Raw genomic sequence first — 57,671 nt, forward strand, 5'->3', positions numbered from 1 at the left:
AATTATTGATTGAAAAAGATCAGTTACCTGAATTTAAGTAGGGGCAACTGATCAAAATATATGTGAAAGAGTACTAGAACCTAGGCTCTTAAAACTATTCCACAAACACTCTAAATCCCCATGCTGGAATTGTAAGTTCTGTTGTTTGAGTAAATTCCATTGCCTGTTTTGAAAAAGCATCAGTGTACTTACCTAAATATAATGGCTCTTCAAAACTGACTGTTTTTGGTTCTTTCGAGAAATTAAATACGGCAAATACTTTATCGTTGCCTTTTGCGCGAACAAAGCTAAGTACTGTTTTTGGTGCAGTGTTTGGTACATGTACCATGCGTCCACCAAATTGGCCATTCCATAGTGCTTCATTATTATGTTTGAGTTCAAACAGTGACTGATACAAGTCACCAATAGGGTGCTTTTGCCATTTTATAGGGTCACATTCGAAAAATTCGAGTCGTTTATCGTTGCCTGCTTCTTGGCCGTTGTAAATCATCGGGAAGCCTTCGCCAACTACAGACAGCGCAATGACAGATTCAAGCGCCTCACCGTAATGTTCAAACATGGTACCTTCCCAAGCATTGGTGTCATGGTTGGCAACACCTACAAGGCGATAAGCTTCAGTTGGGAATGCGCTTTCATTCCATGAATAATAAATAAATAGGGCGCTGACATCTGCATGACCATTTACAATTTTGCGCATGTGTTCAGACCATGACCAAGCGTATGTCATGTCAAAGGCTTCGGCATGTAAATCGCGCGATTCCCATTCAGCAAGCATTAAAACAGGCTTTATGTCATCAAGCTCACGGCGTACATTGTTCCAAAAGTCTACGGGTACAAAGCCTGCTACATCACAACGATAGCCATCAATACCGACTTCTTTTACCCAGTATTTCATCGACTCTGTCATGTACTCACGAAGCGCTAGTTTTGAATAATCAAAGTCGATAATGTCAGACCAATCCCACCAAGGCGTCGGTCTAAATTGGCCTTGATAGTCTCTATCGTACCAATCGGGGTGTTCATATCTAAGCCAGTTATCCCATGCGCTGTGGTTTGCTACCCAATCTAAAATAACGTACATGCCCATGTCATGTGCTTTATTCACAAAGGCTTTAAGATCATCTAGTGTGCCAAATTCAGGGTTTACTTTTCGGTAGTCTTTTACTGAGTAGGGGCTGCCTAAACTGCCTTTGCGATTTTCTTCACCAATAGGGTGAATTGGCATTAACCAAATAACATCGACACCTAATTTCTTTAAGCGCGGCAGTTGTTGCTGTGCGGCATTAAAAGTGCCTTCTTTAGTAAACTGGCGAGTATTTAGCTGATACATCACTGCATTTTTTGACCATGCCGGATGCGTTATCTTTACATAGGGTTTTGGTTGGTAGGCACTATTTGTTGTTTGAGTACACGCCGAAGCGAGTAAACAAAGTATGAATATAAGTAAGCACTTTTTTGTAATATGAGTCATTTTAAGGCCTTGTTGTCTAGTTTTATATGCTGATTGAAAAATCAGCAGGTGTCCTTACTATAGCCTTCGCGTTTAGCTGCAACAATAAAGTGCATACGTATTCACTTTGTGTTTACATAATCGATTAAGTTGATTCTTACTATTCTCTGATAATAAGCAACTAATAAAGTACTTAAATGATTAAATAAATGTGTTGAACAAAAGCCACTGCTAACAACCAAATAGTCAGTGGCTTGGTCCGCTTTTAAGCGGATAGTTGAAAAGTTGATTTGCTGGGATCCCAGCTAATGAGTCGGTTGATTTCAAGCTCTTTTAAAACGGTTAGCAATTCGGACTCACTTAAACAACAGCCTTGTTTTAGCTTATCAAGTGAAATCGCTTTGTCACGGCTATGAAACTTAGAGGCCAACATAATACGGTATATTAGTTTAGACTTACGGTTCATAACGCACCCCTCCACATTTTAATTTTGATAGCAGCGGTTGCTACTACTAATTGGTTTTATAATTAGGTTCAATGTGTACCGATGATTAATGACTATGGGCGATCTTTTTTTGTAAGTCAATCGTTATGTAAAGGTTAAATAAGTGTTTTGGAGTGGGCTGTTCATTTGTCATTTTTTGAAAATTTATAGCTTATTGAAATAGCAAAATAAGCTGTGAATTTTGATGAAAACTTTAATCTAAGCCTTCATTTTGGTTAATTTCGAGTACATCATTAATCGTGTTAAACAGCAGGTGTTTTTCAATAGGCTTACCAACGTGACCGTTAAAGCCGCAGTTCATATACTCGATAATATTTTCTTTCATTACATTGGCAGTAAGAGCGATAATAGGAACTGCTTCGTTAACTCTTCGTATATGAGCACACGCTTCAATGCCCCCCATATTTGGCATTTGAATGTCCATAAGTACTAGCCTAGGATTGAGCTTATTAAATAACTCTATAGCTTGTTTACCATCTTGTGCGAAGTGTAGTTCAGCATTGGTTTCTCCTAGCATTGATTTAATAATCATGGTGTTTAAAGGGTTATCCTCTGCTATTAATACCGTCTGATTTGTTAAGTCAGGTACTTTAATGTGAGTAATTGTTTCATCAATATGAGCTTTTTGAGATAGCTTAAGTGGTAAATACACTGTAAAACGGGTGCCCTTACCAAGTTCACTTTTTACATCAATACTACCACCCATGCGGTTTATTAAATTAACTGTAATCGACATGCCAAGACCTGTACCTCCAAAGCGCCTGGTAATGCTGTTATCGGCTTGCTGAAATCGATTGAAAAGATGAGACAGTCCTTCTTTGCTCATGCCAATACCCGTGTCGATAACATCTAATTCTATTCCCTCGCGCTGAGCAGCTTTTTTGACAATAACTTTTACACCTCCTTGTTCAGTGAATTTAACAGCATTAGATACTAGGTTTAACAGTATTTGTCTTATGCGTACCGGATCGCCAATCCATAAATCCTCTATATCATCACTAACTTCAATTTTTAAATAGATAGATTTTTCATTACAGACAGGCAAAAAATCAGAATTAATTGACTCAACGACCCGCGAGAGAGAAAAGTCTATTTGTTCAACTGATAGCTCGTTCGCCTCCATTTTAGAAAAGTCTAAAATATCGTTGATGATGGTAAGTAGTGATCGACAAGAAAACAGCGCCTTAGCAACAACTTCTATATTGTTCGGTTTTTGAATGTTTGGCTGTAAAATTTGTAATAGCCCCATAATGCCGTTTAAAGGGGTGCGGATTTCATGACTCATGTTAGCTAAAAACTCTGATTTTATTCGTGTGCCTTCTAAAGCACGCTCGGTGAGTTCAATCTGTTGTTTATAAGAGTTTGAAAGCTTTCTAAAGTAAACAAGCAATATGCTGGTAAGCAAGATGATGGTTAAAATATGTACGATGTAAGCGAGTTGAAAGTTGTTATTGATAGCAAGGCTTTTGTCCTTCAGTATCGTACTTATGTGTGTTTCGAATTCTGAAAGGGCCTTTAATGCCGCAGCATCATCCACTTTAGCCACTAAATCGATTTGCTCACTTGTAGCGCCTTCAGCAATCATTTTTATTGCAATGTTGAGTTTAGCTTCATACTCACTAACTGTTTTTGTAACGTCAGTAAGCGCTGTTTGATCGTATTCTTCTATTGCGCTGAGTTTGGATAGTAAGTCTTTTATTGCGGCAAGTTCATTTTTAATTTTGGGAAGGTAAAGCTCAGTGTTTTTTCTTAGCACCAAGTTTTTAAAATGATGAATAAAACCACCATAACCTAGTTTTTGAATAAGCTTGTCGTGAAGGACATAAACATTTGCTGCTGTTTCAGAATAATCATGCCATTGCGAGTCGACATTTTTATAAGAGAATAAAGAAGTAAAAGTAAGCAATATGACTAATGCAATCACGATAGATGCATTCATTTTTAACTTTTTTTTAGTTTGCAGCAGCGCTTTTGTCATTAGATTAAGGCATCTATCCCATTATTATTTTTAAGCATAGCAGCATTTTTTTATGTTCACATAAGAATGGACTAAAGTCAGAATGGCTTTTTATGTGAATAATAAAAAGCCTTAACGAATAACATGAAATAACCTAAAGCGATTAATAAGCTATTCATAAAAAATATTTTAAATCAATAGCACTGTACTTTTTTCTTACTTGTTGTATCTTAAGTTGGTACAGAATTTTAAGGTTTAATTGAGTGTAAGCTAACACTCATTTGTTAAGTGGAGTAAAGGATATGCAAGCGCAAACAGTCAAAGAATCAATTGCAACTATTCAATCAGGTGTTGCAAAAGCAGATGGTAAGCTTTTAGTTACAGAGCAAGACATTGTTTTTGAACCATTTAACAAAGAGTTAGGCCTAGGTCCATACACATTTTCACGATCGCAAATCAATAACGTTGATAAGTGTTCAGGTAAAGGCGCGGGTATTTTACCAATTACAGCTGATGGCATTCGTATTACGTTAAATAACCATGATGTATTTGAGTTTATTTTAGCAAACCCTGATGAGTGGCTAAGCGTACTTTCTCACTAAGCAAATAACCAATAGGCGGCATATTGATTGACGTATTACTATGCCGTTTTTTTACGCAATGAATACTCTTTCTGCGCAACTAGTTGATCTCAAACAATACTAAGGCAAACCTCTTAGGCTACTTTACACATCTAAACCATTAAATTGCTCGTTGCTTATTAAAGGAGGCTCTTGGGCAAATGATCAACTTAGATGAACAACGCCTAGTTTCGCTTGAACGCGGTTTTCATATTCCACCTAAACCTGAATTATTGAGCCAAATTGCTGATGAAATGCAAAAGTCGGATGCAAGTTTAGATAAAATAGCCCTACTAATTTCAAAAGACATTAGCCTTTCGGCCTTATTGTTAAAAACTATAAACAGCCCGGTGTTTGGCTTGCAACGCACTATAAGTGATATACGCCAAGCCGCGATGTTTTTAGGTTTAGAGCAGCTTAATCGGTTGGTAACGCTGGCCTTACTTAAGCAAAATTTTAAAGGCAATGCCTGCATAAGCTTAGAGCGCTTCTGGGATGAGTCGCTTGAAGTTGCCAATGCTTGTGTGCTGCTCGGTAATAGTTATAAGTCATTAATGCCAGTAGATGAGCTTTATTCTTTAGGGCTTTTTCATAATGTGGGTATTGCCGCAATGGCATTAAAATTTACAGATTATGTCGAGGTACTTAAACAAGCAAATCTAGCTAAAGAGCATGCGATTACAGACCTTGAACAAGCACGCTACCAGTGTGACCACGCGGTGATTGGTTACTTTATCTCTGTTTCTTGGCATTTACCTAAGCCACTTTGTCACGTTATTTTAAACCATCATAACACGCACTTTTTAGCGCAAAATAACGATGAACAACAACGTATGGCCTATGCCATTTTAAAATGTGCAGAAAGTGCTGTGGATTATGCCCGTCACCAACAATATTCAAGCGAATGGTTTAAAATCAAAGAGGCGTGCTTTACTGAGCTTGGTATTGTTGAGCAAGATTTTGCTGATATGGTCGAAGATTACGTCGACAATGCGATGGCAAGTTAAAGCCATTTAGTTTTATTTTCTCTTATCTTAACTTCGATGAGTTTGCGAGTGGTGAGTTTTCATCACTCTTTTTTAAATAGGCAGAAACTATTCAATATTAAATTTTCTGGTGTTAGCTGAGTTTTATTTTTCCAAAGAGTGCTTAACATTTCATGTGCTTGTAATAGGCACTAGCAGCGTTTGTTTTATAGACGTTTTTTGCCCATTCCCATTGATTCTAAGTTTTGTTCTTGAATAAAAAATTCCCCAAAACAAACACGCGAATGTAATTCTTCAATTCTTAAAAAACACTTGTCTTATAAATAATAATCATAACTCAATGATTTTAAATATCTTTTGATCTTAAGGTTAGTTGTGGGGGTGTTTTTCTGTCTCTTTTTTGGAATTTAATATTGTTAATATGAAAAATTTAAAGAATAAAATATCTTGATTTTATAAAATATTACTACTATTGTAGCCGCAATGTAACAATAAAGTTGTTACCAATTGTTGTTCAAAAGAGCATTTATGTAGTTTGTAGTCACAAATCTCTCACTTTTTAAAAAACGATAGGGTTACATTTCCATGAATAAAAAATTCTCCACGCTAACTGTTTGCATCAAAAAAGCATTGCTCCCAACTCTTTTACTTGGAACATGTGCACCAGCCTTTGCAGCTGATCAACAAAATGAAAAAAAGAAAGTTACAAAAGAAGATATTGAGCTGATAGAAGTCCGCGGCTATGCGGCGTCAGTTGAGAAAAGTATTAATATGAAACGCTTTTCAAACAGCGTAGTTGATGCAGTTTCTGCTGAAGATATCGGTAAATTTCCTGATCAAACAGTTGCAGATGCATTGCAACGAATTCCCGGCGTGCAAGTAGAGAAAGACTTAGGCGGTGAAAGCGACCGAGTGAGTATTCGTGGTACAGCACCTCATTTAAATATAACGCTGTTAAATGGCCAAAATGTGGCTTCTGCAACGGCTTCGGCATCAATTACACGCCCGTCGCGTGGTTTTAATTACTCATTATTACCAGCAGAAATGGTCGATACTCTCGAGGTTTATAAGTCTGCTGAAGCTGACATTGATGAGGGGTCAATTGGTGGCACTGTTGTAGTAAAAACACGTAAACCGCTTGATAGTGAAGCTAACTATGCAGCGCTTTCAGTAAAAGCATTCCACTTTGAAAACGCAGATGAAACTAAGCCATACGTGTCTGGTTTATATTCATGGAAAAATGAAGCCCAAGATTTTGGTTTTAATGTTGGCTTTGTGCATAAAGAAACAGCAACGCAGCGTGATAGTAAAGAAGTACGTTTTGGATATCGCAGCACAGATGCTAACCAAGATGGTAATGCAGAATTTTATCCAGGGGCAGTGGGTTACAACCGCTACGCAAGTGATAGCGATTTAGATACCGCAACAGCGACATTCCAATACGCTGCAAATGATAACCTTGATCTTGTTTTCAATAACTTATATTCAAAATCAGAACATGAATCATATGGAACGTATTCAAGCGGTTTTATCCTGCAAAATATTGCTAACATTGAGAACCCCGTTATCGTTGACGGTACGGTTGTCGCCGGTGATTTACCAGCACACAATAACTTGGGTTATTATGGTAATGCGGGCTACCGTGGTGAATTTAAGACTCAAGCTCATGATTTAAAAGTGACTTACAAAGCAGATGATTACACTGTTACAGGTCAGCTAGGTTACAGTAAAGCTGACGGTGAGGTGAGTGATGTTTATTCAGAGTACTATGCCAATACAAATGCGTCATTTACGTTAGAAAATGGTACGCCAGATGTGACTTTATCGGCAGATTTAAGCCCACAAGATTACCGTTTAGATTACAACCATAAAAATGACATACTCAATGACTCTGATGAGCTTTATGCGCAGTTTGACGTTGAATATTTACTAGACACTGGTTTTTTCACTGCAATTAAAGCGGGTGTAAAGTACCGTGAGCATACAAAAGCTGCCAGTTTGATGAAAGCCAACTATCCAAAAGTGTCAGCAGCAGGTGATAGCTTTAATTTGGGTATGTTTGCAAGCGATTCTACTAGCGACGGCATTTTATGGCAGTTTGATAATAACCAGTATGCAGATTGGATCTCGTCTACTAGCCCAACATCAGGTCCTTATGAGCACCTTGACTACACCTTCGACCTTGAAGAAACCGTTACAGCTGGCTACGTCAAAGCCGTGTTCGAGCACAATAAGTGGCGCGGTAATATGGGCGTACGCGCGGTTAAAACAGAGCTTGACTCTCGTTCAGTTGAGTACACAGGACGTAGTTTTGCGCCTGAAAATATTCAAGATGTATATAGCTCAAATAGCTACGATGACTTCTTACCAAGTGTAAACATTAATTATGACTTTACGGATGATGTTGTGCTTCGCTTTGCTGCGGCTAAAGTAATGTCTCGCCCTGACTACGATTTTTTATCAGCGCGTAAAAGTGGCTACTGTGCAGCGGCGACAGGCTGTAAAGGTTCACAAGGTAATCCAGACTTAAAACCTTATCGTTCGACTCAATATGATTTATCAGCTGAGTGGTACTTTAATGAGTCATCAATATTGTCATTAGCTTATTTCTACAAAGATATTGATTCGTATATCACCAATACAACGATTGAAAAGCAGTGGACATGGACAGACCCTGATACCGGCGTTGAAGAGGTTCGTGATTTCTTAGTGACTCAGCCTCAAAATGGCCTAGGCGGTGAGAATTCGGGCTTTGAAGTGAACTACACTCAAAAGCTTATGTATGGTTTTGGTATTCAAACCAACTATACATATTCAGATGCTGAACTAGAGCAAACACCAGAACAAAAAGCCGCAGGTGAAGAAGCTGTGTTGCCAAACAACTCAGAAGATACTTTTAATGCGACGGTTTATTATGAAAACACTGCTTTCAGTGCCCGTGTTTCTTATACATATCGTTCAGAATATTTTTATACTAATTACCTTGGCTTAAACCAGTATAAGGATGGTTTTGGCCAATATGATTTAAATGTTAGCTATAACATTTCTGAAGATTTTAATCTTATTTTCCAAGCTATTAACTTAACAAATGAAGAGCAAAAAGCAACTTCAGGTAATAGCACAGGTATGCCAGATGCTAATCGTCCATTAGCAATTCATGATTATGGTCGTCGCTTCTTGATTGGCGCACAAATGAAGTTCTAATACTCATTTGAGTTTAGTGAAATTGAAGGCACAGCAACATGATTGCTGTGCCTTTTTTATGAGGTTGATCATGTATTTAAAAATTTTATCGCTATTGAGCATGTGCTTGGTTTTAAGTGCGTGTAGTTTATTGTCAAAAAATGAAACAACGTATACTGAAAAACAACTGCTTGGTACGATTTACCAACCACAAGTCGCAAGGGAGTTTCGTGCTGCTTGGGTTGCCACAGTAGCAAACATTAACTGGCCAACTGAGCCTGGGTTAGCTGTTACAGAGCAAAAACGGCAAGCGATTCAAATTCTCGATAAATTACAACAGCATAACTTTAATACTGTGATTTTTCAGGTACGCCCGCAAGCAGATAGCTTCTATCACAGTAGTCGTGAGCCTTGGTCTTATTATTTAACTGGCGAGCAGGGCAGAGCTCCAGCACCATTTTATGACCCACTACAGTTTTGGATTGAGCAAGCACATAAGCGTGGCCTAAAGATACATGCGTGGTTCAATCCTTATCGAGCCCATCATCCTGATGGTGGTCCTGTGTCTGAACACTCTGTGGTCACACGTATGCCAGACCAAGTGGTAAAACTAAAAAATAGTACTTATTGGTTTTTACCAACCGATCAAGATGTGGTTGCTCACACCTTAAATACATTAACGGAACTTGTTAAAAATTACGATTTAGATGGTATTCACTACGATGACTACTTTTATCCTTACCCTTCTTATAATGAAGGCAAAGATTTCCCTGACGCATTACAATATCAGGCTTATGTAAAAGCGGGCGGCAAGTTAACAGTTGCAGATTGGCGTAGAGAAGCGGTCAATCAATTTGTTAAACGTCTTTATGCTCGTGTTAAAGAAACTAAACCCCATGTGTTAGTAGGCATTAGCCCATTTGGTATCTACAGACCCAATAATCCAGACTCAATTCGTGGCATGGATCAGTATGAGAAGCTCTATGCGGATGCTAAGTTATGGCTAAACGAGGGGTGGCTTGATTACTTAACTCCACAATTGTACTGGCCAATAAACCAGTACGCGCAAAGTTATCCACTGCTGGTAAATTGGTGGCAAACACAAAACACCAAACAACGTCATTTATGGCCGGGTATTAACGCACTTCGGTCGTTTGATACAGCGGGTGTCGATGAAGTGGTTAATCAGATCATGATTAACCGAGGATTTTTAGCATCGCCAGGCACTGTTTTTTGGAATGTTGCGGCGCTTGACGGTAGTCGATTAATGAGTGATGCATTAGCAAAAGGCGTGTTTCAGCACCAAGCATTAATACCGCAAACCCCTTGGATAGACATGCCAGCGGTTGAGCCATTTAAAGTTTCATATGAACGTTCAGCAAATCACATTGAGCTATCTTGGCAGCATGTAAATGAACCCCAAGTAACGCAGAGCTTGGTGTATTTTAAATACGGTGACGATTGGCATTATCAGCTTTATGCAAACAATAAACATACGCTCAAAGTTGCTACAGAAAAAGAGCAACAAACATTAACAACAATTAAAGTAATAGCCGTTGACAGATTAGGTAATCAAAGTGATGCAGTTCAATTAGAATTTTAGTTGAGGCTGTACTGCGTGTCCCCTAATTTGTTACGCTTTAAAAAACTAAAAAATGGATACTAAAGTGAAAGCAGTTTTGTTAAGTGCAATCGTACTGATTGGTAGTTCTTATTCATCATGGGCTACTGCCGCAACAAAGCATATCAAAATAGTAAAACCTGTGGTTGCAGCGTTTAAAGCAGGGGATAAAGCGGCGATTGCAGAACGAGTCCACTATCCATTGCAGCGTAAAGCCCCTCTTAAAGACATTGAGAATAAGCAAATGCTTATCGATAAATTTGAGCAGGTATTTGATCAGCAATTTGTTGAGTCGATAGCTAACTCAAATATTCGTCATGATTGGGAGATGATGGGTTGGCGCGGTATTATGTTTGATTCAGGCAAACTTTGGTTAGACTTTGATGGCTCTATTTGGGCTGTGCCCTATCAATCAGATGCAGAAAAAACATTACGCGAAGCGCTTATTGAAGAGCAAAAACAAGCTTTACACGAAACCCTTCGCGAATTTACTCAGCCGATACTAACTTGGAAGACAAAAAAGCATTTAATTCGTATTGATGAGTTGGCAGAAAATCAATACCGCTATGCGGCTTGGGATATTGAACAATCAATGCTGGATGAACCAAGATTGGTGATAACAGGGGGCACGTTAAGCTTTGATGGTAGTGGCGGTAACCATTTTTATAACTTCATGAATAACGGCTATCGCTATGTGTGTCATGTTATCGTGCTAGGTACTGAACAATCTCCGGCAGGGCAATTAGAAGTATTTAAAAATAATGTACAGATTTTGTCTGAGCCTGCTTTGGATTTTTAGGTGTTTTTACTTACTTTGAACTACACTTACTTTTTTAAAGGAGTAAGCTATGAGTACAAAATTTTGGATTTTAAGAGCTACTAGAGTTTTCACGCTGGTGGCTATTTTATTGTTTATGGTAGAAATCCTTAAAGGTCACGACACACAAAGCGCATTAAGTTTTGCGTTACTTTGGTCATTTATTGCAACGGCAATTTTTATCGCAACCCGTTTATATCACTCATCAAAAGGGCGGCATTGTGCACTTTGTAATGACACCCCTGATGATAAAAAAGCGAGTTAGCTTAGGTTATTAACAAACACGCCGCCCCATACCAACGCACAAATCGTTAAAGCAATCAGTACGGCTGCGGATCCTAAGTCTTTAGCTAGGCCTGATAATGGATGAATTTCAAGGCCTATTCGGTCTATGGCGGCTTCAATTGCCGTATTGACCACTTCAGCAAACATCACAAATAGCACAGATACAAGCAGCATGATTTTCTCATACAGGGTAATTTGCCAGACAAAAACCACGGCTATGGCAAGGACCAATAGTATCAGCTCTTGTTTAAAAGCAGATTCATGTTTTGCTAACCACGTGAATGCACGTTGGGAATTTTTAAATGCAAGGCGAATACGTTTAATGCCTATGGGTTTGTTAGTGCTATCAAATTGCATAGTATGAAATCTCTATTTCGTTAGCTTTGTTTTGAGCAAGCATACAAAATGTCTTGCTCAGGATTATATTTAGTACTTCCGACATGGGTTAAGCCAAGTAGGGTGTCAAAAATGTTATCGTGCGAAAAAGCATGGTTACGCTGTTGTTCAACACATTGGTTAAAATGGCTATCGGCTAGCTTATTACTCCAAAACAGCATAGGCACTTGAGTTTGCTCTTTTGGCGCTAATGCATATGGAAAACCGTGTAAATACAAACCTTTTTCACCTAACGACTCACCATGATCAGAGACATATAGCAGTGATTTATCATCCGCTTTACTGTCTTTAAGCAAGTTAATTAGTTTACTCAGCACTAAGTCGGTATAAGCAATGGTATTGTCATAGGTGTTTGTGAGTTGCTCGCTGCTACAATTTTGGATATCGCTACGTGGGCAGTCAGGCAAAAATTTAGTGTCTTTTTTTGGGTAGCGGCGATAGTAGGTTGGCCCATGTGAACCAATCATATGTAACACCACTAGTTGGTGTTTCGCATCACTTTTGGCAAGCTTTGCAGCTAACTCTTCAACCAGTACTTCATCAAAACAATAGCGTCCGTCACAAAGTGGGTTGCTCTTTGTAGGTTCTACAGTTTGTGAGTTTACCCGTACGCAAACCCCTTTACAGCTGCTATTGTTATCAATCCACGTTACTTCGACACCACTTCGTTGAATGATATCTAGGGCATTTTCTTGGCTTTGCGCGATGCGAGAATCATAGTGATTGCGGTCTAAGCGCGAGAACATGCAAGGTACAGAAATGGCCGTTGCGGTGCCACATGAACTAACATCACTGAAATATTTAACGCCAAGTTTAGGGGTATATTGATTAGTTGGCTTGTCGTAACCTTGCAGTGAAAAGTTTGCTGCACGGGCTGTTTCACCTACCACCATAATCGTCAGTGAACTTTGTTGCTTAGCTAATAGGTGCGGTGTTTTATCTAAGACTTTAAATGGTAAAGGTGGATAAAAATAATTATCGCGCAGGTACTTAAAGCCCGCAGTATAAAATGCAAAAGGGGTAATGTAGCTGGTTAATTGGCGATTATTTCGCCCTACAGATGCGTAATCTTTATAAAAAGGAACGGCAATAACAGCTACAGCAATAAACGCTGTAACGTTAAGAAGCGCAAAGCTTTTAAGACGAACACGAAAGTTTCCGACAATTTTAAAGCGAGAAAACAAGTAAGCAGGCAGTACGCCTAGCACAGCAATAAAAGCGATAACTTGTACATTAAGGTATGAAAATGCCTCGCCTGAATTTGTTTCTAAGATATTTTGCAGCATGCTTTTATCAAAGATAACACCGTAATTTAAGGTTGCATAAAACAACAACGATGAAACCACGATGCTTGTTAAAAGTACCGGTTTAACAAAGGTGATTAGCGATAACCAACTTAACACCATTGCCGTCATTGCCAATAAGAAAAACGGCACGGTTATTATGAATAACCAGTCGACATGCCCAGGCTTGGCTGCCGCCTCAAACACGTCATATAAAAATAAGCCGTTAAAAGCGATAACTAAATATAAAGACACTAGCCAGACAAATTGGCTGTAGCTAACGTGCCATTTTTTAGTAAAAAGTTGTTTAATTTGCATGCTCATAATCATTCCTCATCGCTACGATTTATTTGGTAAGCGATACAACTGTTCGGTATAAGCTAAATTGCTAAATAAGACGTGCGCTAATGCTTTTTTGGCAAGCTCAACGCTGCTATCTGTGTTATCGATGGCTACTTGCGTTTTACTTGCAGGGTCATAGCGCCAATAGCTCACTTTTTGGTTTGGCATCAGGATCACGGCTTCACCATTTTCTACGTAAGCAAAGTTGTCGTAGTACTGCATCATGGCGCGCTCAACAGGGTATTGTTTCGTTAAATCATAACCAAGCATAGGGGTTGCTTGCTCAACGCCTAATAACGACAACAAAGTAACAGGTAAATCAATTTGGCTGACTAAGCGAGTATCGCGCTTTGCATCCATATCACTATTAAGGATCACAGCAGGGATGTGGAATGATTTAAGCGGCACAGGCTCTGAGCCAAACACCCGTACATCATGATCAGCAACCACTAAAAATACCGTGTCTTGCCAGTAATCTTGCGTTTTTGCCTTCGCGATGAATTTACCAAGAGCATAATCAGCATATTTGATTGCTAGATCGCGTTTGTAGTTTTCTGGGTCGTGGCCTTCAGGCAGTGTTACTTTACCTTCTGGAATATCGAATGGATCGTGGTTACTTGAGGTAAACACAAGGCTGAAAAATGGTTTGCCCGATTTATTTAGCTCGTTTAGCTCTTTATCAGCTTGATTGAACAAGTCTTCGTCGCTTGCTCCCCACGACGAAATAAACTCAGGGTTTTGCATGTCATTAATATCTACAATATCGCTAAAACCATTGCCTAAGAAAAAGCTTTTCATATTATCGAAATGACTTTCACCGCCGTAAATAAACTGGGTGGTATAACCTGTTCGGCTTAATACATCAGCAAGTGAGAAAAAGTTACGCTGAGATTTAGAAAGTTTGACCACCGAGCGCGAAGGTGATGGGGTAAACCCAGTTGTTACCGCTTCGATACCGCGCACTGAGCGTGTGCCAGTGGCATATAAGTTATCAAACCCCCAGCCTTGTTGATAAAGCTTATCTAGTTCAGGAGTCACGCCAATGCCACCTAATTCACCAACAAAGCGTGCGCCTAAGCTTTCTTCTAAAATGATCACTAAATTCTTTTGTTTGCCGGTGTTAAAAGGCTGGTTGTTAGCAAGAGTAGGTATACTCTCAGTGATAAATTGCTGTTTATAGGCGGCTTGCTTGACTGTTTGTAAAATTTCATCACGTGGCATGGTGCCATACAAGCTACTGGCATTTTTTTCATTGCCCATATTTTTAATAGCAAATGCGACACTGTAAGTTGAATTAAGGGCCAAGGAGTTAACCAGCGAGTCACTTGAAAAGTACACTAACGCAGGGTTTAACGGGCGATGACTTACAGTACCTCTTGCGCTAATTAAACAAACTAATAAGGTGGTAACGAGTATTACAACTTGGCTAACCTTTTTAGTGTTTTGTTGTTTACTAAATGCTGCGCTTATAAAGCGATACGCAAACACACAACTTAATGTTGCAATAATCAAGCTGCTTATCATAGCCAGCAGATGGCCATTTAACAGCATAGAGAATACTTCTTGAGGGTAGTCTAGGTATTCGACAAATAAACGATTTGGTCGTACATCGTACTGGGTAATAAACGCGGGTGTCGAAGCCTCAACAACCACGATTAAAGTCACAACTATGCTGCTATAAAGAGTAAAAACATGCTGAAAAAAAGCAGTTTTGCTGCGCAAAAGCACATCAGCGAGTAACATTAAAACAGCCAAGGCTGACAAGTAACCTAAGCTGCTTAAGTCAACTCTTAAGCCGCCAAATAAAACGGCTAGGCTATCGCCATCAGCTAACCTTTGGTTTTGCCATACTAGCAAAGCTATTCTCGACAGTATAAATACTGACATTAAAATTAATGAAAAACGGAACAAAGGTTTTAAAACAGAGAGTTTTGCTGTCATAGTCATACTTACTTAATCGAAACTACGGCAATAGTAGGAAGCAAAACTTAAGAAATCCTTATGGTAATCTTAATATTTTCTAAACTAGAAAAACTTCAGTAAATCTTAAGTGAATCTTAAGATTCAAAGCGTAACCTGATGACGTAAAAGTGTTTTTACCTATTTGAGTAACATATGAAATTGTTAATTATTGAAGATTCAGTGTCATTAAGACGTAGTCTACGAATTGGCCTTGAAAACCTAGGTTTTACCATTGATGAAACTGGCGATGGTGCTGAAGGACTTAGTATGGCAATGACAGGAGATTACGAATTAATCATACTCGACATTATGTTACCCAGCATTGATGGTATTACCTTATTACAAACAATTAGAGCAAAGCAGCTCGATGTGCGTGTGCTGATTTTATCTGCCAAGCAAGAGCCTGAAGACAAAGTGAAAGGGCTGCTGACAGGGGCCGATGACTACCTAACAAAACCATTTTCGTTTGATGAGCTTCATGCAAGGTTATTAAACTTGATGCGTCGCGGTGGCTTGAAAACAATCAGTGACGTGATAAGCATAGATAACCTGTCTTTGAACTTACAATTAAAACTGTTGCAAGTCGGTGACACTGTCATCGACCTTACACCCAACGAATACAAAATTGTTGAGTGCTTATTTAGCAATCAAAATAAAGTGATTACATCAGAAAAGTTAAGTACTTATATTGCTGGGCAATATGACTTGGTTTCGAAAAACTCTATTGAGGCGCATTTATCATCGGCACGTAAAAAGGTTAGAGCAGCAGGTGGCGAGTTACCTATTCAAACTAAGCGTGGTTTTGGTTATATCATTCAAGGAAAATAATGAAATCAATTCGCAGTAAGTTGGTTGTTACTCTTTCGATAGCAATAACAGGGCTTGTATTAAGTATATTATTAGCAACGGACATCGCTGTTGATAGCTGGGTTGATAATGAATTTAATCGAGGCTTACATTCTAAAGCTGGCATGCTGATGACGCTGGTTCATGAAGATGAAGAAGGGTTGGCTTTTAATTTCTCGAGTGAATTTATGCCAGAGTTTGATGGGCAGCTTGAGCCTGAGTATTTTCAGATGTGGACTGAGGAGGGGGTGTTTACACGCTCACAAAGCCTTAATTTATTTGCGTTGAAGAACCTTAAGTTTGAAGAGTTAAAATTGGGTGAAACGAAAATAATGAGCACCCAGCTACCGGATGGTCGTGATGGACGAATCATTTATACTCGTTTTCAGCCGCAACTTGACTCGCACTCACATAGGAATTTTTATGATGGAGTGAGTAGACCACATCACAGCACGCTTACTTTGGCCTATGCCGCGTCTTCTGAAGAAGTTGATTTTATTTTGTGGTTAATTGACGTTATTTTTATTGTTACCACAGTGACCGTCATTGTGTTTATTCGGCTTTTTGTACGTAAATCGGTCGACAGCTCGCTAGCACCACTCAATAAATTAAATCGTGATATAAGTAAGCTCAGTATCGCTGATAAAAACGCAATAATTGTTGTTAAAGAACCAGTTAAAGAGCTGCAGCCGATTGTAAATAGCTTAAATGCCTTTATTCAAGAAAATAGGCAGCTTTACTTTCGCGAAAAACGTTTAACCTCAGACATCGCTCATGAACTAAAAACCCCTATTGCTGAGCTAATCAACATGACCGAAGTGGCAATTCGTTTTCCTGATGAAAAAGAATTTGAAGCCGATTTTAAACCCGAGGTACTAAAAATTAGCCAACGGTTAAAAAGCATTGTGTCGAACTTATTGCTACTGCATAAATACAGCAATGAAGCACTCCCAAAACAAGACGCTTGTGATTTAAATCAGGTCATAATGCGCATCTTAGAAAAGTGCGATTTAGAGCGAGTTGAATTTGCACTTCAAGAAGATATACCGGCGATTGTTAGTAATCTATTTGCACTTGAATCAATCATCACCAACCTTGTCAATAACGCTAAACAATATAGCCCAGAAAAGAGCGTAGTGATTGTAAGTACGCAGTTGAATGACGAGGGTAAGTTGCAATTCTCTGTTACTAATGAATTAAAAGTATCCTTAACAGATGAAGATATTAGCCAGTTATTTGATCCACTATGGCAAAAAGACAGTGCCAGAACGTCTAATGATAACTTCGGTTTAGGTTTATCAATTGCCAAGGCGTTAAGTCGAGCAATTGGTGCAGAGCTTCATGTTTCGTTAAGTGGGCAAAACATAATCTTTAGTTTGATTATTGCTTAAGGTTTTGCAGCTAATTATTTTATGTGCAAAACTGTTCGTACTAACATGTAATAAAAAACAACAATAAGGAACAACACAATGGGAAAAATTATAGGGATTGCTTTAATTGTTATTGGTGTAGCACTCGCGGTTTGGGGTTACAACGTGTATGACTCGGCGAGTGCGCAAATTAGCCGAACTTTTAGCGGCGATACGCCGATTGAAGCTTGGTTAGGTATGGTGGGTGGCGCAATTTGCGCGGTTGTCGGTATTTTAAAAGTTAAATAGCCTCAAATATTGAAATCGCTCAGCTAATACCTGATACTGTAATTATATACAGTATCAGGTTTGGCTATGAAAACACAATTACCAGCAAAATATTATTTAAGTCACTTCTTTGAGCTTGCTGAGTTTATTCAATCTCAGTGCAGGCATCTGCTTTTAGCAGAGCAGCAGCAATTTCTTAAAAAACTCCTTCAACTTGATGAGCAAAGCTTGTGTACTTTGCTGCGTATTTATTCTCGTAAGCCAAAAATTGTCGCATTGTCATCATTAAATTATGAAGAGATCCCTAATCTTCACGGTGCTATTTTTAAGTTAAAACAACAAGGACTGGTAGCGCATCCTAACAACGACGAATTAGATCTATTGCTTGAACATTTAACAAAGCCAACCCTGTTAACCTTATTAGCAAACGATGCGTTAATGGCGACTCAAGCTGATTACAAAAAATCAGCCAGCAAACAGAGCTTAACCCAACTGTGTAAACAACATATCGATCGTAGCCACGCTGATTTAGAGGCATTGTTTAGTCAGTTTGTAGTTAATAGCCGAGACCAATATTATGAATATTTTGAGTTTTTATACAGTGGCCGACTGAGTGGCGGCGATATAAATCATCAAAACCGATTTGTGATGCGAGACTTAGGAATTGCAAAAGTGCGTAGCGATGTCAGCGAGAGCTTATCGCGTTTTCAAACGCTAGCCGAGGCACAAACACATTATCAATTAAACCAATTACGCATGCAGTTTAAGCAAAGCGAGTCACAAACACAGTATCAAAACTTAGCCCAAGCGCTTTTAGCTATCAGCTGTGAAGATGAACTAGCCCAGAGTATTAAAAATAAGTTACTTATTCGCCTATACAAACAACTCAAAGAGCATAACTTAGCATTTGCATTTGAGTTACTTGAGCACTGTGAAGGCAGCAGTGAAGCGCAAGAGCTGGCAATTCGCCAGCGTTATAAGCAAGGAGATAAAGACTGGGTTGAGCAAAAGCTTGAAAGTATTATTCAAGACCCACTTGATGATGGCATTTTGTATTTTGCTGAAGATTTTTTACAGCGTAAATATAACAAGCAACAACGTTCACGCTTAACACAAATGCTCATGGATACAGAGCATCAATTAGAGATTGATGATATTTACCGTGGCGATGTAGAGCAAGGAGTGTGCGAGCACTATCAACAGCTAGGTAACACGGTATTTTTTACTGAGAATAATCTTTGGTTGAGCTTCTTTACCTTAACGTTTTGGCAAGAACTCTTTATAGATACAGCGCACCCGCCGTGTAATGAATTTGATATTTACCCAAAGGTGTTGCAGGCTGATTGCTTTTACACTTTGCAACAAACACAAATTGAGCAAAAGCTTGCAAATTTCACTAGCAATGAAGCCTTGTATAAACATGTCTGCAAAAATGCAGGACAGTTTTACGAAACACCTAATGGTGTTTTTATGTGGCATAGCGATATTTTAGAACCGCTAGAGGTATTAATAAAACACAGCCCGCTTGCAAATTTAAAAGCGCATTTATTACAAATGTCAAAAACCTTTAAGCAGCTAAAAGACGGCTATCCAGACTTGATGGTCCTAAAAGGTGATAAGCTCACCTTTGAAGAAGTAAAAGCCCCTGGCGACAAACTAAGACGTAACCAACTTGTCAGTATTGAGGTGTTAAAACAGCAGGGCTTTGCAGTAAATATCGTTGCAGTAAATTGGTTTAATGATCCGAACCATATTTATAGTGTCGTTGATATAGAAACCACGGGTGGCGTACAAGGTAATAATAAAATCACCGAAATTGCAGTTGTGCAGTTACAAGCGGGCGAAGTGATAAAGCAATGGGCAAGTTTAATCAATCCTGAGCGAAGTATTCCTGCCTTTATCACTAAGCTAACAGGGATTAATGCTGCGATGGTGCGTGATGCTCCTCGCTTTGAAGAGGTTGCCGATACACTGCGTTCACTTTTAAAAGGCAGTGTTTTTGTTGCCCATAATGTGAATTTTGATTACGGTTTTATTCGCAAAGAATACAATGCAATCGGGCAGGGCTTTAAAATGCCAAAGCTTTGTACAGTGGTTGAATCGCGCAAAGCATTTCCAAAGCTTAAGTCTTATTCACTCGGTAATTTAGCGGCACATTTTGAATTGAATTTAACTAATCATCACCGAGCATTAGCCGATGCGACTGCCACTGCAGAGCTGCTAAAACTTATCCAACAAACACAATCAAAAAAGGCGAGTTAATCTCGCCTTTTAAACGTAAACGTAAACGTTATGGTTATTCGTACTCGATAGGGTCGGTAACGTTATTTAATGCGAAAGCTTCTAAGCGTTCTTGGCAGGCACCACATTTGCCACAGGCTTTGTCGCGGCCGTTGTAACAGGTCCATGTTTGGCTGTAATCAAGACCCATTTTTAAACCGTCTGTCAAAATGTCGATTTTGGTATTGTTTAAGTACGGGCTGAAAATCTCAACAGCGTCGTAATTAGCAATACGGCAAACATCATCCATTTTTTGCACAAACTCAGGGCGACAATCAGGATAAATAGCATGATCGCCTGAGTGCGCACCGTAATAAACTTTGCTGGCTTTTAAAGAAACCGCATAACCCACAGCCAGTGAAAGTAAGATCATGTTGCGGTTAGGCACAATTGTGCTCTTCATACTTTCTTCTTCGTAGTGACCTTCTGGCACGTCAATATCGTCGGTCAGTGATGAACCACCAATCAATTGGTTGATCGCTGAAATATCAACAATTTTATGTGGAACACCTAATTTTTCACATACTTGAGCGGCAACTTTAAGCTCTTTAACATGACGCTGGCCGTAGTCGAACGACAGGGCATACACTTCGTGGCCTTGTTGCAGGGCTTTATTTAATACGGTAAACGAGTCCATACCGCCGGAATAAATAACAACTACTTTTTGCGTCATAACTGTTTTGCTCTTACTTTTGATAGAGGTTTACTTCAGGGCGCGATATACTACACGGCTCGGGCCTAAATAACAATTTTTGCCAGTGTTTTTGGTTTATCTGATGGTATGTATTTTATACCGTCGTGTCGTAAGTGAGATGTCTTTTGTACAAAATTAACGAAGTGTTTGAAACAATTCAAGGTGAAGCAAGTTTTACGGGTACACCTTCAATCTTTTTACGTTTACAAGGCTGCCCTGTAGGCTGTGCTTGGTGTGATACGAAGCAAACATGGGATGTTGATAATGTATATAAAGTGTCTCTTGATGACACGGTCGAGAAAAAAGCGGATTCTGATCATTGGGCAGAAGCATCAGCAGAGCAAGTATTAGCATTATTTAAAGAACGTGGCTATAACGCTAAACATGTGGTTATCACCGGGGGTGAGCCATGCATGTACGACCTAAACCCAGTGTGTGAACTATTACATGCAAATGGTTACTCGACGCAAATTGAAACCAGCGGCACATTTGAGATTTTAGCGCCTGAGCAAACATGGGTGACCGTATCACCAAAGATTAATATGCGTGGTGGCTATAAAGTACTGCGCAGTGCGATGCAGCGTGCTGACGAAATAAAACACCCTGTTGCAATGCAAAAGCATGTTGAAGAGCTTGAAGACTTATTCTTAAAAACGGGTGTGAATCCACGTTTAGTGTACCTTCAACCAATTAGTCAAAAGCAGTCAGCGACCAAACTTGCTATTGAAACATGTATTGAGAAAAATTGGCGTTTATCAGTTCAGGTGCATAAATACTTAGGGATTAGTTAGCCTGCTGATGTACTGATTTAAGATGCGTGTTGTGCTCTGTAGAATATATCTTTGAGAGGGCACGCTCTACTCTTTAGTCAGTTGTTCATTCATTAATATTCAATGGATAATGAGTAACTTAGCTAAATCAATTTTTCCGATTGGTGATATCGATATTTCCGATTGTTCATTTCTCTGTAACCTCTTTAAACTATCTTACAAAATATCAGTGCTTACTCTTGGTTTTTAGTTTTTTGGAACCATATAAAGGTAAGTATTGCTTATGCAATTGGAAATAAACTCAAATATTTGGAGATAAAAATGGGTGTATTAGTTGGCCGTCAGGCACCAGACTTTACTGCAGCAGCTGTTCTAGGTAACGGTGAAATCGTTGAAAACTTCAACCTAAAAGAAACTATCAAAGGTAAAAAAGCAGTTATCTTCTTTTACCCGTTAGACTTCACTTTCGTTTGTCCTTCAGAGTTAATCGCTTTCGACAAGCGTTTTGAAGAGTTCCAAAAGCGTGGCGTTGAAGTAATCGGTGTTTCTATCGATTCACAATTCTCACACAATGCATGGCGTAACACTGCCGTTGCTGACGGTGGTATTGGTCAAGTTAAATATGCACTAGTTGCAGACGTTAAACACGAAATCTGTAAAGCATACGACGTTGAGCACCCAGAAGCTGGTGTTGCTTTCCGTGGTTCTTTCCTAATCGACGAAGAAGGTAACGTACGTCACCAAGTAGTTAACGACCTTCCACTAGGCCGTAACATCGACGAAATGATCCGCATGGTTGACGCGCTAGCGTTCCACAGCGAGCACGGTGAAGTATGTCCGGCAGGTTGGACTGAAGGTAAAAAAGGTATGGATGCAAGCCCTGAAGGTGTTGCTAAATTCCTTTCTGAAAACGAAGGCGACCTATAATTTAGGCCTTTGTTAGCGAATTAAAAAACCCGCCAATTGGCGGGTTTTTGTTTTTAAGCTCAACGAGATTAATTAAAGCGCATTGTTAGCTTAGTATAGAAATAACGACCACGTGGGTTATGTACGCTCGATACATAGCCATATAAGTCGCCATCACCATCGCCGATCGCGAACGGAGGATCTTCATCAAATACGTTATTCACACCCACAGATAGTTTGATTTTATCTGAGAAGTTATACGCAGTTTGTAAATCAACCAGTGTTTGCGAATCAACCATACGTGATGTGTTGCTATCAAAGTCTAAGTTTCCATCAAAGTCGATGTCTGGTGTATCTTCAAACTCGCCTGTGTAGCTAACGTTCACATTGGTATTGAAGTCACCCATTTCCCAATTTGTTGAGAAAATCCAACGGTTTTCAGGGTAACGGTACTCGCCTGTGTAATCGCGACCATCTTTTTTAAATTCGTTTTGGTATGCCCATTCTAAATTGAATTTTAAGAAGCCGTAATCGTTCATAGCATGAGTGTAGTTTGCCGACACATCAACACCCGATACTTCTTGCGATGAAACGTTTTCAAAGGTGCTGTAAACTTTTTGGATTACACCTAAACTTTGACCATTTTGTGGTGCTAAACGCACACACACAGTGCTGTTTTGATCGTTACAGTTGTTATCATAGATAGGGCCGAACTCTTGTTCGTCTATCTTATTATCTTGTGTAATGCTCCATACATCGATCCCAAAGCCAAACTCAGCGGTTGGTGCCCAAATGAAGCCCACGTTCCATGACTCTGATTCTTCAGCTTCAAGGTTCGGGTTACCCGCAAATTGGATATTGTAATCTAGAGCATTACAATCCTGTCCCGTTGCCTGGCAACGATAAGTATCTACAAAGAACTGACTTTCTTCAGATGGACCTAAACCAATCTGTGCCAGTGAAGGAGCACGGAAACCTTGAGCCCAAGAACCACGCACAGTAATTGAATCTGTTGGTGCCCAGCGCACAGCTACTTTAGGGTTTGTTGTTGAACCAAAGTCACTGTAATCATCGTAACGACCTGCTAATTGCAGCTCTAAGTTTTCTGCTAACGGAATTGAAAACTCAATATAAGCAGCATACTGATCGCGCTCTGCTGCAGCTGATACAGACTCAGTACCAAAGATTAACCCGCGTTGGAATTGGTCATCTGGAATATCGCTCACATCTTCTTCACGGTATTCAATACCTGCAGCCATCATCACTACATCATCGCCAAAGCTAAATGCTTCACCACTGATATTTGCATCAAATGATGTCATGTGAGATTCGCCGCGGCGAACTAAGCTTGTGGTAATTCGATCAATAACTGCTTGGTCATTATAGGTGCCACCGAATGGGTTATAGTTACCTGCGTCAATTTCTTGTTGTAAGAAATCAGTGCGCACCCAACCTTGGCTTCTATCACCTGTTTGCATTGATTTACTACGGCCTTTTTGAACTGCCGCTTCCCAGCTCCAGTCACTGATCTCACCTCTTAAACCAGCAACAAAACGTAACGTATCTGACTCAATGTCCCATTGACGAGGGCCTGCATCTACCGTTCTGTAGCGACCAATCTCGATATCTTGGCCAAATGGGTTATTTGGGTGACTTGCTGGCACTGTTAAGCCTGCATCTTCATCAAGAGGGGTAGGGGCACCAGCTGCTTGCGATGTATTATGTTGTACAGCCACTTCTAAGAAAGCTGAAATACCGTTATCAAAGTTGTATTCAAACTGTGATATAGCACCAACACGCTCTGACGCCGGAGTTACATAACCAAATGGACCGTAGTCAAATAAACAGCTCCCACTTGCTGTGGCATTTTCTGCCGGGCATGCAGGGTCAATTGTTTTTTCGCCATCTACGTAAAAGTAGCCAGGGAAGCCACGCGATGAACGAAAATCCATGCCGCCATAAGGTTCTTGATTTGCAGTACCTAAGCGACCCATTTCATCAGAAGACAGCGCTGTGTTGTTAAAGTAGTCAATAATGATTGACGCACTGCTTTTTTCAGTACTCGTACCCCAAACTAGGCTTGCCGTTTTCTCTTCGTAGTTAGGACCATCAGTACCGCCGTAACCTAGGTTTACTTCCAGACCATTGATATCTTTCTTTAAGATGATATTAACTACACCTGCAACTGCATCAGAACCATAAATTGCTGATGCGCCATCCTTTAAAATATCGATACGCTCAATAGCAGAGACTGGGATTGAGTTGATATCAACAAATGAATTGGTAATGCTTTCTGCAAAGGCACTAATAGATACACGGCGGCCATTAATTAGTACCAGTGTTGCATCTGAACCTAAGCCACGAAGACTCACTGCAGCGGCACCATTTGCTGTTGAGTCTTGGTTATTACCGCGCGTAGAGAAAGTTCCATTACCTGCAACTGGCATACGCTCCAATAGTTGCTGTAGATTGTCGTAACCCATATTGTCGATATCAGCACGACTAATAGATTGTACCGGTGAAGGGCCTTCAATATCAGAGCGCTTAATGCGAGAACCTGTAACTTCAATACGCTCGACCTTTTCAGCTCCATCTGATTGTGCGGCAACAGACATAAAACTTGTGCCACTTAACGCTGCAATTGTAAATGCATAGAGAGGTCGCTGTATAAAGCGGTGGGTGTTCTTCATAAATTTCAATCCTTGTTTAATTGTGAAAGTATTGTGAAAATATCACAGTAAAGATTGATATCATGTAAATGATATTGTTTGAAATAGCAAAAAAGTATGGGTTTTTAGAAAGGGTATTGATTTATTTGTAAAAAGCGAGAGTTTATAAGGGATAGGAGCCTAACCTTAAGTTAGGCTCAAAGAGCAGAATTATGCTTTATGTTTCATTAGGCGTTCTTTTTCACGCGCCCAATCTTTGTTTTTTCCGTCTTCGCGTTTGTCGTGCATCTTTTTACCTTTAGCAAGGTGGAACTCCAACTTCACCCAGCATTTTTTCCAGTACATTGCAGTTGCGATTAAAGAAAACCCATCGCGTTCTGTGGCACCGATAAGACGATCGATTTCACGCTTATTTAAAAGTAACTTACGATAACGAAGAGGATCGCAAATCACGTGAGTAGAAGCACTATTGAGTGGCTGAATTTGACTGCCAAGTAAAAATGCTTCGCCGTTTTTAATATGAATATAAGTCTCAGAGATGTTTACTTTACCAGCTCGGATACTTTTTACTTCCCAGCCCTGTAGTTCAACCCCTGCTTCGAACTTATCGTGTAAAAAATACTCATGGCGCGCTTTTTTGTTAAGCGCGATGGTATTACTTGTCGATTTAGATGATTTTTTCTTAGCCATAGTGGTTCATATTATACGTAAAAACAGCGTTTTTACATCGCTTTTTTAAGGCTTTGCATAAATTTTCACGCTACTAAAATTTGGGGAAATAGCCAAAGCTTGCTAAAATTCGCCGACACAGTTGGGAGTGAATATGCCGCAGATAGAAAAAAGTGCGCTGGTAATGTACAGCAGTAAAGAAATGTTTGATCTTGTGAACGATGTAGATGCGTACCCAGAGTTTTTGCCGCATTGCTCTGATGCGAAGATAATTGCACAACAAACCAGCGGCATGACAGCCAGCTTAGAGATCTCGAAAGCAGGTTTGAAAAAGTGGTTCACCACCGAAAATACCTTTATTGATGAGCAAACGGTTACGCTACGCTTAGTGGATGGGCCGTTTAAAAAGCTACAGGGTAAATGGCAGTTTTTACCTCTAGATGAGCAAGCATGCAAAGTGCACTTACATTTAGAGTTTGAATTTGCCAGTAAACTAATTGAGCTTGCTTTTGGTAAAATATTTAACGAAGTTGCTAAAAATATGGTGAATGCGTTTACTCAGCGCGCGAAAACTGTTTACGGAGCACGCACATGATTACTGTTGAAGTTGTATATGCGCTACCTACCACAGCGACAAGTTTACTTGTTGAAGTACCGGTAGGGACTAGTGCAGAGCAGGCGGTGATAAAGTCAGGTATTTTTGACAAATGTCCTGAAATCGATGCTAACAATTTAACATTAGGGATCTGGAATCGGACCTGCAAATTAAATCAGCAGGTTAAGGATGGCGACAGAATAGAGATTTATCGCCCATTAATTGCAGATCCAAAAGATGCACGCAGACGCCGAGCAGAAAAAGCAAAAGAAGAAGGCCGAGCAAACAAAGTAACGGGCGGTCGCCCTTTAAATAAAGCATAACAAAAAGGGTAGCTAAGCTACCCTTTTTGTTAAGTGTGATTCGTTACTCTTGCTCGAGCGGTGTATTGAATTCACTTGGCTGTTCATAATCACCTGAAAGTGAAACCAGTTTATCGTTTTCAAAGTTAAGCGTTAGTGATTTACGCTGTTCGTTACTACGACCAATATTAAATACATAAAGATAATGCCATGTATTATTGTCGAATGAATCTTCAGCTACTGGTTTACCAAGTACATAAAGAACTTGTTCGCGTGTCATATTGACGCGAAGTTTATCAACGTCAGATTGCTCTAAAAAGTTACCTTGTGGAATATTGATACGGTAAACCCAGCTTGAACACCCTGCTGTAGCACTTAAAGTAAGGGTAAGTACTAACCAAAAAGAAAAAGTTTTAAACGACTGCATTATTTGTTTGAATCCTTATTTTTTATACACTGCATGATACCGATTAGTCACAGAAGGTAAAACCCTTTTCAGTAATTGTTTTTACTGAAATGCGATTAACAATCACGAGGCATAAATTTGACCACAGATAATACAGAAAGTTTACCCGATCCAATAAAAAACAGCGATAACTCAGATGCTTCATGGCATTTGTATATTGTTCAGACTCGTTTAGGGCATTGGTATACGGGGATCAGTACCAATGTGCAAAAACGTTTTGAAGCCCACCAAGCTGGCAAAGGTGCGAAAAATTTAAAAGGCAAAGGGCCGCTTAAATTAATTTACCAACAACAAGTGGGTAGTCGCAGTGAGGCAAGTAAATTGGAGTGTCGCGTAAAAAAGCTCACTAAGGCGCAAAAAATACAGTTTGTAGCCACATCTAAATTACCTATTAAGTTAGTCGGTTAGCTTGTCCATAAATTCAGCTATTTTTTGAATAGCGTGTTCATATAAATCGAAATTGATGTGTGCAATTGTATCAGTGCTTTGATGATGGTGCTTATCGTGACCCATACCAAAGTAAATATAAGGAATGTCAGCTTTAGCAAAAGAGTAGTGGTCACTTGCCTTAAGCCAGTTAACTTTTAAATCAAACAAACGGTTTAAATAGTGCGAAGAACTTGTTGCTACAAACCGTATTTTCTCGTCAGACAGTGAGTTTATGGCGTTTTTGTACTGCGATTGATGATTTAAAAATGCGATCATACGCGGTTTGTGCTGATTAACCACCAACATGTCTAAGTTAATGTTCAGCTTTACGTTGCTAGGATTTAATGTAGAAACGAAGTAATCACTACCATGTAAGCCATTTTCTTCTGCATCTGTAGCAACAAACACAAGCTTATATGGGGATGTTTTCTCAGCAAAAATGGCTGCTATATAGAGAAGGGCTGCAACACCACTGGCATTATCATTAGCGCCAGGGTAAAGACGACTGCCTTGTAAACCTAAGTGATCGTAATGTGCGGTTAACACGATTAATTTGCACGATTGGCAGCTGTTTGGCTGAACGGCAATAATGTTACTAGCTTGGGGTTGCTGGTAAAAGGTGCCTGAGTAGTGAAAGTCTTGGCGTTGAATTTGATAACCAAGGTCACTAAATCGCTGGGTAATATATTCTGCAGCCCGCTTAGCACCAACAGTATTCGTTTTTCGGCCATAAAACTCTTTTGAAGTAAGAGTCGCTATATCGTGTTCAAGCTGTTTCTGTGAGCTTGCATTGACTTGAAAACAGCAAAAGTAAATTAAACTAGTCGTGATAAGACAGTTTTGCAGTATGTGAACGAAGCGCGCGTAGCTTGCTTTCATAGCGTTTTTTATCTTCCTCAAAGTCAGCTTTATCGTTAGCCATGGTTAAATATTTTTTAGCCAGTTTTAAATCGCCAAGTTGATAATAAGTTCGTGCTAAACCAAAATCGGTATCATGTAATTTTGGGTCAAGCTCACGGGCTTTTCTGTAATGCTTGATAGCATCTCTATAGCGTTTTGTTGTATAGGCATCATTGCCAAGCGAAATATGATAATACGGGTTTGCTTGGCGTTTTTTGTCGAGCATAGCTAAAATTTCGCGACCTTGCTGTACTCTGCCAGTTAAATTATAAAGCCGAGCTAAATTGCCAAGAGCAGTGTTGTTGTCTGAGTTTAAGGTGATTGCATATTGATACGCTGTTTCTGCACGCTGAAAATCATTGTTAAGCCTAAAAAGTACCCCAAGATTTCCCCATGCACCAGAGTATTTATAGTCCGCATTAATCGCAGCTAAATAATAACTGTAAGCAAGGTCATAGTCATTTTTCAGCATTGCTGAAACACCTTTGTTGTTGTAGAACATTGCGGTGATTCGGGCTTTATTAATGTTAGTCGTTCTAAATGCTTCTTGGCGACTATTCGGATCAAAGTCGATAATAATTGCCCGTTCTTGTGGGTAAATCACCTTATGATTTACGGATGCTTTGTTGCTTTCTTTTACTTTTAAGTTTATGTGGCCTGTTAGCAAATTAAAGCCGTTATTGAGGGCCCAATATTCAGGTATATGAACTTGTTGAAATTGCCCTTCGAGTCCGAGGTGCTCAGCTAAGCTGTAGGCTAATATTGATAGCGATAAACAGTTTGCATTTAAATTGGCATAGCTTTGACCTGCCGTAAGTGTTGCACCTGATTGATATGAAAGTGACGAGTCTCCATTTTTAAGCAAAAAATAAAGTAACTTTTTGGCATTTTGTAACGTTCGAGCTTCTTTAGGAAAGGCAGTGTTGAGCTGCTCTTTAATTTGAGGGGTCAATGCAAATATCTGCTCTTGGCTTTCGACCTCAGATACAATGAATTCGTTGGCTTGTGTTAACGACAGCGGTGGGGGAACTAAGTTAGTTTGTGTACTATTGCAAGCGGTTAAAAAACTTAGACTCGATATTAAAGCAACGGTAATTGTTTTCATCTGACCCTCTAAATTCATGGCCTAATACTATTTAAGTATAGGCCGTGAATAAAAAAGGGTCAGTGTTATCTGTTACAAAACATGTCAGCGTTTATCAAATGTAGCAACAAGGTCATCTAAGGTTTGTGCGCTACTTGCTAAATCTTTAATCGCTTGCTCTGTATCAATTTGCTCACGCATCACAGTATCGCTGATATCACTGATTTGCTCAATGTTGCGGCCTACATCAGCTACCACGTTACTTTGCTCTTCGGTAGCGGTCGCAATGAGTGTTGCCATATCATTGATTTCATTAGCTGCATCATTAATGGCATTGAGTAATTCTACTGAACTTTGCATTGCTTCAACGCTAACCTGAGCCTGTGATTTCGAGTGATTTATATGATTTACCACTGAGTCAGAGGTACTACTTAGTTCACTGATCATGGTTTGAATTTCAGTTGTTGATTGTGAAGTTCGGTTTGCAAGTGCTCTTACTTCATCTGCCACAACAGCAAAACCACGGCCATGCTCACCAGCTCGTGCGGATTCAATAGCCGCATTAAGAGCCAGTAAATTTGTTTGCTCTGAAATACCTCTGATTGAGTCAACGATACTGGCAATGGCTTGTGTTTTATGTGCCAGCTCATTCACTTGCTCTGTAATATTATCGATATCGGTCGCCAGTTCTATTATCGCTTCTTTACTTTGTGTGACCTGAGTGTGGCTTTGCTTAGTATTATCTTTGCTGCTTTGTGTTAACTTGGCAGTATTTGCAGCACTTGAGGCTATCTCTTGCACGGTAGCGCCCATTTCATTAATAGCAGCAGCAACAGAAATAGTTTGCTCTTTTTGATTATCAAGCGCTTCAGAGTTCTTTTGCGCTTGTTTAAAAACATGAGAGGCACTTTGTCTTATTTCGCTACTTTCTTGTGCAACTTGGCTGATTGCTGTTTCTATCTTAGAAATAAATTGATTGAAACCAGCTGATAAATTAGCAAGTTCAGGCTGCTCTGAGTCAGGTAGTCGGTACGCTAAATTAGCATCACCTGAGCCTAAACGAGTAAACAGTTCAGCCATTTTTGAAAGAGGAGATGACAGTGTGCGTGCTAATAATAAGCCTGCAAAGCTCGCTATCAGTGCAATAACAATAGCAAAGCTTATAATTTGCCATTGTAAAACTTGAATGCTCGAAAATACTTCATGTTTTGGTACCTGAGCGATAACAAATAGATCTGTATTTTTGATTGGACTTGCAGCAACTAAAGTGGCTTCACCATTAAGCTCGATTTCTTGTAGGTTGAAGTCTTGGTTTGTTAAGAGTGTGTTTGTAATACCCGGCGAGTAGATACTATCAAGTTTTGCTTTCGCGACTTTATCAGCATCTTTATGCAGCTGGATTAACCCATTTTTGTCAGCTAAAAATACAAACCCAGTTTCTTCGATTTGGAAGCGCTTTAGCATTGCCTGCATATCGTCAATGCTTTTTGCAAGGCCGGCTAAACCAATGCCATTGGTTTGCTGGTGGTTTACAAACATTTTCACATCAGTTGGTGATTCTTGATAGATACTAATAGAAAACGGCTGTGTTGTGTTAGTAAACGCAAAAAACCAACCATCTTGATCTTTAGTTAAAACTCGCAAGAAACCGTCTTGATTCCAGTATTGTGCCGTTTCACGATTAGCCCAAGAAGCGGTTGCTAAATCGTATTGCTTAACAAGGCGGTTAAGCTCTTTTAGCAGTGTTTTATCATCAGTATTGCCTGAACGCGCCCACTCTAATACAAATTCGTTACTAGAGAGTTGCTCAGCGGCGCTGATCATTTGATTTATATCGTGAGTAATATAATTATCAATTGCTTGCAGCTTGCTAGGTAGCTCAGATTCAATCATTCGTTGTTCGATGATTTGTTTTGCACTGTATAGAGCTGTTGCGCCAATGAGAGCGGCAACAATTAATGCAATTGCACTGCCTAGCAGTGTTATCTTTTTAGTAATGGTGAGTTGATTTAACGCCATGAAAGTGTCTTAGTTTACAACATTTAAGTCAGTAATTTTAGCATACACTTTGCAGATGACGAATCAATGTAGGAACAAAAAAAAAGCCCAAAGCATATTAGCAATTGGGCTTGGTTTCTAACAAGCGAAACTTACTTTCCAGGGTTAAACAATTTTCTTCATTGCTGACATATAACCACGTAGCTTGCTACCTACTACCTCAACTGGGTGCTCACGTAGTGCTTTGTTTACAGCAATCAATGCTTGGTTATCTACTTGATTACTTGTTGTATCTAAGCCTTTACCAATTACATCTGTGTCGATGTTTTTCATAAAGTCTTGTAATAGCGGTAAACACGCATGGTTGTATAGGTAACAGCCGTATTCTGCTGTATCTGAAATTGTTCTGTTCATTTCGAATAGCTTTTTACGCGCAATGGTATTTGCGATAAGCGGCGTTTCGTGTAATGACTCATAGTAAGCTGACTCTGCGATAATACCTGCAGCAGTCATGGTTTCGAACGCAAGCTCTACACCAGCCTTAACCATTGCAACCATTAAAATACCTTGGTCGAAGAACGTTTGTTCGTTGATTTCTTGATCTGTATTTTGTTGCTTTTCAAATGCTGTTTCAGCTGTTTCAGCACGCCATGCAAGTAATTTTGCATCGTCTTCAGCCCAATCAGCCATCATGCCACGAGAAAACTCACCGCTGATGATATCGTCCATATGCTTGTTATAAAGCGGACGCATAATTGTTTTTAGCTCTTCGGCTAGTTCAAACGCTTTTATTTTTGCTGGGTTTGACAGGCGGTCAAGCATGTTAGTGACGCCACCGTATTTAAGAGCTTCGGTGATTACTTCCCAACCGTATTGAATTAATTTAGACGCGTAGCTTGGATCAATGCCTTTTTCGACCATTTTATCAAAACAAAGTAGTGAACCTGTTTGCAGCATACCGCATAAAATTGTTTGCTCGCCCATTAAGTCAGACTTTACTTCTGCAATGAATGATGACTTTAATACACCTGCACGATGACCACCGGTGCCAACAGCGTATGCTTTAGCTTGTGCAAGACCATGACCTTGAGGGTCGTTTTCAGGGTGAACAGCAATAAGAGTCGGTACACCAAAGCCACGCTTGTATTCTTCACGAACCTCAGAGCCAGGGCATTTTGGTGCAACCATGATAACTGTTAAGTCTTCACGAATTTGCATGCCTTCTTCAACGATATTGAAACCGTGTGAATATGCTAGTGTTGCGCCTTGCTTCATTAAAGGCATGATTGCAGTAACAACAGAAGTATGTTGTTTATCTGGTGTTAGGTTTAGTACTACATCTGCTGTTGGAATAAGTTCTTCGTATGTACCAACAGTAAAGCCATTTTCAGTTGCGTTTAAGAATGATTGACGACGCTCGGCAATAGCTGACTCACGTAATGTATAAGAAACATCTAAGCCTGAATCACGTAAGTTCAAACCTTGGTTAAGGCCTTGAGCACCACAACCGACAATAACGAGTTTTTTTCCTTTTAAAGCATCAACGCCTTCAGAGAACTCTGAAGGATCCATAAATTCACACTGCGCTAATTGCGCTAACTGCTCTCTTAAAGGAAGAGTATTAAAATAATTCGCCATTGTTAGTGTCCTATAAAAAACTAATTTGTTAGAAAACAAAGAGCCAATCTGTTGCCCCTTGTGTGAGTTAACAGTATGCAATTTTTTGCCTTGCGTAAAATGATATATTTGAATTAAAGTGTTTCATAAAATGAAATGGTGGGTTTATGGATCACAAACATCTACATTACTTTTTGGCTTTAGCTAAGACGCTTCATTTCGCCAGAGCGAGTGAGCTTTGTCATATTAGTGCGCCTACGTTAAGTCGAAATATTAAACAGCTCGAAGAAGAAGTCGGAGTGGTGTTATTTAATCGGGATAACCGCTCTGTAAAATTAACGCGAGAAGGTGAGTCTTTTATTGAGTACGCTAATGCGACATTGGCCAGTTGGCATCGTTTTAAAGCAAATGTCCAAGAGCCCCAGCAACATATTTATGGCAATGTCAGCATATATTGCTCTGTGACTGCATCGTATAGCTTTTTACATCAAATATTAGAACAGCTTCGCATGCAGCATCCTTATATAGAGATCACCTTAAATACCGGCGATCCCGCGTTAGCTATTAACCGAGTATTAGATGGCCATGAAGCAATGGCAATCGCAGCAAAGCCAGCAAAATTACCTGGGCAAGTTGCTTTTACCAGTATTGGTTACTCTCCTTTGGTATTAATTGCACCAAAAATTGTCTGTCCGATCAGCGAAAAGCTTGCGAGTGCTGAGCAAATTGATTGGTCTGCTTTAGAATTTATTGTTGCTGAGCAAGGTTTATCAAGGCAGCGCCTAGAGCAATGGTGGCGAAAAAATAATATTCATGGCCGTATTTATGCTCAGGTGGCAGGGCACGAAGCAATGGTTTCTATGGTGAGCTTAGGTTTAGGTATTGCTATGGTTCCTAAAATCGTTCTAGATAATAGTCCATTAAAAGACAAGGTGCAGATAGTTAGTGATGCAGAGCAAAGTATTGATGGCTTTGAAATAGGTTTAGCAGTGCTAAACAAAGAGCGCCACGATCCTGCTTTAAACGCAATTTGGAGTATTGCACAATCAATGACACAACAGGCAATCTAATATTTTAAGTTGATACAATTGAAAATTAGTTGTTAGTGAGCGGTTTGGTGGATTTTATATTAGTTATTTAGTATTGGTTTAGAAAAAAGTATGTCGTGTTTTATGCTGTTTTTTTATACTTCAAGCGGTTTTTATATTGATTTTTTTTAAGCGATTGCTAACGTGAATCTAAATAATAATATCAGGATTGCAAAGATTTATGACCCTGTCAGCACAAGCCGGACATTCTTTAAGTTTTTCAAGTCACTGTTTAAAACAAGCCATCCCTTTGATGGTTAAGTATAAAATACCTATTACGCCACTCAATTATGCGCTGTGGTATTGCTATGTTAGCGAAAAGAATCACGAGCTCAGTCAAGAATTAGACACTATTATCAATAAATACAATACCTGCAGCACTGAGCAAGCCAATTACTTGTTTAACAAATACCTTTCAAATGATGACATGGCTTTGTTTTATCAACTATCTGATGGATTTAGTGATGTTGTTGGTAAGGTCCATCATGATATTAGCGAGGCACTAACTTATTCTGCAGAGTTTGATTCGGTTTTAAAAGAGTGTCGTGACAAACTTAATGAGGCCGATATAAGCCAAGAGAGTGGCTTTGATGAAGTTCTTTTGTGTGTTGAGCGTTTGAGTGACAAATCTGCTGCCTTACAAAATCGTGCTCAGGACTTTCAAAATCAACTTGCGCATGCTTACTCAGAGATCACTGAGTTAAAACAAGAGCTCATTAAATCTCAAAGTAAGGCTGAAAGAGATCCCCTGACAGGGCTGTTCAATAGAGGCAAGTTTGACGAAGATGTGGTTCAGTTTTGCCAAGCACTTGATATTTCTGGGGTTGCCGTACTTGTTATGGTTGATATTGATCATTTCAAATCATTTAACGACACTTTTGGTCATCAAAAGGGTGATCAAACATTGCGCGCTGTTGCAACTAAATTATTAAAACATGTCTCGAGTGTCGGGCAAGTATACCGCTATGGTGGAGAAGAGTTCTGTTTTACAGCACATTTTGCCACAATCAGTGATATGACCAATTTTACCCAACAGTTACGTCAAGCTATAACTAAGTTACAGATCAAAGACCCTAAATCTGAGACTATCTTAAGACACGTCACTGCAAGCTTTGGTGTTGCGATTAAATCTAAAAATAGTCAACCAGAACAACTTATTGCAATTGCCGATAGGGCTCTTTATTTAGCTAAAGAACATGGCCGAAACCGCGTCGAAATTATCGAAGAGTAACCAGCATAAACAGAGTTTATCGATATTTGTATCAAATTTGTGAATAGTTGTAACCTAGCAAGGACAGTTTGTTCACATCTTGATAGTATGCAGTTATTAGAAAATCTTTTTGGTCGTAACAACAATAATGAAGTCTCAAGCGATCAGGATGTGCGCAGCGATATATGCTTTGACTGTCATGTTAGTTAATCAAGCGTATGCTGATGATTCAACTCGCACTGAACGTGAAAGCCGCAAGGCAAACCAAGAAATAGAAACCAATCAATGGCATATCAGTATTAATACTGGTATTGGTACTATTACAAATCCATTACACGGTGGCGATAACTTACCCTTAGTTTTGCTCCCTGAAGTTGCTTATTATGCAGATAAGTGGTTTTTTGACAATGGCCGATTAGGTTATTCTCTTTTAGAGAGTAACTCTCATGTGCTTAATGTTGTCACTGAGTTTAACCCCGAAACTCGCTTTTTTATCGATTTTCATCCAAGCAATGTATTTGCGCTAAATTCATCTAGTAGCTTTATAGTCGAGTCAACAAGCAGCAATGAATTAAGCAGTAAAACAGTATCTGTTGATGATATTCGCCATCGACGTTGGGCGCTCGATGCAGGTCTTAGTTATCATTACATTCAAAATAACCACGTCTTTTCTGTGCAAGCACTAATGGATGTTTCTGGTGTTTACAATGGAATGCGAAGTGCGCTGCAATGGCAGTCTCATTATCAAGCAGGTAACCTCAGCGTTGCACCAAGTCTCGGTATTTGGTACAAATCAGCCGACCTTAATGATTATTTTTATGGTTTATCGGCTGAAGAGACCTCATATGGGGAAATTGATGTTGGCAGTAGTTGGCAACCTTATGCTAAAATCGACGCCCGTTGGCCATTGAGTGAGGCTAACTCTCTTCGTTTTCATTTAGCATATTATGACTATTCAGCCGTGGATGACAGTCCGCTTTTTGAACACACGTATTCAATGACTGCTTTTATAGGATTCAATCATATTTTTTAATATGAAGTATTTTGTTTTTAGTCTGTGTGTGTTTGCAGTAGTTACTTGGCCGTTCCCAAGCCATGCGCAAGCGACTCAGTTTGATATCTCACCTAAAGTGTGTGTTGTGCTACAACAGCATGAGTTTTGTGATCTTGATTTAAAAATTAGCTGGCAAATAGCGCAGCCTCAAGATCTGTGTTTATACCAAAATGAACAGCAGATACAGTGCTGGCAAGGTCTTCGCAAAGGGGTGTTAAACCATAAAGCGCGGGTTCAGGTTGAAACAATATACTCCTTAGTCAATCCGCATACGGGGAGCGAAATTGCAACCGCAAAAGTCGAAGTGCAAAGCACTGAAGCAAAAACAAAGAGACGAAGATTGCGCTCACCGTGGAGCTTTTTTTAATTCAGGAGCAACCAATGGCAAAGATTTTACTTGTTGAAGATGATCTAGGCTTACAGCAGTTAACCAAGGATTACCTTCAGCATAATGGGTTGGATGTTGCGGTCCTTGAACGCGGCGATGAAGTATTCGATTATTTAGAGAATAACCCAGTTGATTTAATGATATTAGATGTCATGTTACCAGGTAAAGATGGTTTTAGTGTTTGCCGTCAAGTACGTGATAAATTTAATCTACCCATTTTAATGCTCACCGCCAAAGGCGAAGATTTTGACCAAGTGATTGGGCTTGAACTTGGTGCTGACGATTATGTTATTAAACCAGCAGAACCACGTGTTTTACTTGCACGCATTAATGCATTATTGCGCCGAGGCCAAGCTTCAAATAAAGCACCTGAAGAGCTCACGTTTGGTGATTTAAGCATTGATAAAACCAGTCGCATTGTTACACTTAAAGGCAACGAAATTACACTTACATCTCATGAGTTTGAGTTACTATGGTTACTCGCTTCAAATGCTGGTGAAGTGTTAAGCCGTGAACATGTTCATCAGCATATGATTGGTCGTCAGTATGATGGCTTAGACCGTACCGTTGATGTTCGCGTATCTCGGATCCGCAAGAAACTAGGTGATAATAGTGACAAACCATATCGTATCAAAACTGTTTGGGGCCAAGGTTACCTTTTCGTATCTGATGCATGGGACATGTAATTATTAATGGGGAAACTATTTGCTAGCTTATATTTATATATAATAGTTTCTCTGTTTTTAGTTAGTGGGGTCATAGAACAGTTATGGCCCTATGAAGACACACAGCAACATATTGCACTTGATCAAGAATTTGGCAAATCACTTTGGCTTCTCAGTCAAACAGAAGATGGTTTAACAAAACTAAAGCAAGAGTTTAATAGCGAGATAATCAATCGTAGCGATCTTGCCCTTCCTGAAAACCTGAAAACGCAACTCAATGAAAAGCATTACCTCTATGTGTTTAATCATGACCAGCGTGTAGTTTGGTACGTAGCACTGAATGATGCGCAATTGTTGCATATAGGCCCTTTATCTGTAGCCAACCCTAGCTTTAGTTCCGTTTGGCCTTACTTTTTATTGTTAACTGTGATTGGCTTACCTGTTGGGCTATGGAGCTTTTTACTTTGGCGAGACTTTAATAAGTTAACGCTTGCATGTGAAGCTGTGGGTGGGGCACAGGATTTTGAATTACAAGATGCATCTAAATCCTTTTTTCTTCCTATTACCGATACCTTAAATGCGTTGCAAGAACGTATTCAATATCTTTTAGCAGCGCAGCAAGAACTGACTTCGTCTGTTTCTCATGAATTTAGAACACCACTTGCGCGCTTAAAGTTTGCAGTGGCGATGCTAGAGGAACAAATTGAGAATGAGAAATCGTTTATCTATATTGATAATATGCAGGCAGATATTGCTGAGCTTGAAGCCTTGGTTTCTGAAATGCTCGAATATGCACGACTTGACTCTCATCAACCCAGTTTAAAAAGCCATTCTTGTGATTTAACCGCATTAGTTAATAGTGTGGTAAATAAACTTGAGTTTGCTACAGACATTGATATTGCAGTTAATGCGCCGTCACAGCTTTATTATAATTGTGATGAGCATTTTATTGCGCGCTGCATTCAAAACTTACTCGGTAATGCACAAAAATATGCGCATCATAAAATAAATTTGATACTTGAAGAACACCCAGATGCCGTTCAAATAGTTGTTGAGGATGATGGCCCAGGTATTGCTCAGTCTGAATGGCAGAGCATCTTAAAGCCCTTTACACGATTAGATAAAAGCCGTGATAAGAAAACAGGGGGTTTTGGGTTGGGGCTTGCGATAGTGGCTAAAATTGTCAGCTGGCATCGAGGACAACTACAGGTGTGTGACTCAACGCTCGGTGGTGCGAAATTTGTTATTCGATTATTTAAAGATAAGTAAATCTCAAAAACCTTATACCAATCCACAATGGCCGGGAACAACTTAATGACGTAATTGTTACCTTGTTATAAAGGCGGGGTTATTGCCACAACTATGTTTACTTAAGTAACTGGCTATTACTTTGACTAAATGTCACAGATATAAAAAAAGCGCCTGAGGCGCTTTTTAAAGGTTAAAACCAAAAATAAACAAGTAGCAAAGTAATAGACCATACTAATTTATAAAAGTTCTCAAAAAATTTAATTATTTTTCATCTAATAATGGCATTAGCATTTTTTCAAGACCATTGAGTTTTACTTCGTATATCATCGCAAGTTGTGCCCCTAATTGACCCTCAGGAAATCCCTGCTGTTTAAACCACACTAAATATGGCTCGGGTAGGAGCAGCAATGGTCGACCTGCATACTTGCCAAAGGGCATCTTTGTATTTATGGCACGTTTGAGTAGTGCTGGATCCATCTTATTCTCAGATTTGTATAAAAGGGAGATGATACGGTAAAACAAGGAGAGAAAATAGGCTGTGACGGGCAAGAAACAGCCTATTTAGTGAGGGAGGTAGGCCCTCTGAAAATATTCACTAATTTCTAATAACTATTAGTGAAGTTGATATCGACATTTTTTTGTAAAACCAAGCTGTTTGAGTTTAAGCAGAATATTAGGGTCATCAATTCTATCGGGTGTGTCGATTTCACGAAGAAAATGATCGCTTGGTACTTGATAAACATCTAGCATCTTGTTGAATAGCACAGCTCTAATATCCGTTGCTGTCATACCATTTTGCTGTAACTCATCAAGCCGCTGTTGTATATCTACAAGTTTCCCGGAACGTGCATCATCCGTGTTTGCTAAAAACTCACTGGTAAACTTATCTTTCATTTAAATAACCTCAATCCATTTAACTACAGTGTATCAAAAAGGCGCAAAACCACAGTGAAGTTAAACGTTTTTGTGTTAAAAATAGATACTTAGCTTAGTACCTTGAGATTGATTCTACTCTTTTTTTAGTAGAGATTGCTATTGTTGATGTAAAGCTTTGTAAATAGCGTTGACCTAGTAAGGGGACGAGGGTTTAAAGGTAAGAAAATAGACTTGGCAACTAACTGAATATAGTGAAATAATTCTCGGTTCCGTTTAGAGGAACCGAGAATTATTTTTTACATTATGAAAAAAGTTTCTGTTTTACATGCTCCGCAAAGCCACTACCGGCCTCTAAATAGAAGTTGTAAGTAGAGTCAACCCCCATATCTTCTAATTCTTTTTGTTGGTCAGGGTAATTTGCTATCGCCGTTACTTGACCTTGATAACCTGAAGCCCGAAGTTGCTCCAAGGCAAAAATATTTTGCATATGCTTAGGCATTGCCAACATAACCATACCAACATGTGAATGGTTTACTCGTTGCCAAAAATCAGGGTCAGTTGCGTCGGCAAGTAATACTCGACGACCACGTTGAATATGTTTCTCTACCACATCGGGTTTTATATCGATACCAGCAACAAGGTTTGGATGAGTTTGACTAATTGTTTCATAAGCACCGGTTCCAATCCGACCCATACCAAATATCACAATCTTAGTATCGTTAAGGTTAACTGGCAGCTCTTCTGCAAGCCGAGTATCACTTTCAAATTTAAGTAACCAGCGCTCAATTTTAACGTAGATTTCATTCGAACGTTTGTTAAGGGGGGATGCCAAAATAAAGGTGATCGAAACAGCAATTGCCATTACTGCAAGCCATTCTGAAGTGATCATATTGCTTGATGCTGCAACGGCACAAACAATAAGCCCAAACTCACTGTAGTTTGCAAGGCTAAAAGCACTTAACAAAGAAGTACGTGCGCGCAGTTTGAATGCATTAGTTAATACATAATACAGCGCCACTTTTATCGGTAATACGAAAACTAATACCAGCGCAACAAGTACTGCGTGGCTAGTTAGCTCTGCATTCAAACCAATATTTAAGAAAAAACCAACGAGTAATATATCTTTTAGATTAAGAAGAGACTTTGATAATTCACCCGCTTTTTTATGTGCAGCGAACATCATGCCTATTATCAATGCACCTAAATCACCTTTTAAGCCTGCAAATTCAAAAGCGTGATAGCCAATAACAAGGGCAAAGAAAAAGCCAAATAAAGGTAATAACTCACCGTGCTTTGATCGGTTTAATACCCAAAACATAACTGGGCGTAACAGAGGTAAAGCAACTAATAGCGCCAGCGCCCAAATGTTCGGCGCTTTTCCTGTGCTAATGGCCAAGAAGATCACCGCGAAGATGTCTTGCATAACCAGAATACCGATGGAGATTTTACCGTGTAGACTGGCCATCTCGCCGCGCTCTTCAAGTACCTTCACAGCAAACACTGTACTTGAGAAACTAAAAGCAAAGCCCACTAACAATGCGCTTTGCCATGTAAGCTCGCTGAATAAAGGCAGTGCAATTGCGCCAAGCAGCAGCATGAAAGCACTGAACAGTGTACTACTAATTACAATATGTAACGAAGCAGGGGCCCACACCTGAGGCTTGATTAAATTAGCCACTTTTAGTTTAAGGCCAATACTAAATAGCAGCAGGGTAACACCTAAGTTTGCAAGGGTATTGAGTAATTCTGTTGTTTTATAGCCATATAAATTAAGCGCGAAGCCTGCTAACAAAAAGCCAATAAGAGGAGGAAGCTTTAACTGGTAAACAGCAAAGCCACAGACAAACGCAGTAGCAAAGTAGATTAATTCCATAATTATTCTTGTAACTTCATTTGTTAGCAGTGTAGCGAAATATTTCTTATTGGAAAACAATATCGAAGCAGAAGAGTTTAAAAAATAAACACATTTGCGCTATTTATTGATTAATCCGTCAAAAGCACCATTTTTTCGCTGACAATAGCTTTTAATTGTGGTTAAGATGCAATAACGAAGGAATTTAAGTCGTCTTTTATTAAAGTTGGCTTAAGGAGAAAAGATGTTTAAGAAAATCCTTGCATCAGTAGGTATTGGTGCAGCTAAAGTTGACACTGTACTTGAGACAGAGCACTTGCAACCAGGTCAAAAGTTCAACGCTATGATTGTGATCAAAGGCGGTGATGTTGATCAAGAAATTGCTGGTTTAGATTTGGCGCTTATGACGCGTGTAAAAGTTGAAAGCGAAGAAGGTGATTATTTTACCAATCATGTCATTGAAAAATGGCGTATTCCAGATATTGGTATTATCGGTGCCGGTGCAGAAAAGCATATCCCGTTTGAAGCACGACTACATTCTGAAACCCCAATAACAGAAATCAATGCCGGCTATAATCAATCCCATGTCTGGCTTGAGACAGGTTTAGATATTGATTTAGCACTCGACCCAACGGATCGTGATGCCTTACACATTTACCCTAATGATGCTGTTAGTACATTAATGGAAGCAATGGATAGGCTTGGTTTTAATTTAGTAAAAGCAGATGTTGAAAAAGGTTATTTGCGCGCACCTACTTTTCAATCTCATTCAGGCTGCTACCAAGAGCTTGAATATCGACCAAACAGTCGAAGCTTATTTGGCTTACAAGAGATTGAATTATCATTTGTGCCTGAAGCTCATAAAACACATGTGCTAATTGAGCTTGACCGTGCCTTTAGAGGTGATGGTTATGTGGATTTAACTATTGAGCATGATCACGTAAATCTATCCCAGTTATGTGACCAGCTTGAACGATTATTTGCTTAAAGACTAACGACTAAATAGTTAGTTAAAACCCAGCTAAGGCTGGGTTTTTTGTCTTCGAAAAGGAGCGTTATGTATATTGTTAAAAGTTATGACGAACTCAGTAAAGATGAGTTGCTCGCAATTTTACGTGCCCGGGTAGACGTATTTGTCGTAGAACAAAACTGTCCTTACCCGGAAATTGACGATGTTGATAACGATGAATTAACTCAGCACGTATTTTTATTTAGAGAGCAGCAACTTGCAGCCTATGCACGTTGTTATAAGAAAAATGAGCAGTATAGTGCATTTGGTCGTGTGCTGGTTGCGCAGCAATTTCGCGGTGAAGGGTTAGCGACTAAACTCGTGCAAATGGCAATTGATACCTGTCTAGAACACTGGCCTGATAAAGCAATTATGATTGGGGCTCAATGCTACTTAACAGGGTTTTATCAGCAGTTTGGCTTTGAGAATGTGGGTGATGAGTATTTAGAAGATGGTATTCCACATCAAGATATGTGTCTGAGGTAGCCAAATGGCTACCTCAGCAATGTGTTAACTTAACAGTGAGTTTGCAAACACGAGTGAGATGGCAAGTGGGCAAATGAACTTGATATACCATGGCCATACTTTCCAGAAGAAGCTATTCGCAACATCAGGGCAGCCTTGCTGAATTTCTTTTAATAAAGATGCTCTATGCCAGATCCAGCCTACAAAAATACAGCACATTAAGCCAAGAATTGGTTGGCCAATTTTAGTGGTTAAAGTTATTACAAAGCCAAATAGCGTCCCTAGATTAAACACTATCGTAAAACTTATCAGTGCAATAATACCGCCGATGATCCAAGTTGCTTGCACACGCTTTAAAGCAAAGCGTTCAACTGCATAAGACACTGGGGCTTCTAGCATTGAAATTGATGAAGTTAATGCGGCGATGCTCATCAAAGCAAAGAAAGCAAAGCCAACAAAAATACCCACATCTCCCATACTTGTAAACAGGGCAGGTAATACCTGAAACACCAAGGTATCTTCAGAAAGTAATGCGCCTTCAGGCGAAAATATCTGTACGCCTTGTGCTTGTGCTACATACATTGCAGGGATAATTAATAAACCGGCTACAAAAGCAATAAACACGTCAATAAGCGTTACATATGCACCTAGCGATACAAGGTTTTCTTTTTTACTGATGTATGAGCCATAAATAATCATCACACTTGTACCGAGCGATAGTGAGAAGAATGCTTGGCCTAAAGCATTAACAAGTAGCTCAGGATTTAAAATTGAAGAAAAGTCAGGCACTAAATACGCTTTTAAGCCAGCAATAGCCCCATCTTGCGTCATTACATAAATGATCAGCATGAACAAAATACCTAGCAATGCAGGCATTAAACGCTTTGACCACTTTTCGATGCCGTTTTCTACACCTTTCGAAATAATTGACACGGTCAAAATGATAAAAGCAGCTGTGAATATCAAGTTTCTTGATAGTGACTGCTCACTTAACCAAGTGCTTGCTTGGGCTTGCCCAGATAACTGTGCGACAGGCTCTAAAGTAGCACTTAGCATCCAGCCTGCAACAATAGCATAAAAGCTTAAGATAAGGCCCGCACAGATAATGCCACCAAACCCAACCATAAATGCAAATTTCTTCTGCCACTGATGATTAGTCACTTTTCTAAGCGAACTGACAGCATTAGCTTGCCCATGACGACCAATAACTAGCTCTGCCATTAATGCAGGATAAGCTAAACAAAACGCCAGTACTAAATAGGCAACCAAAAAAGCGGCACCGCCATTACTTGCTGTTTGTGTTGGGAAACCCCAAATGTTTCCTAGGCCAACGGCAGAGCCCGCTGCAGCCATTATAAATCCAAAGCGGGAGCTGAACTCCCCACGTGATGCGCTCATATTATTTTACTTCTCTATCTTTGACGGCGCTGACAATCTACTTGAATTAACATCAAATAAAAAGAGTTAATCTAGGTCAAATTCGTTCTATATATTGTTATCTTTGAAGTCAGCGTACATTTCGTGCAATTGTTCTCTACAATACGAGACAATTAACATAATTGAAACATGTTTAAAGGCTTTTATTTTGAATTGAAAGAGTAAAACAAGCGCCTCCGAGCTGTTTGCTCTTTGTAACGCTGACAGTGCCGTGGTGCCAGTCAGCAACTTTAGCGACAATGGCTAAACCTAGTCCATAACTTTCACCATCTCGATTACGATGAGTCTGCTCTTGGAAAAATGGACTGAATACTTTATGCCAGTTTTTTGGATCTATTCCCGGACCATCATCTTCAATTGTAAAAATAACCTGATTTCCAGCTTGTTTAGCGGAAATCAGAATTTCTGATGTCGCAAAATCACAAGCGTTGCTCAATAAATTAACGATTGCTCTGGCTAACCAGTGTAGATCGGCACATACAGCGCCAGGTTCGATTTGTTGCTGAATGCGAAGCTGACGTTGCTCCAGTTTAGGTTCTAGTTGGTGAACTAAAGTAAGGGTATAACTATCAAGATCTGACTCATTAAAAGTGAGCTGATTCGCTTTTTGTTCTAGTGTGGCAAAAGCAAGGTAGCTTTTTAGCATCGACTCCATTTGATCAAGATCTTGCTCCATACGGGCAAGGTACTCCAGACGTTTTTGTTCGTTTGGACTATCTTGTGCTGCCTCTAACCCAAACCGTAAACAGGCAATAGGTGTTCGTATATCATGCGATAAACTTGACGCCATCAACTTGTTTTCTTCAAGTAGCTTTTCTATCTGGCTTGCCATGCGGTTAAAGGTTAGCTCGACGTCCTTGATATAGGTAAAATGTGATACATGAATGCGGCTTTTCAAGTCACCTTTAGCAAAACGTTGCGCCGCGTCATTTAACACCGATAAGCGCTTTGCTAATGGAGTAATGATAAAACCCATGAACACACAAAGCCCAGCATAAAAAAGCATAGTTAGTAACACATCGTTACCTTGTTCATGGTTATGGTCTTTCATTAAGCGCATTTTTAAATGGTGTGACCCTAAGTTTGGTTCACTGTAAAGCAAGTAATAACCTTGTTGATCTTCGAGAATAAGCCCGCTTGGCTGCGTAATTTGTGCAAGTAATGATTGAGGTAAAGCAAGCGATTGGGTTGGTCTGTATTCAAGCTGAACAGTAAAGTCATCATTAAGTTGCTTGATAGCTTGTGGGCGTTGACTGGGTGAAATTGCTGCTAATTGTTTTGCAAAACCTTTTATCATTTGGGTTTCGCTATAAAAAACGTCATGAGGCGTTTGGGTTTGCTGACTGAACGCGTCAATAAGCCAACCCAAAATGATAATTGAAAGGAGTGCACTGCCTAATAAGGAAAGGTAAAACTTTTTCACACGCGTTTACTGCCACGCCGTCGAAACAAGCAAATAGCCTTTGCCCCAGATCGTTTTAATTTTTTCTGGGTGTTGTGGATCATCATTAAACTTTTTACGTAAAGACGAGATGAGCACATCGACACTTCTGTCTAAGCCATCATACTCTCTGCCTTTCGTCGCCTTAAACACGGCGTCTCGTGATACCACTTGGCCTGCATTACTGGCAAGGTAATGTAATAATAAATATTCTGCACTTGAAATATGAACTTCATCTTCGCCAAAGTACACAGTACGTGATTCTGTATTGATAGTGAGTTTACCAACATTGATTGTTGTACTTTCTTTGCTGGTATCTTGCGAGTCAGTTTTAGAGCGCAATGCGGCTTTTATGCGCGCGAGCAGAGCACGAGGACGCACAGGCTTCATCATGTAATCACTAGCACCTACTTCAAGACCAATCACTTCATCCATTTCTTCGTCGCGTGCTGTCAGCATGATAATAGGAGCCTGATAGAACTGCCTTAAATCACGACAAACACTAATGCCGTCTTGTCCGGGAAGCATTATATCGAGTAACACTAAGTCAGGAGCTGTTTTACGTACCTGCTCAACAACGAGGTCGCCTCGTGAACAAATAGTGGTTTTATAACCTTGTTCAATTAAGTATTCGGCCACCCAATTGGCGAGTGAAATATCATCTTCAACTAATAATATTGTTCCGTAATGTTCCATTATTTACTCCAAACGGTTAGAACAGTCGCCAACGGCGTTTCTTTTGACGATTTTTATAAACCCACTGTAATTGTATTTCAGTGGTGGCAACGACTTTGCCGTTGTCACTATTAATAAGTTCAAAGCCAATTGTTTCTGCAGAGTCGAATTCGTAGCGAAATAAACCCTTTTGTTGCATCAGCCAGCATTGAATGATGTGTTTGCTTTGTTCGTTACGTAAGCAATAGTTGCCTATGCTCTGTTGTTGCCAACTAATGTCTACATCGGCGTAACAGCTTCTGCCCTCACGAAGTGCAACACAGGTGTCAGGTAATGCAACCAAGGCATTAGCTTTAGTATCAACGGATTGTTGTTCTTGCGCATGTAATGAGGCAGAAAACCCGAACGCTATGATGAAATAATACTTAAAAGACATAGCGCACGCCTACCTTGGCTTTATGCTGATACTGTTGTGAAATAATAGGGCTTTGGTGAATATCACTAGAAAACCAAGTAGACAGCCAGCCTGTTAAGAATACCCAATGTCTGTTGAGCGGATATTCGGCATGAAATTCAAAGATCAGGCTATAAGAGGTATCAGGGCGATAAACAGGGCGGTTTGCAAGTGCTTCTGATTCTGAAATACCAAAATAATAATTAGTAAAGTCTTCAGAATAGGCACTTAAGCCAACACCAGAACGAAACTCCCAGTTTCGCCATGGAATAATTTGGCTATAAAACGAATTCATTACCCAGCCATTATGTGTACCGGAAACATCTTGTAAATACTCAAATGAAATTTGCGAGTTTTCAAAGCGGCGAGATAAACGCAAGCCAACATCAAAATCGTAATTTCTATTTTTTATCCCTGCTAGTTCATCGATGACATCGTCACCATAAAAGGCGAGACCAGTTTCATCAAAACCAGACTGAATGTTTGTACCGACTAAATCAAGACCCCATTCAAACTTGTCAATCAAGCTATAGCCCATAGTTAGGCCACCACTTAATTGGCTTTGGTCATAATCGAGGTAAAACTTTTCATACGATATTGCAAGGTGAATGTCTGGCTCAAAACCATCATTGTATGAATCCATGCCCACTAGGTAAGAGTCTTCGATGTAATAACCCGCTCCAATGCCCCAGTCCCAAGCAAAGCCTTGGCTTGGCTCCAAAGTGTTGTCAGCATAATAGCGATTACTGGCATGGCTTGATGCAGCGAAAAACCACAAGCAAAGTACTAAAATGGTGGCGTAAACTCGCAATGTCTCATCCTTGTTTCGAAAAAGTAATGTCGTAAGAGGATATAGTATATTGTTATCGAGTTCCTGTAATCTGTAAAAAAATGTAGGTGTGGGCTTAGATGTGTAAGAAAGTGTTACGAGTACTAAAAGATAGGCTGTTTGTTTATGGGTAAAACAAACAGCCTAGATGTTATTGTACTTTAATTTTATCAAGCAGGATGCTGCTGAGGTAATATTGCATCATAGGTGTTAGAGCACTAATTTCAGTGCGATTACACGGACCTTGTTGCTTAGTTAATGAACTCATACGCATCATAGTTTGGTAAGGCGGTACCTGTACTTTTTTGTTAATGCGCTCCAGACGGGCTTGTTCAGTATTTTGTGCATGAATAAAGCTGGCAACTTCTAGCTCATTTTTAATAGTTTGCTGTTGCTCTACACGATAAATAAGAGGCTCACGGTGAAAGCTCGCGCTGTCGATTGAAGATTTTGCAAACCAGACCACATCTCCGGTCTTTTTATGCGTTAGACGCATGCTTACTTGTGCCAAAATAGTTGCGCATTGTTGAGTTGGATATTGCGCAGCAACATCTGCAAACAATGGAAATGCTTTATCGGGCTTAACTAGCTGATATTCAGTATCATCAACCAAATCTAAATCAAGCTGATGAATCGACAAAGCGTAATCAGCTTCATCACCTTCTATTACTTTTAATTGTTTTTCGATTAAAGCATCTGAAATTTGTTTATAAAGAGTGTCAGTAACACTCGTTTTGTCGGCAATAATAGTAACAGTCTGATTCTTTTTAACGGCATGGGCTGGCAATTGAACAGACTTAACTTTAGGAGCTTCGTGCTCTGTTTGATACTCAATTTGAAAGTATTGGCTTTGCAGTGTCGGTTTTTTTGGCATAGTTAAAAGCGGTGCTGGTTCTGGTTTTAAAGCGCAACCAACTGAGATAAAACAAAAAATCAAAACAAAAAGAAAGCGCATATAGTATAATCTACCCATAAAAAATAAAGATTAATCGTATTGTACGTTAGTCGAAGCAAAAGTTCATGATATTATGTTATGAGAAACTTCCTAAACGAATTTAAAAAAATAACTAATGAAGTACAGTTTACGTTTTATTCCTTTCTTTTTTCTCCTTCTTATTCAGCTTTTTTCAAGTCGTTATGCACTTGCTAGTGATCAGCAATGGCAAACATTCGTCAATGATTATAATAAATATTTAACCCGTAAGTTAACAAGTAAAGGTATTCCTGGCGGTTCATTGGCGATTGTGAAGTTAGGTGAAGAAGATTTCATCAAAGGGATTGGGCGAACAAAAATAAAGGATGGTCGCAGGGTAAACCAACATACTCGGTTTCGTTTAGCTTCAGTGTCAAAAACTTTTGCAGGCTCACTTACTGCAAAACTTGCGGCACAAGGCGAATTTAATATTGATGATCCAATTAGTAAATTTATTCCTGAGTTTTCAAATACCGTCTACAAAGATGATTTAAAAATTTATCATATATTGAGTCATTCAAGTGGCTTGGTGCCAAATGCCTACGATAACTTAATTGAGTCACGGATGAGTTATCCCGACATTGTTGAACGTTTATTAGCAGTAGAGCCAATTTGTAAGCCTAGTGAGTGCTATGGCTATCAAAATGTGATGTTTAGTTTAATTGATTCAGTAATTTTAAAATCAACTCAAATGGATTATTCCCACTGGATCACTGAATATATTTTTGCGCCACTAAAAATGAATGATGCCAGCGTTGGTTTTGAAGGCATGGTAAAAGATGAAAACTATGCGCATCCACATGTGCGTGGCAGAAAGCGTTGGTATACATCACGTTTAAAGAAAAATTATTATAAGGTGCCAGCGGCAGCAGGTGTAAATGCAAGCGCCAGTGATATGGCAATATGGCTAAACGCCCAATTAGGGCAATTCCCTGATGTTCTGCCATTGGATGCGCTGATCAAACAAACACGCCCTTATACGCATACTAAAAAGGAAACTCGCCGCAGAGTATGGCGAGAGCACGTAAATGATGCTTTTTACGGATTGGGGTGGCGTATTTATGACTATGATGACGAAGTACTTTATTACCATAGTGGCTGGGTGCAAGGTTATCGTAGTGATCTTGTGGTGTTTCCACATTTGAATATTGGCTTTAGTTTAGTGTTGAATGCCGAAACGGGTTTGATTAATGAATTAACTACTGAGTTCATTAATCGGGTACTTAAATACACTCGTGCAGAAAAATAGCAAGCGACTCATGTTTGGTTACAAAATAAAATCGATTCAGAAATAGAAAAGCCAGCGAGTAACGCTGGCTTTTATTTTTAAATTGCCGATACGGACTTAGCCGCGTGGTAATTGAATTTTTTTATCTTCGCTTTGACGATACAGTACAATTGTGTGACCAATTGTTTGAAGCTTCTCTGCTTTAGTCTCGCGAACAATCGCATCAAAAATCAATGCTTTAGTTTCACGATCATCAGTAGGTACCTTAACCTTGATTAATTCGTGAATGTCTAAAGCGCTGTCAATCTCAACCAAAACACCTTCGGTTAAACCGTTAGCACCAAGTAATACAACAGGTTTTAAACTGTGTGCTTGACCTTTTAAAAACTGCTTTTGTTTGTTCGATAATTTCATGTTGTTACAAATTTTGCTGAATATGGCTTGAATTAAGGGTATTCTAACGCCATCTAGAGAATATTACTAATTAGTTACGTATTAATTTTATGGCAAATAAAAAACATTCAGCCAGTTCTAAGCGTTGGCTGAAGGAACATTTCGACGATCCTTATGTTCACGAAGCGCAAAAGAAAGGCTGGCGTTCTCGTGCGGTATTCAAATTAGACGAAATTCAAAACAAAGATAAATTAATCAAACCATCAATGACGGTGGTTGATTTAGGTGCGGCTCCAGGTAGTTGGTCACAATACCTAGCAGAAAAAGTAGGTGATAATGGTCAAGTCATTGCGTGTGATATCCTACCAATGGATTCGCTAGCAGGTGTCGACTTTTTGCAAGGCGACTTCCGTGAAGAAGCAGTGCTTGATGCGTTATTAACTCGTATTGACGGAAAAAATGTTGATGTGGTGTTTTCTGACATGGCACCAAATATGAGCGGCAATACATCTGTTGACCAAGCTGGTAGTATGTACCTAGTAGAACTTGCGTTGGATATGTGTCACCAAGTTTTAAAGAAAAACGGCGCATTTTGTGTCAAAGTATTCCAAGGCGAAGGATTTGATCAATACTTGCAGGACGTACGTAATAGCTTTAAAGCGGTAAAAATTAGAAAGCCCGATGCTTCGCGTGCCCGTTCTCGGGAAGTTTATATAGTGGCGACAGGCTACAAACTGTAGTACAGTTGTGCAGCGTTAAGTTGAATTTAAATTAATTGGATACAAGAGGTTAACCCCTTGAGCGATATGGCGAAAAATCTAATACTCTGGCTGGTCATTGCAGTAGTGCTAATGTCAGTGTTTCAGAGCTTTAATGGTGGTGATCAAGTTGATCGCCAAACAAGTTACACTCAGTTTGTAAGCGATGCTCGTAGCGGCGCTATTCAAGAAGTTTCAATCGAAAGCACAACAGGTACTATTACTGGCACCAAAACAAACGGTGAGCGCTTTCAAACTATCATGCCAATGTATGATAAAGACATTTTGAACGATTTATTAAAAAGCAATGTCAATGTGAAAGGTGTAAAGCCTGAAGAGCAGTCTTTCCTCGCCAGCATTTTAATCTCTTGGTTCCCAATGTTACTGCTTATTGGTGTATGGATTTTCTTCATGCGTCAAATGCAAGGTGGTGGCGGTAAAGGCGCGATGTCTTTCGGTAAGAGCAAAGCGCGCCTGATGAGTGAAGACCAAGTTAAAACTACTTTTGCTGATGTTGCTGGTTGTGACGAAGCAAAAGAAGATGTAACTGAGCTGGTTGACTTCTTACGTGACCCATCTAAATTCCAAAAGCTAGGTGGTAGCATCCCGAAAGGCGTACTAATGGTAGGTCCTCCGGGTACAGGTAAAACGTTACTTGCAAAAGCCGTTGCAGGTGAAGCAAAAGTGCCGTTTTTCACAATCTCAGGTTCTGATTTCGTTGAAATGTTCGTTGGTGTTGGTGCATCACGTGTACGTGACATGTTCGAGCAAGCGAAGAAAGCCGCACCGTGTATCATCTTTATCGACGAAATTGATGCGGTAGGCCGTAAACGTGGCGCCGGCATGGGTGGTGGTCACGATGAGCGTGAGCAAACACTTAACCAAATGCTTGTAGAGATGGATGGTTTTGAAGGTAACGAAGGTATTATTGTTATCGCAGCAACCAACCGCCCTGATGTATTAGACCCAGCGTTATTACGTCCTGGTCGTTTTGACCGTCAAGTTGTTGTTGGTTTACCAGACATTCGCGGACGTGAACAGATCCTAAAAGTACATATGCGTAAAGTACCACTAGGTGACAACGTAGAAGCGGCTGTAATTGCACGTGGTACGCCAGGTTTCTCTGGTGCTGATCTTGCTAACTTAGTTAACGAAGCTGCGCTATATGCTGCACGTGGTAACAAGCGTGTTGTAAGCATGGCAGAGTTTGATGCAGCAAAAGATAAAATCATGATGGGTGCAGAGCGTAAGACCATGGTGATGAGTGAGCAAGAAAAAGAAATGACTGCTTACCACGAAGCGGGTCACGCGATTGTTGGTCGCATGGTGCCTGAACATGACCCTGTGTATAAAGTATCGATTATCCCTCGTGGCCGTGCACTGGGTGTCACTATGTACTTGCCAGAGCAAGACCGCGTGAGTCACTCAAAAGAGTTACTTGAGTCAATGATTTCGAGTCTTTATGGTGGCCGTATCGCTGAAGCTTTAATCTATGGCGAAGATAAAGTAACAACGGGCGCAAGTAACGATATTGAACGTGCAACTGATATTGCTCGTAAAATGGTTACTCAGTGGGGTCTAAGTGAAAAGCTAGGTCCATTACTTTATGCTGAAGATCAAAACGAAATGTACATGGGTGGCGGTGGTAGCCGTGCTATGAGCATGTCAGATGAAACAGCTAAAGTTATCGATAGTGAAGTGCGTTTGTTCTCAGACCGTAACTACCAACGTGCTGAGCAAATATTAAAAGATAACATCGACATTCTTCATGCGATGAAAGATGCACTTATGAAGTACGAGACGATTGATGCGGGTCAGATTGATGACTTAATGGCTCGTAAGCCAGTTCGTGAACCTCGTGATGTTCATGACCGTCGTCCAGATGATAAAAAATCTACGGCTCCGAAAGTAGAATCGGCACCCGAAGAGACAAAAAGCGAAGATTCAGTAAAAAAGGATGAAACAAACCTTGATGACAAAGCTGAATAATCGCTAAAATAGAAAAAGCAAAAGCCCCGCATGCCGGGGCTTTTTTGTAGCAGAAAACAATACTGTATTTTTTGCCATGGAAGCAGTAAAGGTGATCGATGACCGCTATTAAATTACCCCGAGGTCGCACTTTACACCTCGACGACCCTATTGTAATGGGGATTTTAAACGTAACCCCTGACTCTTTCTCAGATGGCGGCAACTACTGTCAGCTCGACAGCGCTGTCAAACAAGCGCAAGCTCTTCTAAATCAAGGCGCAAAAATTATTGATATTGGTGGTGAATCCACTCGCCCAGGCGCACCTGATGTGTCTTTAGATGAAGAGCTAAAACGCGTAATCCCATTGGTTAAAGCACTTAGGCAAAGTAGCGATTGCATTATTTCTATAGATACCAGTAAAAGCGAAGTGATGCGTCAAGCTATTATTGCCGGTGCTGATATCATTAATGATGTAAGAGCATTGCAAGAACCTGGGGCTATAGATGTACTTGCTGAGTACCCAGATGTGGCTATTTGTTTAATGCACATGCAAGGGCAGCCACGAACTATGCAAAGTAATCCGGTATATACTGATTTATTTGCAGACATAAATCGTTTTTTTGCCGAGCGTATTGCAGCATGCGAGCAAGCGGGTATTCAGAAACATCGAATTATACTGGATCCAGGTTTTGGATTTGGAAAAACACTGGCTCATAACTATCAAATCCTTGATAGGTTTGATGAGTTTAATCAATTTAATCTACCAGTGTTAGCAGGCTTATCACGCAAATCAATGATAGGTAACTTATTAAAAAGAGACACGAGTGAGCGTTTAGCAGGTAGCTTAGCGGGAGCATTAATTGCGGCCCAAAATGGCGCTAAAATTATTCGTGTACATGATGTATTAGAAACAGTCGATGTGCTTAGCGTATGGCAAGCATGTAAGAAAGGAATTACAAATGAGTAAAACAAGAAAATATTTTGGCACGGATGGCGTTCGTGGCATGGTTGGGGAGTTTCCAATCACCCCTGAATTTGCTTTAAAACTAGGCTGGGCTGCTGGTCGTGTACTATCAAAAATTGGCACCAAGAAAGTTATAATTGGTAAAGATACTCGTATCTCAGGTTATATGCTGGAAACATCGCTTGAAGCAGGTTTAATTGCGGCGGGTATTGATGTTGTTCTTTTGGGCCCTATGCCGACACCTGCTGTTGCTTATTTAACCCAAACATTCCGTGCTGAAGCGGGCATTGTAATTAGTGCATCGCATAATCCATATCATGATAACGGTATTAAATTCTTTTCAAGCAGAGGCTTAAAGCTACCTGATGAAGTTGAGCTTGAAATAGAAGCTATGATGGATGAGCCTATGACCTGTGTTGCCTCAGACAAACTAGGTAAAGCTCGTCGTTTAGAAACAGCGGATGGTCGCTATATTGAGTTTTGTAAAAGCCAATTCCCACAAGGCCTGTCATTAGAAGGGTTAAAAATTGTGCTTGATTGTGCCAATGGCGCTACATACCACATTGCTCCTTCGGTAATGCGTGAGCTAGGCGCAGAGGTTATCTGTCATGCTTGCGAGCCAAATGGGGTAAATATCAACTTAGAGTGTGGTGCAACCCATGTTGAAACTCTTAAACGCAAAGTATTAGAACATAATGCTGATGTGGGTATTGCTTATGACGGTGATGGTGACCGCGTAATGATGGTTGATCATAATGGCAGAGTTTTTGATGGTGATGATATTGTTTACATCATTGCATGCCAAGCTGCTAATGACGATATTCTAGGTGGTGGTGTTGTTGGCACCGTTATGTCAAATATGGGCCTAGAGAATGCCCTAAAAGCGCGCGGCATTGGTTTTGCTCGTAGTAAAGTGGGCGATCGCTACGTGATGGAGCTTTTACAAGAAAAAGGCTGGAAAATTGGTGGTGAGAGTTCAGGACACGTATTGAATTTAGACCTGATCAGTACGGGTGATGGTATTATCTCGAGCTTACAAGTACTCGCAGCTATGGTCGCGCAAAATAAAACATTACAAGATCTAGGCGCTGGCTTTACAAAATACCCAATGAAAATGATCAACGTACGTTACCCTCAGGGCACAGATCCAACACAAGCTCAGGCTGTTATCGATATGGTTGCTGAAGTTGAAGCGCAACTAGGAGATACAGGACGAGTGTTACTTCGAAAATCAGGGACTGAACCTGTTGTTCGCGTGATGGTTGAAGCTGAGCAAGAGAAAATTGTACTTGATAGTGCTCAAAAAATTGCCGCAGTTGTTGAATCTGTGAGCAAACAAACCGTGGTATAACAATAACCTCTTGTAACTTAGGGCAAGTCGAGTTAGTATCTTGCCCGCTTTCTAATGTGGAGTGGAAATATGGCAGCACGTAAGCCGATGGTAGCAGGTAACTGGAAAATGAACGGCTCATTAGAGCTTGTTGAACAGCTATCTAGCGCTATTAAAGATGTTCAATCGGATGAACTTGATATTGTGGTTTTTCCACCATTCCCATTAATTAACGCTGTAATTCAGCAAGATGTTGTGGTTGGTTCACAAACTGTTTCTGAGAACCAAGCAGGTGCATTTACCGGTGAAGTAGATGCGCAACTGGTTAAAGACTTAGGCGCAACATACACACTTGTTGGACACTCTGAACGTCGTAGTATTTATGGCGAATCAGATGAGGTTGTGGCAGATAAATTTGCTCGTGCGCAAGATGTTGGTTTAACACCGGTACTATGTGTTGGTGAAAGTGAACAGCAACGTGAAGCAAATGAAACCGAATTAGTGGTTGCAGCACAAATTGATGCTGTAATTAACAAATTAGGTGTAGCAGCACTGAAGAATTCTGTGGTAGCATACGAGCCCGTTTGGGCCATTGGCACAGGTAAGACTGCCTCACCTGAGCAAGCGCAAGCTGTTCATAAGTTTATCCGTGAGAAAATTGCTTCTTTAGATGATGACTTAGCACAGCAATTAACCATCTTATATGGTGGTAGCGTGAATGAAAAAAATAGCGAATTATTATTTGCACAACCAGATATTGACGGTGGCCTAATTGGTGGCGCAAGTCTAAAAGCAGACTCATTTACTGCAATCTGCGAAAGTGCAAAAGGGACCGTATAAGATGTACGAAATTTTATTAGTAGTTTATTTAATTGTTGCTTTAGCTCTAGTTGGTATGGTTTTAATCCAACAAGGTAAAGGCGCAGATATGGGTTCATCATTTGGTGCAGGTGCTTCTGCAACCGTGTTTGGCTCATCTGGTGCTGGTAACTTCATGACTAAAACAACCACAATCTTAGCAACAATTTTCTTTGTGCTAAGTATTGTTCTAGGCAACCTAACAGCTGGTCAAATTAAAAAGACTGATGAGTGGGAAAACCTAGAAGCTGCGCCAGCTGTTGAAACTGTTACTCCTGCACAAAACGATGTGCCGGTAACAGAAGAAAAGAGCTCTGACGTACCAAATTAATTGGCTTAGGCTAATACCTGTTAAGCTGTTTTCATTCCTCAAGTAAACAAAAAGCTTAACAACATACAGAATTGTATGCGGATGTGGTGGAATTGGTAGACACGCCATCTTGAGGGGGTGGTGGCTTCGGCCGTGGGGGTTCAAGTCCCCCCATCCGCACCAAAATTAAATAGCCGTAACACAGTGTTACGGCTTTTTTCGTTTTAGTGCTTTATACAACACACGATGCACTTTTTTAGTGCCATTATTCTAATTTTATATCGTCATTTTTTATATCAAGCTGATTATTATCGCTTTTTAAACTTGGAGCACACCTTGCTTACTTAGTTGTATCTATTCTCTTAAGGATACAAAGATGGCGAGAATGAGTTATCTCAGTGCAATTGAGCGATATGAAGAACAACAATTGCTGATACACAATTTACTACTGTCTATTTTAGCGAGTGTGCAAGCTTCAATCACCAACGAACAAGACTATCAGCAACTTGTAAAACAGTATCCGTTCTTAGAGTTACAGTATTGCTTAAATGAGCAAGGTATTCAGCTCGGTGATAATGTCTGCTTTAAACGTCAGTACAAGAAGCATTTGGCAAATAAAGGAGCAGGGCAGGATTTAAGCGCTAGGCCTTATTTTTTATTAGTGTCGAGCGCTCCTGAGGCACATTTCACCTCTCCTTATATCTCGACAGCAACTAGGCATTTATGTATTTCTGCAATTAAACCGGTCGAAAAGAAACAAGGGGGCCATTATTTTCTTGTGATAGATGTCTGCTTAACTGAGCTGGTTGAATTTATTATGGGTGATACTAAACGTGCAAGCATGACCGCTTACTTTAAAGCTGGCTACGGCTTAATTGTTGGTTGTTTGTTTTGTTTAGTCTTTTATTTACTCTATCAAGTATTC

55 protein-coding genes and 1 tRNA gene (1 of these 56 running past the window's edge) are annotated in these 57,671 nt (G+C 39.8%); 32 read left to right on the forward strand and 24 right to left on the reverse strand.

The annotated features are described in order from the left end of the window. Window positions 1-94: 94 nt before the first annotated feature. The 3 genes from ACSFVZ_RS12780 to ACSFVZ_RS12790 form a co-directional block, all read right to left on the reverse strand. Entirely contained in the window at window positions 95-1,471 is a 1,377-nt protein-coding gene (locus ACSFVZ_RS12780) for an alpha-amylase family glycosyl hydrolase (RefSeq protein ID WP_435558994.1), read from the reverse strand. Between the two features lie 244 nt (window positions 1,472-1,715). Next, window positions 1,716-1,916, reverse strand: a complete 201-nt coding sequence (locus tag ACSFVZ_RS12785; protein WP_235383475.1) for a hypothetical protein — start codon at window positions 1,914-1,916, stop codon at window positions 1,716-1,718. Window positions 1,917-2,148: 232 nt separating this feature from the next. Further along, entirely contained in the window at window positions 2,149-3,894 is a 1,746-nt protein-coding gene (locus tag ACSFVZ_RS12790) for an ATP-binding protein (protein WP_435558995.1), read from the reverse strand. Between the two features lie 320 nt (window positions 3,895-4,214). Between ACSFVZ_RS12790 and ACSFVZ_RS12795 the strand changes: the two genes are divergently transcribed. From ACSFVZ_RS12795 to ACSFVZ_RS12820, 6 genes are all read left to right on the forward strand, one after another. Beyond that, on the forward strand, window positions 4,215-4,514 hold the full coding sequence (locus ACSFVZ_RS12795; RefSeq protein ID WP_435558996.1) for a hypothetical protein: 300 nt from the start codon (window positions 4,215-4,217) through the stop codon (window positions 4,512-4,514). A gap of 179 nt (window positions 4,515-4,693) precedes the next feature. Beyond that, window positions 4,694-5,539: an HDOD domain-containing protein gene (locus tag ACSFVZ_RS12800; protein ID WP_421966250.1), complete on the forward strand. Its 846-nt coding sequence runs from the start codon at window positions 4,694-4,696 to the stop codon at window positions 5,537-5,539. Window positions 5,540-6,103: 564 nt separating this feature from the next. Further along, complete coding sequence (locus ACSFVZ_RS12805; protein ID WP_435558997.1) at window positions 6,104-8,722, forward strand: TonB-dependent receptor; 2,619 nt, start codon at window positions 6,104-6,106, stop codon at window positions 8,720-8,722. A gap of 70 nt (window positions 8,723-8,792) precedes the next feature. Beyond that, window positions 8,793-10,304, forward strand: coding sequence for a glycoside hydrolase family 10-like protein (locus ACSFVZ_RS12810; RefSeq protein WP_435558998.1), 1,512 nt, complete (start codon window positions 8,793-8,795; stop codon window positions 10,302-10,304). Between the two features lie 64 nt (window positions 10,305-10,368). Further along, entirely contained in the window at window positions 10,369-11,121 is a 753-nt protein-coding gene (locus tag ACSFVZ_RS12815) for a hypothetical protein (protein ID WP_435558999.1), read from the forward strand. A gap of 49 nt (window positions 11,122-11,170) precedes the next feature. Continuing rightward, on the forward strand, window positions 11,171-11,404 hold the full coding sequence (locus ACSFVZ_RS12820; protein WP_135924040.1) for a hypothetical protein: 234 nt from the start codon (window positions 11,171-11,173) through the stop codon (window positions 11,402-11,404). Here the strand turns inward: ACSFVZ_RS12820 and ACSFVZ_RS12825 are convergent. From ACSFVZ_RS12825 to ACSFVZ_RS12835, 3 genes are read right to left on the reverse strand one after another with little or no spacing between them, the layout of a single operon-like run. Continuing rightward, window positions 11,401-11,781, reverse strand: coding sequence for a diacylglycerol kinase (locus ACSFVZ_RS12825; protein WP_435559001.1), 381 nt, complete (start codon window positions 11,779-11,781; stop codon window positions 11,401-11,403). The genes ACSFVZ_RS12820 and ACSFVZ_RS12825 overlap by 4 nt on opposite strands. 20 nt (window positions 11,782-11,801) lie before the next feature. Continuing rightward, window positions 11,802-13,427 carry a phosphoethanolamine transferase gene (locus ACSFVZ_RS12830; protein WP_435559002.1) on the reverse strand — a complete coding sequence of 542 codons (1,626 nt, stop codon included), beginning with the start codon at window positions 13,425-13,427 and terminating at the stop codon, window positions 11,802-11,804. 15 nt (window positions 13,428-13,442) lie between these two features. Beyond that, entirely contained in the window at window positions 13,443-15,386 is a 1,944-nt protein-coding gene (locus tag ACSFVZ_RS12835) for an LTA synthase family protein (protein WP_435559003.1), read from the reverse strand. Between the two features lie 174 nt (window positions 15,387-15,560). Here ACSFVZ_RS12835 and ACSFVZ_RS12840 point away from each other — a divergent pair, with 174 nt between their 5' ends. The 4 genes from ACSFVZ_RS12840 (at window position 15,561) to ACSFVZ_RS12855 (ending at window position 20,152) form a co-directional block, all read left to right on the forward strand. Beyond that, on the forward strand, window positions 15,561-16,235 hold the full coding sequence (locus tag ACSFVZ_RS12840) for a response regulator transcription factor (RefSeq protein WP_435559004.1): 675 nt from the start codon (window positions 15,561-15,563) through the stop codon (window positions 16,233-16,235). After that, window positions 16,235-17,644, forward strand: a complete 1,410-nt coding sequence (locus tag ACSFVZ_RS12845) for a sensor histidine kinase (protein WP_435559005.1) — start codon at window positions 16,235-16,237, stop codon at window positions 17,642-17,644. The genes ACSFVZ_RS12840 and ACSFVZ_RS12845 overlap by 1 nt, the downstream gene beginning before the upstream one ends. A gap of 78 nt (window positions 17,645-17,722) precedes the next feature. Beyond that, on the forward strand, window positions 17,723-17,911 hold the full coding sequence (locus ACSFVZ_RS12850) for a DUF3185 family protein (RefSeq protein WP_135924046.1): 189 nt from the start codon (window positions 17,723-17,725) through the stop codon (window positions 17,909-17,911). 66 nt (window positions 17,912-17,977) lie between these two features. Next, the gene (locus ACSFVZ_RS12855) at window positions 17,978-20,152 is read left to right on the forward strand and encodes an exonuclease domain-containing protein (RefSeq protein ID WP_435559006.1); all 2,175 of its coding nucleotides are present in this window, start codon (window positions 17,978-17,980) and stop codon (window positions 20,150-20,152) included. A 34-nt stretch (window positions 20,153-20,186) separates the two neighbouring features. Here the strand turns inward: ACSFVZ_RS12855 and queC are convergent, their stop codons facing one another. Further along, a complete protein-coding gene (gene queC / locus ACSFVZ_RS12860; protein ID WP_281546462.1) occupies window positions 20,187-20,867 on the reverse strand; it encodes a 7-cyano-7-deazaguanine synthase QueC in 681 nt (226 codons plus the stop codon). Between the two features lie 122 nt (window positions 20,868-20,989). Here queC and queE point away from each other — a divergent pair, with 122 nt between their 5' ends. Together queE and ACSFVZ_RS12870 are read left to right on the forward strand one after the other, a co-directional pair. Further along, complete coding sequence (queE, locus tag ACSFVZ_RS12865) at window positions 20,990-21,655, forward strand: 7-carboxy-7-deazaguanine synthase QueE (protein ID WP_135924049.1); 666 nt, start codon at window positions 20,990-20,992, stop codon at window positions 21,653-21,655. A gap of 300 nt (window positions 21,656-21,955) precedes the next feature. Next, complete coding sequence (locus tag ACSFVZ_RS12870) at window positions 21,956-22,561, forward strand: peroxiredoxin C (protein ID WP_135924050.1); 606 nt, start codon at window positions 21,956-21,958, stop codon at window positions 22,559-22,561. A gap of 68 nt (window positions 22,562-22,629) precedes the next feature. On the opposite strand, the gene ACSFVZ_RS12875 is transcribed toward ACSFVZ_RS12870, so the two are convergent. Continuing rightward, a complete protein-coding gene (locus tag ACSFVZ_RS12875) occupies window positions 22,630-25,155 on the reverse strand; it encodes a TonB-dependent receptor (protein WP_425343233.1) in 2,526 nt (841 codons plus the stop codon). A 264-nt stretch (window positions 25,156-25,419) separates the two neighbouring features. After that, on the reverse strand, window positions 25,420-25,899 hold the full coding sequence (gene smpB / locus ACSFVZ_RS12880) for an SsrA-binding protein SmpB (RefSeq protein ID WP_063700124.1): 480 nt from the start codon (window positions 25,897-25,899) through the stop codon (window positions 25,420-25,422). A 133-nt stretch (window positions 25,900-26,032) separates the two neighbouring features. On the opposite strand from smpB, the gene ACSFVZ_RS12885 reads away from it, so the two are divergent. Further along, window positions 26,033-26,473, forward strand: a complete 441-nt coding sequence (locus ACSFVZ_RS12885) for a type II toxin-antitoxin system RatA family toxin (RefSeq protein WP_135924052.1) — start codon at window positions 26,033-26,035, stop codon at window positions 26,471-26,473. After that, entirely contained in the window at window positions 26,470-26,796 is a 327-nt protein-coding gene (locus ACSFVZ_RS12890) for an RnfH family protein (protein WP_135924053.1), read from the forward strand. Before ACSFVZ_RS12885 ends, ACSFVZ_RS12890 begins: the two co-directional genes overlap by 4 nt. A gap of 43 nt (window positions 26,797-26,839) precedes the next feature. Here the strand turns inward: ACSFVZ_RS12890 and ACSFVZ_RS12895 are convergent, their stop codons facing one another. Then, window positions 26,840-27,202 carry an outer membrane protein assembly factor BamE gene (locus ACSFVZ_RS12895; protein WP_135924054.1) on the reverse strand — a complete coding sequence of 121 codons (363 nt, stop codon included), beginning with the start codon at window positions 27,200-27,202 and terminating at the stop codon, window positions 26,840-26,842. A gap of 117 nt (window positions 27,203-27,319) precedes the next feature. On the opposite strand from ACSFVZ_RS12895, the gene ACSFVZ_RS12900 reads away from it, so the two are divergent. Continuing rightward, window positions 27,320-27,649: a GIY-YIG nuclease family protein gene (locus ACSFVZ_RS12900; RefSeq protein ID WP_138556984.1), complete on the forward strand. Its 330-nt coding sequence runs from the start codon at window positions 27,320-27,322 to the stop codon at window positions 27,647-27,649. Here ACSFVZ_RS12900 and ACSFVZ_RS12905 read toward each other — a convergent pair. From ACSFVZ_RS12905 to ilvC, 4 genes are all read right to left on the reverse strand, one after another. Continuing rightward, entirely contained in the window at window positions 27,638-28,549 is a 912-nt protein-coding gene (locus tag ACSFVZ_RS12905; RefSeq protein WP_435559008.1) for a M28 family peptidase, read from the reverse strand. The two genes, ACSFVZ_RS12900 and ACSFVZ_RS12905, sit on opposite strands and share 12 nt — an antisense overlap. Continuing rightward, the gene (locus ACSFVZ_RS12910) at window positions 28,491-29,675 is read right to left on the reverse strand and encodes a tetratricopeptide repeat protein (RefSeq protein WP_435559010.1); all 1,185 of its coding nucleotides are present in this window, start codon (window positions 29,673-29,675) and stop codon (window positions 28,491-28,493) included. Before ACSFVZ_RS12910 ends, ACSFVZ_RS12905 begins: the two co-directional genes overlap by 59 nt. Before the next feature lie 84 nt (window positions 29,676-29,759). Then, window positions 29,760-31,673: a methyl-accepting chemotaxis protein gene (locus tag ACSFVZ_RS12915; RefSeq protein ID WP_135924058.1), complete on the reverse strand. Its 1,914-nt coding sequence runs from the start codon at window positions 31,671-31,673 to the stop codon at window positions 29,760-29,762. A 144-nt stretch (window positions 31,674-31,817) separates the two neighbouring features. Then, window positions 31,818-33,290, reverse strand: coding sequence for a ketol-acid reductoisomerase (gene ilvC / locus ACSFVZ_RS12920; protein ID WP_135924059.1), 1,473 nt, complete (start codon window positions 33,288-33,290; stop codon window positions 31,818-31,820). 146 nt (window positions 33,291-33,436) lie between these two features. Between ilvC and ilvY the strand changes: the two genes are divergently transcribed. The 6 genes from ilvY to ACSFVZ_RS12950 all read left to right on the forward strand — a co-directional run bounded on the left by ilvY (window position 33,437) and on the right by ACSFVZ_RS12950 (window position 38,943). Then, a complete protein-coding gene (ilvY, locus tag ACSFVZ_RS12925; protein WP_135924060.1) occupies window positions 33,437-34,339 on the forward strand; it encodes an HTH-type transcriptional activator IlvY in 903 nt (300 codons plus the stop codon). Window positions 34,340-34,538: 199 nt separating this feature from the next. Further along, the gene (locus ACSFVZ_RS12930; RefSeq protein ID WP_435559012.1) at window positions 34,539-35,588 is read left to right on the forward strand and encodes a GGDEF domain-containing protein; all 1,050 of its coding nucleotides are present in this window, start codon (window positions 34,539-34,541) and stop codon (window positions 35,586-35,588) included. Window positions 35,589-35,766: 178 nt separating this feature from the next. Continuing rightward, window positions 35,767-36,600 (forward strand): MipA/OmpV family protein, encoded by an 834-nt coding sequence (locus ACSFVZ_RS12935; RefSeq protein WP_435559013.1) that lies wholly within the window; start codon window positions 35,767-35,769, stop codon window positions 36,598-36,600. A gap of 1 nt (window position 36,601) precedes the next feature. Next, window positions 36,602-36,988 (forward strand): DUF3019 domain-containing protein, encoded by a 387-nt coding sequence (locus ACSFVZ_RS12940; protein ID WP_135924063.1) that lies wholly within the window; start codon window positions 36,602-36,604, stop codon window positions 36,986-36,988. Between the two features lie 14 nt (window positions 36,989-37,002). Continuing rightward, window positions 37,003-37,695, forward strand: coding sequence for a response regulator (locus tag ACSFVZ_RS12945; protein ID WP_135924064.1), 693 nt, complete (start codon window positions 37,003-37,005; stop codon window positions 37,693-37,695). 6 nt (window positions 37,696-37,701) lie between these two features. Then, entirely contained in the window at window positions 37,702-38,943 is a 1,242-nt protein-coding gene (locus tag ACSFVZ_RS12950; RefSeq protein WP_435559014.1) for an ATP-binding protein, read from the forward strand. Window positions 38,944-39,186: 243 nt separating this feature from the next. Here ACSFVZ_RS12950 and ACSFVZ_RS12955 read toward each other — a convergent pair whose 3' ends face one another. The 3 genes from ACSFVZ_RS12955 to ACSFVZ_RS12965 all read right to left on the reverse strand — a co-directional run bounded on the left by ACSFVZ_RS12955 (window position 39,187) and on the right by ACSFVZ_RS12965 (window position 41,674). Next, window positions 39,187-39,402 (reverse strand): DUF3820 family protein, encoded by a 216-nt coding sequence (locus tag ACSFVZ_RS12955; RefSeq protein WP_138556978.1) that lies wholly within the window; start codon window positions 39,400-39,402, stop codon window positions 39,187-39,189. A 135-nt stretch (window positions 39,403-39,537) separates the two neighbouring features. Then, entirely contained in the window at window positions 39,538-39,819 is a 282-nt protein-coding gene (locus ACSFVZ_RS12960) for a hypothetical protein (protein ID WP_435559015.1), read from the reverse strand. Window positions 39,820-40,102: 283 nt separating this feature from the next. After that, window positions 40,103-41,674: a cation:proton antiporter domain-containing protein gene (locus ACSFVZ_RS12965; protein ID WP_135924068.1), complete on the reverse strand. Its 1,572-nt coding sequence runs from the start codon at window positions 41,672-41,674 to the stop codon at window positions 40,103-40,105. A gap of 223 nt (window positions 41,675-41,897) precedes the next feature. On the opposite strand from ACSFVZ_RS12965, the gene ACSFVZ_RS12970 reads away from it, so the two are divergent. Next, window positions 41,898-42,641: a sporulation protein gene (locus tag ACSFVZ_RS12970; RefSeq protein ID WP_435559016.1), complete on the forward strand. Its 744-nt coding sequence runs from the start codon at window positions 41,898-41,900 to the stop codon at window positions 42,639-42,641. A gap of 69 nt (window positions 42,642-42,710) precedes the next feature. After that, a complete protein-coding gene (locus ACSFVZ_RS12975; RefSeq protein WP_435559017.1) occupies window positions 42,711-43,148 on the forward strand; it encodes a GNAT family N-acetyltransferase in 438 nt (145 codons plus the stop codon). Window positions 43,149-43,172: 24 nt separating this feature from the next. On the opposite strand, the gene ACSFVZ_RS12980 is transcribed toward ACSFVZ_RS12975, so the two are convergent. The 6 genes from ACSFVZ_RS12980 to ACSFVZ_RS13005 form a co-directional block, all read right to left on the reverse strand. Beyond that, complete coding sequence (locus ACSFVZ_RS12980; protein ID WP_135924071.1) at window positions 43,173-44,525, reverse strand: sodium-dependent transporter; 1,353 nt, start codon at window positions 44,523-44,525, stop codon at window positions 43,173-43,175. A gap of 172 nt (window positions 44,526-44,697) precedes the next feature. Then, window positions 44,698-45,987 carry an ATP-binding protein gene (locus tag ACSFVZ_RS12985; protein ID WP_138556974.1) on the reverse strand — a complete coding sequence of 430 codons (1,290 nt, stop codon included), beginning with the start codon at window positions 45,985-45,987 and terminating at the stop codon, window positions 44,698-44,700. Between the two features lie 6 nt (window positions 45,988-45,993). Then, window positions 45,994-46,701 carry a response regulator gene (locus tag ACSFVZ_RS12990; RefSeq protein WP_135924073.1) on the reverse strand — a complete coding sequence of 236 codons (708 nt, stop codon included), beginning with the start codon at window positions 46,699-46,701 and terminating at the stop codon, window positions 45,994-45,996. A gap of 16 nt (window positions 46,702-46,717) precedes the next feature. Continuing rightward, complete coding sequence (locus ACSFVZ_RS12995) at window positions 46,718-47,116, reverse strand: DUF3019 domain-containing protein (RefSeq protein ID WP_135924074.1); 399 nt, start codon at window positions 47,114-47,116, stop codon at window positions 46,718-46,720. Continuing rightward, entirely contained in the window at window positions 47,106-47,945 is an 840-nt protein-coding gene (locus ACSFVZ_RS13000; protein WP_235383494.1) for a MipA/OmpV family protein, read from the reverse strand. Before ACSFVZ_RS13000 ends, ACSFVZ_RS12995 begins: the two co-directional genes overlap by 11 nt. Window positions 47,946-48,114: 169 nt before the next feature. Continuing rightward, window positions 48,115-48,918, reverse strand: a complete 804-nt coding sequence (locus ACSFVZ_RS13005) for a hypothetical protein (RefSeq protein ID WP_435559018.1) — start codon at window positions 48,916-48,918, stop codon at window positions 48,115-48,117. Window positions 48,919-49,033: 115 nt separating this feature from the next. Here ACSFVZ_RS13005 and ACSFVZ_RS13010 point away from each other — a divergent pair, with 115 nt between their 5' ends. Beyond that, complete coding sequence (locus tag ACSFVZ_RS13010; protein ID WP_138556971.1) at window positions 49,034-50,185, forward strand: serine hydrolase domain-containing protein; 1,152 nt, start codon at window positions 49,034-49,036, stop codon at window positions 50,183-50,185. Between the two features lie 96 nt (window positions 50,186-50,281). Here the strand turns inward: ACSFVZ_RS13010 and yhbY are convergent, their stop codons facing one another. After that, the gene (yhbY, locus tag ACSFVZ_RS13015) at window positions 50,282-50,578 is read right to left on the reverse strand and encodes a ribosome assembly RNA-binding protein YhbY (RefSeq protein WP_135924078.1); all 297 of its coding nucleotides are present in this window, start codon (window positions 50,576-50,578) and stop codon (window positions 50,282-50,284) included. Between the two features lie 89 nt (window positions 50,579-50,667). Between yhbY and rlmE the strand changes: the two genes are divergently transcribed. The 8 genes from rlmE to ACSFVZ_RS13055 all read left to right on the forward strand — a co-directional run. Continuing rightward, window positions 50,668-51,297, forward strand: coding sequence for a 23S rRNA (uridine(2552)-2'-O)-methyltransferase RlmE (rlmE, locus tag ACSFVZ_RS13020; RefSeq protein WP_135924079.1), 630 nt, complete (start codon window positions 50,668-50,670; stop codon window positions 51,295-51,297). Between the two features lie 66 nt (window positions 51,298-51,363). Further along, a complete protein-coding gene (gene ftsH, locus ACSFVZ_RS13025; protein ID WP_235383495.1) occupies window positions 51,364-53,304 on the forward strand; it encodes an ATP-dependent zinc metalloprotease FtsH in 1,941 nt (646 codons plus the stop codon). A gap of 98 nt (window positions 53,305-53,402) precedes the next feature. Then, window positions 53,403-54,251, forward strand: coding sequence for a dihydropteroate synthase (gene folP, locus ACSFVZ_RS13030; RefSeq protein ID WP_135924081.1), 849 nt, complete (start codon window positions 53,403-53,405; stop codon window positions 54,249-54,251). Further along, window positions 54,244-55,599: a phosphoglucosamine mutase gene (gene glmM, locus ACSFVZ_RS13035; RefSeq protein WP_135924082.1), complete on the forward strand. Its 1,356-nt coding sequence runs from the start codon at window positions 54,244-54,246 to the stop codon at window positions 55,597-55,599. Before folP ends, glmM begins: the two co-directional genes overlap by 8 nt. A 69-nt stretch (window positions 55,600-55,668) precedes the next feature. Continuing rightward, window positions 55,669-56,418, forward strand: a complete 750-nt coding sequence (gene tpiA, locus ACSFVZ_RS13040) for a triose-phosphate isomerase (RefSeq protein ID WP_435559019.1) — start codon at window positions 55,669-55,671, stop codon at window positions 56,416-56,418. Window position 56,419: 1 nt separating this feature from the next. Further along, window positions 56,420-56,767: a preprotein translocase subunit SecG gene (secG, locus tag ACSFVZ_RS13045; protein ID WP_135924084.1), complete on the forward strand. Its 348-nt coding sequence runs from the start codon at window positions 56,420-56,422 to the stop codon at window positions 56,765-56,767. A gap of 77 nt (window positions 56,768-56,844) precedes the next feature. Then, window positions 56,845-56,929 (forward strand) — tRNA-Leu (locus tag ACSFVZ_RS13050). 193 nt (window positions 56,930-57,122) lie between these two features. Beyond that, window positions 57,123-57,671: the 5' portion of a PDC sensor domain-containing protein gene (locus ACSFVZ_RS13055; protein ID WP_435559020.1), read on the forward strand. 396 nt of this gene lie beyond the right edge of the window; only the first 549 of its 945 coding nucleotides appear in the window; the start codon lies at window positions 57,123-57,125; its stop codon lies beyond the right edge, outside the window.

Source organism: Pseudoalteromonas nanhaiensis (genome assembly GCF_051235485.1).
Lineage (GTDB): Bacteria > Pseudomonadota > Gammaproteobacteria > Enterobacterales > Alteromonadaceae > Pseudoalteromonas > Pseudoalteromonas lipolytica_C.

Excerpts from the sequence above, each read along its gene's own strand:
- ACSFVZ_RS12780 (WP_435558994.1), bottom strand. The coding sequence starts at position 1,471 with ATGACTCATATTACAAAAAAGTGCTTACTTATATTCATACTTTGTTTA.
- ACSFVZ_RS12785 (WP_235383475.1), bottom strand. The coding sequence starts at position 1,916 with ATGAACCGTAAGTCTAAACTAATATACCGTATTATGTTGGCCTCTAAG.
- ACSFVZ_RS12790 (WP_435558995.1), bottom strand. The coding sequence starts at position 3,894 with ATGAATGCATCTATCGTGATTGCATTAGTCATATTGCTTACTTTTACT.
- ACSFVZ_RS12795 (WP_435558996.1), top strand. The coding sequence starts at position 4,215 with ATGCAAGCGCAAACAGTCAAAGAATCAATTGCAACTATTCAATCAGGT.
- ACSFVZ_RS12800 (WP_421966250.1), top strand. The coding sequence starts at position 4,694 with ATGATCAACTTAGATGAACAACGCCTAGTTTCGCTTGAACGCGGTTTT.
- ACSFVZ_RS12805 (WP_435558997.1), top strand. The coding sequence starts at position 6,104 with ATGAATAAAAAATTCTCCACGCTAACTGTTTGCATCAAAAAAGCATTG.
- ACSFVZ_RS12810 (WP_435558998.1), top strand. The coding sequence starts at position 8,793 with ATGTATTTAAAAATTTTATCGCTATTGAGCATGTGCTTGGTTTTAAGT.
- ACSFVZ_RS12820 (WP_135924040.1), top strand. The coding sequence starts at position 11,171 with ATGAGTACAAAATTTTGGATTTTAAGAGCTACTAGAGTTTTCACGCTG.
- ACSFVZ_RS12825 (WP_435559001.1), bottom strand. The coding sequence starts at position 11,781 with ATGCAATTTGATAGCACTAACAAACCCATAGGCATTAAACGTATTCGC.
- ACSFVZ_RS12830 (WP_435559002.1), bottom strand. The coding sequence starts at position 13,427 with ATGAGCATGCAAATTAAACAACTTTTTACTAAAAAATGGCACGTTAGC.
- ACSFVZ_RS12835 (WP_435559003.1), bottom strand. The coding sequence starts at position 15,386 with ATGACAGCAAAACTCTCTGTTTTAAAACCTTTGTTCCGTTTTTCATTA.
- ACSFVZ_RS12840 (WP_435559004.1), top strand. The coding sequence starts at position 15,561 with ATGAAATTGTTAATTATTGAAGATTCAGTGTCATTAAGACGTAGTCTA.
- ACSFVZ_RS12845 (WP_435559005.1), top strand. The coding sequence starts at position 16,235 with ATGAAATCAATTCGCAGTAAGTTGGTTGTTACTCTTTCGATAGCAATA.
- ACSFVZ_RS12850 (WP_135924046.1), top strand. The coding sequence starts at position 17,723 with ATGGGAAAAATTATAGGGATTGCTTTAATTGTTATTGGTGTAGCACTC.
- ACSFVZ_RS12855 (WP_435559006.1), top strand. The coding sequence starts at position 17,978 with ATGAAAACACAATTACCAGCAAAATATTATTTAAGTCACTTCTTTGAG.
- ACSFVZ_RS12870 (WP_135924050.1), top strand. The coding sequence starts at position 21,956 with ATGGGTGTATTAGTTGGCCGTCAGGCACCAGACTTTACTGCAGCAGCT.
- ACSFVZ_RS12875 (WP_425343233.1), bottom strand. The coding sequence starts at position 25,155 with ATGTCTGTTGCCGCACAATCAGATGGAGCTGAAAAGGTCGAGCGTATT.
- smpB (WP_063700124.1), bottom strand. The coding sequence starts at position 25,899 with ATGGCTAAGAAAAAATCATCTAAATCGACAAGTAATACCATCGCGCTT.
- ACSFVZ_RS12885 (WP_135924052.1), top strand. The coding sequence starts at position 26,033 with ATGCCGCAGATAGAAAAAAGTGCGCTGGTAATGTACAGCAGTAAAGAA.
- ACSFVZ_RS12890 (WP_135924053.1), top strand. The coding sequence starts at position 26,470 with ATGATTACTGTTGAAGTTGTATATGCGCTACCTACCACAGCGACAAGT.
- ACSFVZ_RS12895 (WP_135924054.1), bottom strand. The coding sequence starts at position 27,202 with ATGCAGTCGTTTAAAACTTTTTCTTTTTGGTTAGTACTTACCCTTACT.
- ACSFVZ_RS12905 (WP_435559008.1), bottom strand. The coding sequence starts at position 28,549 with ATGAAAGCAAGCTACGCGCGCTTCGTTCACATACTGCAAAACTGTCTT.
- ACSFVZ_RS12910 (WP_435559010.1), bottom strand. The coding sequence starts at position 29,675 with ATGAAAACAATTACCGTTGCTTTAATATCGAGTCTAAGTTTTTTAACC.
- ACSFVZ_RS12915 (WP_135924058.1), bottom strand. The coding sequence starts at position 31,673 with ATGGCGTTAAATCAACTCACCATTACTAAAAAGATAACACTGCTAGGC.
- ilvC (WP_135924059.1), bottom strand. The coding sequence starts at position 33,290 with ATGGCGAATTATTTTAATACTCTTCCTTTAAGAGAGCAGTTAGCGCAA.
- ilvY (WP_135924060.1), top strand. The coding sequence starts at position 33,437 with ATGGATCACAAACATCTACATTACTTTTTGGCTTTAGCTAAGACGCTT.
- ACSFVZ_RS12930 (WP_435559012.1), top strand. The coding sequence starts at position 34,539 with ATGACCCTGTCAGCACAAGCCGGACATTCTTTAAGTTTTTCAAGTCAC.
- ACSFVZ_RS12935 (WP_435559013.1), top strand. The coding sequence starts at position 35,767 with ATGTTAGTTAATCAAGCGTATGCTGATGATTCAACTCGCACTGAACGT.
- ACSFVZ_RS12940 (WP_135924063.1), top strand. The coding sequence starts at position 36,602 with ATGAAGTATTTTGTTTTTAGTCTGTGTGTGTTTGCAGTAGTTACTTGG.
- ACSFVZ_RS12945 (WP_135924064.1), top strand. The coding sequence starts at position 37,003 with ATGGCAAAGATTTTACTTGTTGAAGATGATCTAGGCTTACAGCAGTTA.
- ACSFVZ_RS12950 (WP_435559014.1), top strand. The coding sequence starts at position 37,702 with ATGGGGAAACTATTTGCTAGCTTATATTTATATATAATAGTTTCTCTG.
- ACSFVZ_RS12955 (WP_138556978.1), bottom strand. The coding sequence starts at position 39,402 with ATGGATCCAGCACTACTCAAACGTGCCATAAATACAAAGATGCCCTTT.
- ACSFVZ_RS12960 (WP_435559015.1), bottom strand. The coding sequence starts at position 39,819 with ATGAAAGATAAGTTTACCAGTGAGTTTTTAGCAAACACGGATGATGCA.
- ACSFVZ_RS12965 (WP_135924068.1), bottom strand. The coding sequence starts at position 41,674 with ATGGAATTAATCTACTTTGCTACTGCGTTTGTCTGTGGCTTTGCTGTT.
- ACSFVZ_RS12970 (WP_435559016.1), top strand. The coding sequence starts at position 41,898 with ATGTTTAAGAAAATCCTTGCATCAGTAGGTATTGGTGCAGCTAAAGTT.
- ACSFVZ_RS12975 (WP_435559017.1), top strand. The coding sequence starts at position 42,711 with ATGTATATTGTTAAAAGTTATGACGAACTCAGTAAAGATGAGTTGCTC.
- ACSFVZ_RS12980 (WP_135924071.1), bottom strand. The coding sequence starts at position 44,525 with ATGAGCGCATCACGTGGGGAGTTCAGCTCCCGCTTTGGATTTATAATG.
- ACSFVZ_RS12990 (WP_135924073.1), bottom strand. The coding sequence starts at position 46,701 with ATGGAACATTACGGAACAATATTATTAGTTGAAGATGATATTTCACTC.
- ACSFVZ_RS12995 (WP_135924074.1), bottom strand. The coding sequence starts at position 47,116 with ATGTCTTTTAAGTATTATTTCATCATAGCGTTCGGGTTTTCTGCCTCA.
- ACSFVZ_RS13005 (WP_435559018.1), bottom strand. The coding sequence starts at position 48,918 with ATGCGCTTTCTTTTTGTTTTGATTTTTTGTTTTATCTCAGTTGGTTGC.
- ACSFVZ_RS13010 (WP_138556971.1), top strand. The coding sequence starts at position 49,034 with ATGAAGTACAGTTTACGTTTTATTCCTTTCTTTTTTCTCCTTCTTATT.
- yhbY (WP_135924078.1), bottom strand. The coding sequence starts at position 50,578 with ATGAAATTATCGAACAAACAAAAGCAGTTTTTAAAAGGTCAAGCACAC.
- rlmE (WP_135924079.1), top strand. The coding sequence starts at position 50,668 with ATGGCAAATAAAAAACATTCAGCCAGTTCTAAGCGTTGGCTGAAGGAA.
- ftsH (WP_235383495.1), top strand. The coding sequence starts at position 51,364 with ATGGCGAAAAATCTAATACTCTGGCTGGTCATTGCAGTAGTGCTAATG.
- folP (WP_135924081.1), top strand. The coding sequence starts at position 53,403 with ATGACCGCTATTAAATTACCCCGAGGTCGCACTTTACACCTCGACGAC.
- glmM (WP_135924082.1), top strand. The coding sequence starts at position 54,244 with ATGAGTAAAACAAGAAAATATTTTGGCACGGATGGCGTTCGTGGCATG.
- tpiA (WP_435559019.1), top strand. The coding sequence starts at position 55,669 with ATGGCAGCACGTAAGCCGATGGTAGCAGGTAACTGGAAAATGAACGGC.
- secG (WP_135924084.1), top strand. The coding sequence starts at position 56,420 with ATGTACGAAATTTTATTAGTAGTTTATTTAATTGTTGCTTTAGCTCTA.